The organism is Actinophytocola sp. KF-1, assembly GCF_054661535.1.
The window spans coordinates 113,500-171,170 of the sequence record NZ_BAAFVK010000014.1; the positions used below are offsets into that span (position 1 = coordinate 113,500).

44 protein-coding genes (2 of these 44 only partly in view) are annotated in these 57,671 nt (G+C 72.6%); 26 read left to right on the plus strand and 18 right to left on the minus strand.

The features are described from left to right. The 4 genes from ACYQ77_RS35825 to ACYQ77_RS35840 form a co-directional block, all read left to right on the plus strand. On the plus strand, window positions 1-390 hold the 3' end of the coding sequence (locus tag ACYQ77_RS35825; RefSeq protein ID WP_459719690.1) for a cation:proton antiporter. It extends 837 nt beyond the left edge of the window; only the last 390 of its 1,227 coding nucleotides appear in the window; the start codon falls outside the window, past its left edge; the stop codon is at window positions 388-390. Window positions 391-467: 77 nt separating this feature from the next. Beyond that, window positions 468-1,601, plus strand: coding sequence for an NAD(P)/FAD-dependent oxidoreductase (locus ACYQ77_RS35830; RefSeq protein ID WP_459719693.1), 1,134 nt, complete (start codon window positions 468-470; stop codon window positions 1,599-1,601). Next, window positions 1,598-2,467, plus strand: coding sequence for an RNA polymerase sigma-70 factor (locus ACYQ77_RS35835; RefSeq protein ID WP_459719696.1), 870 nt, complete (start codon window positions 1,598-1,600; stop codon window positions 2,465-2,467). Before ACYQ77_RS35830 ends, ACYQ77_RS35835 begins: the two co-directional genes overlap by 4 nt. A 77-nt stretch (window positions 2,468-2,544) precedes the next feature. Continuing rightward, window positions 2,545-4,491, plus strand: coding sequence for a WD40 repeat domain-containing serine/threonine protein kinase (locus ACYQ77_RS35840; protein WP_459719698.1), 1,947 nt, complete (start codon window positions 2,545-2,547; stop codon window positions 4,489-4,491). 2 nt (window positions 4,492-4,493) lie between these two features. On the opposite strand, the gene ACYQ77_RS35845 is transcribed toward ACYQ77_RS35840, so the two are convergent. Genes ACYQ77_RS35845 through ACYQ77_RS35865 form a run of 5 tightly spaced genes read right to left on the minus strand, consistent with a single transcriptional unit; the run spans window position 4,494 to window position 10,251 of the window. After that, the gene (locus ACYQ77_RS35845) at window positions 4,494-5,246 is read right to left on the minus strand and encodes an SDR family NAD(P)-dependent oxidoreductase (RefSeq protein ID WP_459719701.1); all 753 of its coding nucleotides are present in this window, start codon (window positions 5,244-5,246) and stop codon (window positions 4,494-4,496) included. A gap of 22 nt (window positions 5,247-5,268) precedes the next feature. Continuing rightward, window positions 5,269-6,762, minus strand: a complete 1,494-nt coding sequence (locus tag ACYQ77_RS35850; RefSeq protein WP_459719703.1) for a class I adenylate-forming enzyme family protein — start codon at window positions 6,760-6,762, stop codon at window positions 5,269-5,271. Beyond that, window positions 6,759-7,721, minus strand: a complete 963-nt coding sequence (locus ACYQ77_RS35855) for an acyl-CoA dehydrogenase family protein (protein WP_459719706.1) — start codon at window positions 7,719-7,721, stop codon at window positions 6,759-6,761. The genes ACYQ77_RS35850 and ACYQ77_RS35855 overlap by 4 nt, the downstream gene beginning before the upstream one ends. Further along, window positions 7,718-8,902 (minus strand): acyl-CoA dehydrogenase family protein, encoded by a 1,185-nt coding sequence (locus ACYQ77_RS35860; RefSeq protein ID WP_459719709.1) that lies wholly within the window; start codon window positions 8,900-8,902, stop codon window positions 7,718-7,720. The genes ACYQ77_RS35855 and ACYQ77_RS35860 overlap by 4 nt, the downstream gene beginning before the upstream one ends. Before the next feature lie 2 nt (window positions 8,903-8,904). Continuing rightward, window positions 8,905-10,251, minus strand: a complete 1,347-nt coding sequence (locus ACYQ77_RS35865; protein WP_459719711.1) for a cytochrome P450 — start codon at window positions 10,249-10,251, stop codon at window positions 8,905-8,907. A gap of 103 nt (window positions 10,252-10,354) precedes the next feature. On the opposite strand from ACYQ77_RS35865, the gene ACYQ77_RS35870 reads away from it, so the two are divergent. Then, window positions 10,355-10,966, plus strand: a complete 612-nt coding sequence (locus tag ACYQ77_RS35870; protein WP_459719714.1) for a TetR/AcrR family transcriptional regulator — start codon at window positions 10,355-10,357, stop codon at window positions 10,964-10,966. On the opposite strand, the gene ACYQ77_RS35875 is transcribed toward ACYQ77_RS35870, so the two are convergent. Continuing rightward, a complete protein-coding gene (locus ACYQ77_RS35875) occupies window positions 10,943-11,980 on the minus strand; it encodes a saccharopine dehydrogenase NADP-binding domain-containing protein (protein ID WP_459719717.1) in 1,038 nt (345 codons plus the stop codon). The two genes, ACYQ77_RS35870 and ACYQ77_RS35875, sit on opposite strands and share 24 nt — an antisense overlap. 71 nt (window positions 11,981-12,051) lie before the next feature. Here ACYQ77_RS35875 and ACYQ77_RS35880 point away from each other — a divergent pair, with 71 nt between their 5' ends. The 3 genes from ACYQ77_RS35880 (at window position 12,052) to ACYQ77_RS35890 (ending at window position 22,549) form a co-directional block, all read left to right on the plus strand. Then, window positions 12,052-12,999 carry a helix-turn-helix domain-containing protein gene (locus ACYQ77_RS35880; RefSeq protein ID WP_459719719.1) on the plus strand — a complete coding sequence of 316 codons (948 nt, stop codon included), beginning with the start codon at window positions 12,052-12,054 and terminating at the stop codon, window positions 12,997-12,999. A 495-nt stretch (window positions 13,000-13,494) separates the two neighbouring features. After that, entirely contained in the window at window positions 13,495-21,996 is an 8,502-nt protein-coding gene (locus ACYQ77_RS35885) for a SpvB/TcaC N-terminal domain-containing protein (RefSeq protein WP_459719722.1), read from the plus strand. A gap of 13 nt (window positions 21,997-22,009) precedes the next feature. Next, window positions 22,010-22,549, plus strand: coding sequence for a hypothetical protein (locus tag ACYQ77_RS35890; protein WP_459719724.1), 540 nt, complete (start codon window positions 22,010-22,012; stop codon window positions 22,547-22,549). 77 nt (window positions 22,550-22,626) lie between these two features. Here the strand turns inward: ACYQ77_RS35890 and ACYQ77_RS35895 are convergent, their stop codons facing one another. Further along, entirely contained in the window at window positions 22,627-24,939 is a 2,313-nt protein-coding gene (locus ACYQ77_RS35895) for a molybdopterin-containing oxidoreductase family protein (RefSeq protein ID WP_459719725.1), read from the minus strand. A gap of 123 nt (window positions 24,940-25,062) precedes the next feature. On the opposite strand from ACYQ77_RS35895, the gene ACYQ77_RS35900 reads away from it, so the two are divergent. Further along, window positions 25,063-26,691, plus strand: a complete 1,629-nt coding sequence (locus tag ACYQ77_RS35900) for a serine/threonine-protein kinase (RefSeq protein WP_459719727.1) — start codon at window positions 25,063-25,065, stop codon at window positions 26,689-26,691. 177 nt (window positions 26,692-26,868) lie between these two features. Here the strand turns inward: ACYQ77_RS35900 and ACYQ77_RS35905 are convergent, their stop codons facing one another. Beyond that, window positions 26,869-27,255: a hypothetical protein gene (locus ACYQ77_RS35905; RefSeq protein ID WP_459719729.1), complete on the minus strand. Its 387-nt coding sequence runs from the start codon at window positions 27,253-27,255 to the stop codon at window positions 26,869-26,871. A gap of 193 nt (window positions 27,256-27,448) precedes the next feature. Between ACYQ77_RS35905 and ACYQ77_RS35910 the strand changes: the two genes are divergently transcribed. Then, window positions 27,449-27,679 carry a hypothetical protein gene (locus ACYQ77_RS35910; protein ID WP_459719732.1) on the plus strand — a complete coding sequence of 77 codons (231 nt, stop codon included), beginning with the start codon at window positions 27,449-27,451 and terminating at the stop codon, window positions 27,677-27,679. A 4-nt stretch (window positions 27,680-27,683) separates the two neighbouring features. On the opposite strand, the gene ACYQ77_RS35915 is transcribed toward ACYQ77_RS35910, so the two are convergent. Continuing rightward, window positions 27,684-28,919: a hypothetical protein gene (locus ACYQ77_RS35915; protein WP_459719735.1), complete on the minus strand. Its 1,236-nt coding sequence runs from the start codon at window positions 28,917-28,919 to the stop codon at window positions 27,684-27,686. 160 nt (window positions 28,920-29,079) lie between these two features. Between ACYQ77_RS35915 and ACYQ77_RS35920 the strand changes: the two genes are divergently transcribed. Together ACYQ77_RS35920 and ACYQ77_RS35925 are read left to right on the plus strand one after the other, a co-directional pair. Next, complete coding sequence (locus ACYQ77_RS35920; protein WP_459719737.1) at window positions 29,080-29,544, plus strand: DUF6292 family protein; 465 nt, start codon at window positions 29,080-29,082, stop codon at window positions 29,542-29,544. Between the two features lie 63 nt (window positions 29,545-29,607). Further along, window positions 29,608-30,378 carry an alpha/beta fold hydrolase gene (locus ACYQ77_RS35925; RefSeq protein WP_459719740.1) on the plus strand — a complete coding sequence of 257 codons (771 nt, stop codon included), beginning with the start codon at window positions 29,608-29,610 and terminating at the stop codon, window positions 30,376-30,378. On the opposite strand, the gene ACYQ77_RS35930 is transcribed toward ACYQ77_RS35925, so the two are convergent. Genes ACYQ77_RS35930 through ACYQ77_RS35940 form a run of 3 tightly spaced genes read right to left on the minus strand, consistent with a single transcriptional unit; the run spans window position 30,375 to window position 33,202 of the window. After that, complete coding sequence (locus ACYQ77_RS35930) at window positions 30,375-31,355, minus strand: ABC transporter substrate-binding protein (RefSeq protein ID WP_459719742.1); 981 nt, start codon at window positions 31,353-31,355, stop codon at window positions 30,375-30,377. The genes ACYQ77_RS35925 and ACYQ77_RS35930 overlap by 4 nt on opposite strands. Further along, entirely contained in the window at window positions 31,339-32,139 is an 801-nt protein-coding gene (locus ACYQ77_RS35935; protein ID WP_459719744.1) for an ABC transporter ATP-binding protein, read from the minus strand. The genes ACYQ77_RS35930 and ACYQ77_RS35935 overlap by 17 nt, the downstream gene beginning before the upstream one ends. 1 nt (window position 32,140) lies before the next feature. Further along, on the minus strand, window positions 32,141-33,202 hold the full coding sequence (locus tag ACYQ77_RS35940) for a FecCD family ABC transporter permease (protein WP_459719746.1): 1,062 nt from the start codon (window positions 33,200-33,202) through the stop codon (window positions 32,141-32,143). A gap of 97 nt (window positions 33,203-33,299) precedes the next feature. Here ACYQ77_RS35940 and ACYQ77_RS35945 point away from each other — a divergent pair, with 97 nt between their 5' ends. The 3 genes from ACYQ77_RS35945 (at window position 33,300) to ACYQ77_RS35955 (ending at window position 40,260) form a co-directional block, all read left to right on the plus strand. Continuing rightward, a complete protein-coding gene (locus ACYQ77_RS35945; protein ID WP_459719749.1) occupies window positions 33,300-34,895 on the plus strand; it encodes a D-glucuronyl C5-epimerase family protein in 1,596 nt (531 codons plus the stop codon). Between the two features lie 129 nt (window positions 34,896-35,024). Next, a complete protein-coding gene (locus tag ACYQ77_RS35950; RefSeq protein WP_459719751.1) occupies window positions 35,025-36,767 on the plus strand; it encodes a galactose-binding domain-containing protein in 1,743 nt (580 codons plus the stop codon). A 31-nt stretch (window positions 36,768-36,798) separates the two neighbouring features. Beyond that, the gene (locus tag ACYQ77_RS35955) at window positions 36,799-40,260 is read left to right on the plus strand and encodes a discoidin domain-containing protein (protein ID WP_459719753.1); all 3,462 of its coding nucleotides are present in this window, start codon (window positions 36,799-36,801) and stop codon (window positions 40,258-40,260) included. Between the two features lie 446 nt (window positions 40,261-40,706). On the opposite strand, the gene ACYQ77_RS35960 is transcribed toward ACYQ77_RS35955, so the two are convergent. Next, window positions 40,707-42,065 (minus strand): NAD(P)/FAD-dependent oxidoreductase, encoded by a 1,359-nt coding sequence (locus tag ACYQ77_RS35960; protein ID WP_459719756.1) that lies wholly within the window; start codon window positions 42,063-42,065, stop codon window positions 40,707-40,709. Window positions 42,066-42,164: 99 nt separating this feature from the next. Here ACYQ77_RS35960 and ACYQ77_RS35965 point away from each other — a divergent pair, with 99 nt between their 5' ends. From ACYQ77_RS35965 to ACYQ77_RS35975, 3 genes are all read left to right on the plus strand, one after another. Beyond that, entirely contained in the window at window positions 42,165-42,977 is an 813-nt protein-coding gene (locus ACYQ77_RS35965; protein ID WP_459719759.1) for an ANTAR domain-containing protein, read from the plus strand. A gap of 50 nt (window positions 42,978-43,027) precedes the next feature. Beyond that, a complete protein-coding gene (locus ACYQ77_RS35970; protein ID WP_459719761.1) occupies window positions 43,028-44,971 on the plus strand; it encodes an aldo/keto reductase in 1,944 nt (647 codons plus the stop codon). An 82-nt stretch (window positions 44,972-45,053) separates the two neighbouring features. Beyond that, complete coding sequence (locus ACYQ77_RS35975; RefSeq protein ID WP_459719763.1) at window positions 45,054-45,539, plus strand: MSMEG_6728 family protein; 486 nt, start codon at window positions 45,054-45,056, stop codon at window positions 45,537-45,539. Here the strand turns inward: ACYQ77_RS35975 and ACYQ77_RS35980 are convergent. From ACYQ77_RS35980 to ACYQ77_RS35990, 3 genes are read right to left on the minus strand one after another with little or no spacing between them, the layout of a single operon-like run. Next, window positions 45,529-45,933 (minus strand): RidA family protein, encoded by a 405-nt coding sequence (locus ACYQ77_RS35980; RefSeq protein ID WP_459719766.1) that lies wholly within the window; start codon window positions 45,931-45,933, stop codon window positions 45,529-45,531. The two genes, ACYQ77_RS35975 and ACYQ77_RS35980, sit on opposite strands and share 11 nt — an antisense overlap. 19 nt (window positions 45,934-45,952) lie before the next feature. Continuing rightward, window positions 45,953-49,081, minus strand: a complete 3,129-nt coding sequence (locus ACYQ77_RS35985) for a CARDB domain-containing protein (protein ID WP_459719769.1) — start codon at window positions 49,079-49,081, stop codon at window positions 45,953-45,955. Between the two features lie 14 nt (window positions 49,082-49,095). Continuing rightward, entirely contained in the window at window positions 49,096-49,725 is a 630-nt protein-coding gene (locus ACYQ77_RS35990; protein WP_459719771.1) for a Pvc16 family protein, read from the minus strand. 183 nt (window positions 49,726-49,908) lie between these two features. Here ACYQ77_RS35990 and ACYQ77_RS35995 point away from each other — a divergent pair, with 183 nt between their 5' ends. The 4 genes from ACYQ77_RS35995 to ACYQ77_RS36010 are packed head-to-tail and all read left to right on the plus strand — an operon-like array spanning window position 49,909 to window position 52,461. Then, window positions 49,909-51,438, plus strand: a complete 1,530-nt coding sequence (locus tag ACYQ77_RS35995) for a phage tail sheath family protein (protein ID WP_459719774.1) — start codon at window positions 49,909-49,911, stop codon at window positions 51,436-51,438. A 17-nt stretch (window positions 51,439-51,455) separates the two neighbouring features. After that, the gene (locus ACYQ77_RS36000; RefSeq protein WP_459719777.1) at window positions 51,456-51,923 is read left to right on the plus strand and encodes a phage tail protein; all 468 of its coding nucleotides are present in this window, start codon (window positions 51,456-51,458) and stop codon (window positions 51,921-51,923) included. Then, complete coding sequence (locus ACYQ77_RS36005) at window positions 51,920-52,303, plus strand: phage tail assembly protein (RefSeq protein ID WP_459719779.1); 384 nt, start codon at window positions 51,920-51,922, stop codon at window positions 52,301-52,303. The genes ACYQ77_RS36000 and ACYQ77_RS36005 overlap by 4 nt, the downstream gene beginning before the upstream one ends. Further along, window positions 52,300-52,461, plus strand: coding sequence for a DUF6760 family protein (locus tag ACYQ77_RS36010; RefSeq protein ID WP_459719782.1), 162 nt, complete (start codon window positions 52,300-52,302; stop codon window positions 52,459-52,461). The genes ACYQ77_RS36005 and ACYQ77_RS36010 overlap by 4 nt, the downstream gene beginning before the upstream one ends. 605 nt (window positions 52,462-53,066) lie before the next feature. Here the strand turns inward: ACYQ77_RS36010 and ACYQ77_RS36015 are convergent. After that, a complete protein-coding gene (locus ACYQ77_RS36015) occupies window positions 53,067-53,447 on the minus strand; it encodes a hypothetical protein (RefSeq protein ID WP_459719784.1) in 381 nt (126 codons plus the stop codon). Between the two features lie 300 nt (window positions 53,448-53,747). After that, window positions 53,748-54,155, minus strand: a complete 408-nt coding sequence (locus ACYQ77_RS36020; protein ID WP_459719786.1) for a hypothetical protein — start codon at window positions 54,153-54,155, stop codon at window positions 53,748-53,750. Between the two features lie 1,234 nt (window positions 54,156-55,389). Between ACYQ77_RS36020 and ACYQ77_RS36025 the strand changes: the two genes are divergently transcribed. The 4 genes in view from ACYQ77_RS36025 to ACYQ77_RS36040 are tightly spaced (at most 10 nt apart) and all read left to right on the plus strand, a layout consistent with a single transcriptional unit that may run on beyond the window. Continuing rightward, a complete protein-coding gene (locus tag ACYQ77_RS36025) occupies window positions 55,390-56,424 on the plus strand; it encodes an eCIS core domain-containing protein (protein WP_459719788.1) in 1,035 nt (344 codons plus the stop codon). Window positions 56,425-56,433: 9 nt separating this feature from the next. Then, entirely contained in the window at window positions 56,434-56,889 is a 456-nt protein-coding gene (locus ACYQ77_RS36030) for a phage tail protein (RefSeq protein WP_459719791.1), read from the plus strand. After that, window positions 56,889-57,356, plus strand: a complete 468-nt coding sequence (locus ACYQ77_RS36035) for a phage tail protein (RefSeq protein WP_459719794.1) — start codon at window positions 56,889-56,891, stop codon at window positions 57,354-57,356. The genes ACYQ77_RS36030 and ACYQ77_RS36035 overlap by 1 nt, the downstream gene beginning before the upstream one ends. Window positions 57,357-57,366: 10 nt before the next feature. Further along, on the plus strand, window positions 57,367-57,671 hold the 5' end (the start) of the coding sequence (locus ACYQ77_RS36040) for a LysM peptidoglycan-binding domain-containing protein (protein ID WP_459719797.1). 526 nt of this gene lie beyond the right edge of the window; 305 of the gene's 831 nt are visible here — the first part of the coding sequence; it begins with the start codon at window positions 57,367-57,369; its stop codon lies off the right edge, out of view.

Below are 57,671 nucleotides of genomic sequence, written 5' to 3' on the forward strand. Positions count from 1 at the left end.
GTGACGCACCTGCTGCTGCCGGTGTTCTTCGTGGTCGTCGGCCTCGGCACCCGCGTCGACCTGCTGACCTCGCCCGCGCTGTGGGCCGTCACCGCGCTGGTGGTCGTGGTGGCCGTGGCCGGCAAGTTCGGCGGCGCGACCCTGGCGGCGCGCGCGGTCGGCGAGTCGTGGTCGTCGGCGACGACCATCGGGCTGCTGATGAACACCCGGGGGCTGACGGAGATCGTCATCCTCACCGTCGGCCTGGAACTGGGCATCATCACGCCGACCCTGTTCACCATCATGCTGCTGATGGCCCTGGTGACGACGCTGATGGCGACACCGCTGCTGCGGTTGACCGCTCAGCGCGGGCCGAGCCGGGAGGAGGCACCGGCACGCCCCGTCCTGTGACCCCGGTCACCGCGCTTCACGTTCGTGTCCGCCCGTCCCGTCTCGTGGTCGTCAACCGAGCGAAAAGGACGGACACCATGCACAGGATCGTGGTTCTCGGCGGTGGGTACACCGGCATGTCGGCGGCGTCGCACCTGGTGGGGCGCACCAGGCGGCGGGACGACGTGCGGATCACCGTGGTCAACGCGAGCGCCCGGTTCACCGAGCGGCTGCGGCTCCACCAGGTCGCGTCCGGGCAGGAGCTGCCCGAGCTGCGCATCCCGGACCTCCTGCCGGACGTCGACCTGGTGTGCGGCTGGGTCACCGCGGTGGACGTGGACGCGCGCACGGTGCGGGTCGACGACGAGCGGGTCGTCGAGTACGACACCCTGGTCTACGCGCTGGGTTCGGTGACCGACACGGCCACCGTGCCCGGCGTGGACGAGCACGCCTACACCCTCGACCACGCCGAGTCGCTGGCGCACCGGCTGGCCGGGCTGGCCGCCGGCACGGTCGCCGTCTGCGGCAGCGGGCTGACCGGCGTGGAGGCCGCGGCCGAGATCGCCGAACAGCACCCGGGTCTCGACGTGGTGCTGCTCGGGCGGGCGGAACCGGGTGCGGACATGGGGCAGAAGGCCAAGGCACACCTGGGTGCGGCGCTGCGGCGACTGGGGGTGCGGGTCCACAGTGGAGAGATCGTCAAGGTGCTGCCCGACGCGGTGCGGCTCGCGGGCGGCGAGACCGTCGCGGCGGACGTGGTGCTGTGGACGAGCGGCGTGCGCGTGCCCCGGCTGGCGCGGGGCCTCGAGGCCGACGACCGCGGCCGGATCGTCACGGACCCGGCGCTGCGGTCGGTGTCGCACCCGAACGTCTACGTGGTCGGGGACGCGGCGGCGGTCCGGCAGGGCTTCGGCCTGCTGCACGGCACGTGCCAGAGCGGCATGCCGACCGGGGTGCACGCGGCGGTGTCGATCGTGCGGGAGCTGAACGGCAAGGCGCCCAAGCCGTTCCGGTTCGGCTACTACCACACGCCGGTGAGCCTGGGCCGCGGCGACGCCGTGGTGCAGTTCACCAAACCGGACGGCACGCCGAGGAAGGTGTCGCTCACCGGGCGCCGCGCCGTCTGGTACAAGGAGACGGTGAGTTCCTCGCCGTGGCCGACGTTCCGCCGCATGACCAGGATGCCCAGGTCGGGCGCGATCTGGCCGCACGGTGGCCGCTACACGCGATGACCGTCTTCGACGAGCACCGCAATCTGCTCTTCTCCGTGGCCTACCGCGTCCTCGGGTCGGCGGCCGACGCCGAGGACGCGGTGCAGGACACGTGGGTGCGCTGGTCGGCGGCCGACCGCGGCGCGGTCGCCGACCCGAAGGCGTACCTGGTGCGGATCGTGACGAACGTGGCGATGGACCGGCTGCGGTCGGCGGCGCGGCAGCGCGAGACCTACGTCGGTCCGTGGCTGCCGGAACCGGTGATCACCGACGAGACCACCGACACCGAGTCGGTGTCGATGGCGCTGCTCGTGGTGCTGGAGTCGCTGACCCCGTTGGAGCGCGCGGTGTTCGTGCTCAAGGAGGCGTTCGGCTTCGGCTACGGCGAGATCGCCGAGGCGGTCGAACGCTCCGAGGACACCGTGCGCCAGGCGGCGCACCGGGCGCGCGGGCACGTACAGGCGCGCAGGCCCCGGTTCCACGCGGGCCGGGCGCGGCAGCGCGAGGTGACCGACCGGTTCTTCGCGGCCACGTCGGGCGGGGACATCAACGCGCTGATGCAGTTGCTGGCCCCGGACGTGACACTGTGGACGGACGGCGGCGGCAAGGTCCGCCAGGCCACCCGCCCGGTGACGGGCGCGGAACGCGTCGCGAAGTGGTTCGCGGGCGTCGCGACCCGGCCGTACGAGGGCGTCGACCCGGCGGACATGCGCGCCGAGGTGGTCGACCTGAACGGCACGCCGGGCATCGTGTTCCGCGGCTCCGGCCGGGTGATCGCGACCCTGACCCTCGACCTGGACGAGCAGGGCCGCGTGGCGGGCATCCACAACGTCGCCAACCCGGCCAAGCTCACCGCGATCGCCGACCGCACCGTCCACCGGCTCTGACGCGGGCCGAGCCGCCGAGGGCGTCGGGTGGCCGGGCGGCTACGGTGCGGAGGGTGGGGTCGGCGGAAGGAAGTCGGATGTCGCTGCCGGGCAGGGCCGGGCCGGGGTGGCCGCTGGTGGCGCCACCGCATCGCGCGCTCGAGCCGGGTGACCCGGCGACGGTGGGCCCGTACCGGATCGAGGCCGTGCTGGGCGACGGCGGCATGGGCCGCGTCTACCTGGGACGGACGGCCGCGGGCGCCGCGGTGGCGGTGAAGGTGCTGCACCGGGAGTTCGCCGAGGACGGTGCGTTCCGGCAGCGGCTGGCGCACGAGCTGGCGGCGGTCCGGCAGGTGCAGGGGCTCTACACCGTGCCGGTGGTGGACGCCGACCCCGGGGCGGAGCGGCCGTGGCTGGCGAGCCCGTACGTCGACGGGCCGTCGTTGCGGCACGCGGTGACCGCGCACGGCCCCGGCCCGGCGGACACCGTGCTGTGGCTGGTCGCGACGGTGGCGGAGGCGCTGCAGGCGTTGCACGCGGCGGGTGTCGTGCACCGGGACCTCACCCCGGGCAACGTCCTGCTCACCGCGGGCGGACCGCGGCTGACCGACTTCGGTGTCGTGCACGCCGCCGACGGCACCGCCGTGACGCGGCACGGCACGCCCGCCTACCTGGCGCCGGAGTACATCCGCGGCGAGGAGGTCACCGGCGCCGCGGACGTGTTCGCGCTGGGGTCGCTGGCGTACTTCGCGGCGACCGGACGGCCCGCGTTCGGCGGCGGTCACGCGCAGGCGGTGACGTACCGGATCGTGGCGGGGGAACCGGACCTGACGGGGTGCGCGGAACCGTTGCGCGCGATCGTCGTGGCGTGCCTGGACAAGGACCCGCGGCGACGGCCCTCCCCGGCCGAGATCGTCGCCCGGTGCCAGGCAGGCGCGCCCACCGGCCCGCCCCCGCCGCCGCGGCCGGTCGTCGAGGCGCCGCCCCCGGCGCCGGCGCCGCCTGCCCGGCCCGCCGCTCCCCGGGCCGTCACCCGCAGGCGCCTGCTGCTGGGCGGCGCCGGGCTGGCGGGCGTGGCGGCGCTCGGCATCACCATCCCGCTCGTGCTGGCGGACGACGACGCCGAGGACCCCGGCGGCACACAGCCCGCCGCGAGCGGCCCGTTCCGGCTGGCGGCGACGCTCGGCATCCACAGGTCGGCCGTCAACGAGGTCGCGTTCAGCCCCGACGGACGGGTGCTCGCCACCATGTCCGGCGACGACGTGCGGCTGTGGGACGTGGTGTCACGCAGGCAGCGGGCCGTCCTCACCGGACCGGCCATGCCCGCCTTCGGACTGGCGTTCAGCCCGGACGGCACGCTGCTGGCGAGTGGGTGCGACCAGTCGGTGGTGCTGTGGGACGTCGCGACGCGGGAGATCCGGACGGTCCTGTCCGGGCACACCGGGGTGCTCTCCGACGTGGCGTTCAGTCCCGACGGGCGGTTCGTCGCGTCCGCGGCCGACGACGAGACGGCGCGGTTGTGGGACGTGGCGAGCGGCAGGCAGCACGCGGTCCTCGCCGGTCACAACACCCGCGTCACCGGCGTCGCGTTCCACCCGGCGGGGCGGCTCCTCGCGTCCAGTGCCGGCCAGGCCGTCTTCCTGTGGGACGTGCCCGACGGGACCCGTGCCGACCTCATCGGCGACCACGACGGCGTCGTCATGGCCGTGGAGTTCGGCCCGGACGGCACGGTCCTGGCGGCGGCGGACGGCGGCACCGGTGACGCGGGCGCGCGCGTGGTCCTGTGGGACATGGCGAGCGCACGCGACCAGCGCGAGAAGGCCGTGCTCGGCGGCCACGAGAAGCCGGTGCACGGCCTCGCGTTCAGCCCCGACGGCACGCTGCTCGCGACCGCCGCCGAGCAGGCGAAGGTGTGGGACGTGGCCGAGCTGACGACCGTCGCCGCCCTCGCCGCCGACGAGATCGACGTCCGCGCGGTGGCGTTCAGCCGCACGGGCACGCTGGCGACCGCGGGCACGGATTCCCGCGCGCGGCTGTGGGAGTGACGTCAGCGCAGGTAGGACGCGCCGTTGACGTCGAGCACGGCGCCGGTCGACCAGCGGGCCTCCGGTGAGGCCAGGTAGCGGACGGCGGCGGCGACCTCCTCCGGGGTGGCGACCCGGCCGTACGGGCTCTGCGCGCGGATCGCGGCGCCGCTCGCGCCGGACAGCCGGTCGGCGACCCGGTCGGTCTCGACGAAGCCCGGCGCCACGGACGTGACCGAGATGCCGTGCGGCGCGAGGGACACGGCGAGGGACTGGCCCAGTGCGTGCAGGCCCGCCTTGCTCGCCCCGTAGGCGGGCGCGTCCGGCTCACCGCGGAACGCGCCACGGGAGCCGACGTTGACGATGGCGCCTTCGACACCGCGCTCGATCAGGGCACGCGCCACGCAGTAGCTCAGGTTGGCCGCGCCGAACAGGTTCACGGCGAGGGTGTCCTGCCAGGCACGCTGCCAGTCGTCGTAGCCGGTGTTCGCCACCGAGTAGCCGCTGGTCACGACGGCGGCGTTGTTGACGAGCACGTCGACACCGCCGAGCGCGGCGCCCGCGGCCGCGGCGAGGTCCGCGACCTGCGCGGGGTCGGCGAGATCGCCGGACACCAGCGCGTGCCCGTCCCCGGGCAGCGCGCCGAGGGTCTGTTCGGCCTCGGCCCGGCGCGCCGAGTAGTGCACCGCGACCCGGTCACCCCCACGTGCGAACGCGACCGCGATGGCCCTGCCGATCCCACCGGACGCGCCGGTGACGAGAACTCCCCTGCTCATGCCTCAGCACACTAGTGCCCGGTCAGCCGAGCAGGTCGCGCACCGCCTTGCGGTTGATCTTTCCCACGCTCGTCAGCGGCACCGCGTCGAGCACCACCACCTCGCGCGGGTACTTGTACTTCGCCAGCCGGGCCTTCGCGAACTCGACCAGTTCCGCGCCCGTCACCCCGTGGCCGGGCACCAGCTGCACCGCCGCGACCACCTCCTCGCCGCGGTCCGGGTCGGACCTGCCGACGCACGCGGCCACCTGCACCGCGGGGTGTTCCAGCAGCGCGTCCTCGACGTCGCGGGGGTACACGTTGAAGCCGCCGCGGATGATCAGGTCCTTCATCCGGTCCACGACGTACAGGTAGCCGTCCGCGTCGAGGCGGCCGACGTCGCCGGTGTGGAGCCAGCCGTCGCGGATGGTGCTCGCCGTCTGCTCCGGGTCGTGCCAGTAGCCGAGCATCACGCCGTGGCCGCGCACGCAGATCTCGCCCTCCTCCCCCGCGGGCACCGGCTTGCCGTCCGGGTCGAGGATCGCGACCTCCGCGTGCGGCAGGGGTTTCCCGACGCTGCCGGGCCGGTGGTCGGTGACCGTCTCGGCCGCGACCGCCGCGCTCGCCTCCGTGAGGCCGTAGCCCTGCAGCACGGTCACGCCGAACACCTTCTCCGCCTCCGCCCGCACCGCGGGCGGAGGCGTCGCGCCGCCGGAGCCGAACGACCGCAGCGACGACAGGTCGTGGCCGGCGCGCGGCTGGGCCAGCAGCGCCTGCAACATGGCGGGCACCACCGGGCTCGTCTCCAGCTTGTGCTCGGCGACGAGCGCCAGCCAGGCCGCGGGGTCGAACCACCGCTGCAGCACCGACACCGGCCTGCGGTCGGAGTGCAGCGCGCTGATCGTGACGATCAACCCGTACGCGTGCGACAGCGGCAGTGGCAGCAACGACCGCGTCGTGTCCGTGGTCCTGGCGGCGAGCTGGAGGCCGCGGCCGGACTCCCACAGCCCGCGGTGGCTGAGCATGACGCCCTTCGCCCTGCCGGTCGTGCCGCCGGTGTAGAGCAGCGCCGCCAGGTCGTCGTCGGCGCGTGGCTCGATCCCGGCCGGTTCGCTCGCCGCCAGCCCGTCGAACGAGCCGCCGACGACGAACGTCGCGATGTCCAGCCCCTCGGCGGCACCGCGGAACAGGTCCACGAGCTCCGCGCTGATGATCGCCGCGGTCGCGCCGGAGTCGGTGAGGATGTGCCGCAGCTCCGGCACCGTCTGCAGGAAGATCACCGGCGTCACGACGGCACCGGCCCGCCAGATCGCGCGGTAGGAGATGAAGACCTCGGGCGTGTTCATCATCATCACGACCACCCGATCGCCCGGCGCCACGCCGCGGGCACGCAGGCCGCCCGCGACCCGTGCCGCGCGGTCGTTGATCTCCCCGGTGGTCAGCCACCTGCCCTCGAAGAACAGGGACTCGTAGTCGCCGAGCCGCGCGTACGCGTCCTCGGCCAGGACGGCCAGGTTGTGCTCTCCCATGCCGGTCATCGCGTCACCGCCAGTCGCGCGACCTCGTCGTGGGCCGCCACGTCGTCGCCGAGCAGGAAACGGTCCACTTTGGACCTGCGCCAGTACAGGTGCGCGTCGTGCTCCCACGTGAAGCCGATGCCGCCGTGCACCTGGATCACCGTCTCCGCCGCGTGTTCGAGGGTCGTGGCCGCGGCGGCCTTCGCGGCGGCCGCGGCCAGCGGCAGCTCGTCCGGCGCGTGGTCGGCCGCCCACGCCGCCCACCACACCAGCGACCGCAGCTGCTCCACCTCGACGTAGACGTCGACCAGCATGTGCTTGACGGCCTGGTACGAACCGATCGCGCGACCGAAGGCGTGCCGCTGCTTCGCGTACGCCACACCCATCTCCAGCACCCTGGCCGCGGCGCCGAGGCCCTCGGCGGCGAGGATCGTGCGGCCGACGCGTTCGCCCCGCCGCCACCGCTCGGCCGCGTCCGGCACGAGCACCTCGGTCTCGCCGAGCACCACGTCGCCGAGGCCGCGGGTCGGGTCGATCGGCTCGCGGACGGTGACCGTGCCCGGGCCGCGGACCAGTGCGCCGTCCCGCAGCGCGAGGAACGTGTCCGCGCAGGCGGCGTCGAGGACGGGTCCACCGTCGACGATCGCGACGTTCAGGTCACCGGCGGCGAGGCCGGCGAGCGCGGCACCGTCCAGCAGCACGGCGGCCCGCGCGAAGGTCACCAGCGAGGGGCCGGCGAGCACGCGCCCGGCCTGCTCGGCCACCACGGCGAGGTCGAGGACGCTGCCGCCGCCCCCGCCCGCGCGCTCCGGGACGGTGATCGTGGCGAAGCCGCTCTTGACCAGCTCCGCGCGGCCCGGCTGGATCGCGGCGCCGCCGTCCAGCGCCGCCCTGGCCGCGGCCGGGGACGCCGTCGCCGACAGGAAGTCCCGCGCCGCGGCGGCGACGTCGAGGTGCTCGGGGTCCAGGTCGAAGTTCATGCCCGCGTCCCCTCGACGCTCTCCCGGAACGAGACGCCCTTGTCGGCGCGGGGCTCGGCGGGCAGCCCGAGCACCCGCTCACCGATGATGTTGCGCAGCACCTCGTCGGTGCCGCCCGCGATCGCCATCCCGGGGAGCCCGGCCTGGAGGTCGTGCCAGAAGCCGCCGCCGACGGGCGCGTCGTCGCCGAGCACGCGCACCGCGAGGTCGGCGAGGTCGCGGGCCGACCGGGTGCCGGAGAGCTTCCCCGCCGACGCCTCCGGCCCGGGCAGTTCGCCGCGCGACAGCTTCGACAGCTGCCGGTACCCGGTGTACCGGGCGCCGAGCACGCTGACGTACGCCCGGCCCAGCGCCTGCCGCGCGAGCGCCTGCCGGTCCGGTGACAGGCCGCCGAGGTGCTCGGCGACGTGCCGGGCCACCGTCTCGGCCGTCGGCCCGATGCCGGTGCCGCCACCGCCCAGGGAGAGCCGCTCGCTCATCAACGTCGTCAGCGCCACCCGCCAGCCGTCGCCGACGGCGCCGAGCCGCTCGGTGTCGGGGATGGCCACGTCGTCGAAGAACACCTCGTTGAAGTCCGCGCCGCCGCTCATCTGGCGCAGCGGCCGGACGGTGACGCCGGGCGCCTTCATGTCGACCACGAACATGGTCAGGCCGCGGTGCTTGGGCACGTCCGGGTCGGTCCTGGTGAGCAGGATGCCGTGGTCGGCGAGGTGCGCGCGGGTCGTCCACACCTTCTGCCCGTTGACCAGCCAGCCGTCGCCGTCGCGGACGGCCCTGGTGCGCAGCCCGGCGAGGTCGCTGCCCGCGGCGGGTTCGCTGAACAGCTGGCACCAGATGTCGTCGGCGCGGAGCAACCGCGTGAGGTAACGCCGTTTCTGATCGTCGCTGCCGTGCACGATCACCGTCGGCCCGCACATGCCGATGCCGATCAGGTTGATCAGCGGCCGCATGTCGAGACGGGCCATCTCCTGGTCGATGATCGCCTGCCGCATCGGGGTGCCGCCGCGGCCGCCCGCCTCGGCAGGCCAGGTGACGCCGACGTACCCGGCGTCGTACAGGGTCGCCTGCCACGCCCTGGCCGTGCCCGTGTCCGTGGCCGTGCCCTCCGCCCGGTGCCGTTCCAGGAACGCGCGCACCTCCGCCCGCCAGGCGGCTTCCTCCGGGGTGTCGTCGAAGTCCATGCTCAGTTCCTGACCAGGGTGATGGGGAGGCCGTCCTTCGGGAACGGCAGGGAGTGGTTGTCCATCGGCGGCTCGTACGCCGGGTCGACGCGCCAGTGGTACTCGCGCAGCAGCCGGTGCATGATCGCCTTGACCTCCAGGCCCGCGAAGTACATGCCGATGCACTTGTGCACGCCGCCGCCGAACGGCAGCCACGCGAACCGGTGCGACCGGTCCTCGCGGCGCTCCGGGGAGAACCGGTCCGGGTCGAACGCCATGGGGTCGGTCCAGTAGCCGGCCATCAGGTGGGTGAACTGGATGCCCAGCGCCACACTGGTTTCCGCGGGGATGCGCACGCCCTGCACGACGGTGTCCTTGACCGTGTGCCGCACCAGCACCGGGACGGGCGCACGCAACCGGAGCGCTTCGCGCATCACCAGGTCGATCGAGACCAGCCCTTCCAGCTCGGCCGCGGACGGGGCCGGGCCGAGTGCGAGCGCCTCCGCGCGGCACCGCTCCTGCCAGACCGGGTGCTGTCCCAGGTACTGCAGCATCGTGGACGTGGTGATGGTCGACGTGTCGTGCGCCGCCATCATCAGGAACACCATGTGGTTGATGACGTCGTCGTCGCTGAACCGGTCGCCGTCGTCGGTCTCGATGTGGCACAGCACGGAGAAGATGTCGTCGGTCTCCGTCGCGCGCTTGGCGGGCAGGTAGTGGCGCAGGAAGCTCTCCAGCACCGTGCGGCCCCGGTAGGCCCGGCCCCAGCGGGTGAACGGGACGTTCGCGCGGACGATCCCGCCGGCGGCCTGGACGCAGGCGATGAACGCCTTGTTGACGCGGTCCATCTCGGCCTGGCTGGTGTCCCGCGCGCCGCCCATGAACAGGTCGGCGGCGATGTCGAGGGTCAACTGCTTCAGCCGCCAGTACGACGGGAACTCCGTGTCCGCCGCCCAAGACGCCATGCCCTGCTCGATGGCCGGGTGCAGCCTCCGTGTGTAGGCCTCCAGCCTGGGCCGGACGAACGCCTCCTGCATGATCCGGCGGTGCGCCAGGTGCTCGTCGAAGTCGATGAGCATGAGGCCGCGGTGGAAGAAGGGCCCGACGAGCTGGGACCACGCGGGTCCGTTGGCGAACGCCTTGTCCTTGTTCTGCAGCGCCTCGCCGCACGCGTCCGGTCCGAGCAGCATCGCCGCCGCGGTCCTGCCGACGGTCCGGAAGGGAGCGACCGGGCCGTAGCGCTCCCAGTGGCGCCGGTAGAGACCGACCGGGTCCTTCGCGTACTCCAGGATCTGGCCGATGAACGGCAGGCCGCGGTCGTCGCGGCGCAGCGCCGGGATCGGACGTGGGTCGAGGGTTTCGGCCGTCATGGACTCACCTCGCGCTGGTGTGGCAGCGGTCACGCTCAGCCTTATTCAGGAAGGGCGTCCTGTCAACCTTGCGCGGTGCGTCCGATGTGGCATGGTGGGGCGCATGGCCGTGCAGTCCGGGGTCTACCGGGGCGTCAGCGCCGAGGAGCGTGCCGCCGCGCGCCGCGCCCGGCTGCTCGAGGCCGCGCTCGCGGTGTGGGCGGACCCGGACACGCGGACCACGATGACCGCCGTCTGCGCCGAGGCCGGGCTGTCCGAACGGTACTTCTACGAGAGCTTCCCCGGGCTGGACGCGTTGCTCGAGGCGGTGATGAACGACATCGCCGCCGAGATCGAGGAGACCAGCCGGGCGGCCGCCGACGAGGCGGGCGCGGACCCGGAGGCACGCGTGCGCGCGTCGATCCGCGCGTTCGTGCGGCTGCTGCTCGACGACCCCCGCAAGGGCCGGGTGGCGATCGTGGAGTCCGTCGCCGTGCCCAAGCTGCGGCAGCGCAGGACCGAGCTCCTGCGCCACCTCGCCCACCAGTCCGCGCTCGAGGCCCGCGCGCGGCTCGGCCCGTCCGACCGCAGCGAGAACGAGGACGAGACCGCGGGCCTGCTGTTCATCGGCGGCATGGCCGAGCTGGTGACCGCGTGGCTGGACGGCGCGCTCACCGCGTCCGCCGACGAGATCGTCGACGCGGCCACCCGGTCACTGCTCGGCCTCTACCGCTGACCGGTCGCCCACCGCCAGGTGCGCCGACAGGGCGCCGAGGAAGTCGCGGGCGTCGAACGCCGCGCCCGCGGACGCGACACCCGTGGTCCTGGTGCGGCCGGTGCGGATCCGGTCGACGGCCTCCACGGCGAGCGGCGCGCTGATCGCGTAGATGTCCCGGCCCGCGGCCGTGATCCGGCGTTCGGCGCCGCCCGAGCGGACGAGCACGTCGACGACGAACGTCTGCGCGGAACGGCCGTGCTCGTCGACGGGTGCCGGGGCCTGCGCGCCGGCCAGGTCGGCGGCCGCCGTGGCGGTCATGTAGGTGCGCACCTCGGGGACTTTCAGGTGGCTGGGCACGGTGACGATGTCGGCCATGCTGAACTCGCCGATGACGTCCTGAGTGCCGAGCGGGTCCGGGAAGGGCCACGCGAGGGTGGGCAGCGGGTCGTCGTGGTACTCGATCCGGCCGCCGCGGAAGCGCACGCGGCGGCCGCCCCGCCTGCTGCTCGACACGGCACCGGCGGCGAGCGTGCCCGCGGTCGGGTGCCAGCTGCTCAGGCCGTAGGCGATGTGCACCTCGTCGGCCGCCGCCCAGTCGCCCATGGCGGCGGTGACGAGGAGGTCGCCGAGCCCGCCGTAGAAGGCCATCGCGGGGACCACCAGGACACCCGCCGCCTCGGCCCGCGCCCCGAAGTGGGCGAACGTGTCGAGGTTCGCCTCGATCTCGGCCGCCACGTCGACGTACGGGATCCCCGCGCGCAGGGCCGCCTCGACGAGCGGAGCCGCGGTCGTGGCGAACGGTCCCGCGCAGTTGATCACGGCGGCCGCGCCCGCGAGCGCGCGGTCGAGCGCGGCGGGGTCGTCGACCGCGGCCTGCCGGGTCGCCGGTCCGAGCGCCGCCAGCTTGCCGCCGTCGCGGCCGACGAGCAGCGGGGTGTACCCGCGTCTGCGCAGCTCGGCGACCACGAACCGGCCGGTGTGCCCGTAGGCCCCGTAGACGGCCACGTTTCCCGCTTCTTCGACGTGCTTCATGGGGAAGATCGTCGTGCCCCGGGGCGTCGCTGCCCAGTGTCCGGAACGACACGACCCGTACAATTTCCGACATGCGCTCCACCTCGCGCTCGGTCGCGGTCGCCGCCACCGACGGGATGCTCCACTTCGAACTGTCGATGGCGTGCGAGGTGTTCGGCGCCGCCCCCGCGGCGCTGCCCGGCCCGTGGTACGACATGCGGGTGTGCGGCTCGCACCCGGTGCGGGTGGGCCGGTTCGCGGTGGAGCCGGACCACGGACTCGATCGCCTGGCGGACGCCGGCACCGTGATCGTGCCCGCGCTGGCCGACGTGGAGTCGCCACCGCCTGACGACCTGGTGTCCGCGGTGCGCGCGGCCCACGAGGCGGGCGCGCGGGTGGCGTCGCTGTGCACGGGCGCGTTCGTGCTGGCCGCCGCGGGCCTGCTCGACGGGTTGCGGGCGACCACGCACTGGGCGCACACGGACGAGCTGGCGGCACGCTACCCGGCGGTGACGGTCGACCCCGATGTGCTCTATGTGGACAACGGCAGCGTGCTGACGTCGGCAGGCAAGGCGGCGGCGATGGACCTGTGCCTGCACATGGTGCGACGTGACCACGGCTCGACGGTCGCGAACGTGGTCGCCCGCCGCCTGGTGGTGCCGCCGCACCGGGCGGGCGGGCAAGCACAGTTCGTCACGACGCCGGTGCCGGCCCAGGATGATCACCCGTTGGCGGACCTGCTGCCGTGGGTGTCGGCACGACTGGACCAGCCGTTGACGGTGGAAGACCTCGCCCGGCGGGCGAACATGAGTGCTCGCCATCTGACCCGGCAGTTCCGGGCGGTCACGGGGACCACGCCGTTGCAGTGGTTGCTGACGCAGCGGATCCGGCGGGCTCAGGAGTTGCTGGAGAGCACTGACGACAGCGTGGACCGGGTGGCCGCGGCCGCCGGGATGGGTACCGCCACCACGTTGCGCCGGCACTTCCATCGTGTGGTCGGCGTGGCCCCTGATGCCTACCGGCGCACGTTTCGGCCGTGAGTTTCCCGCCGGGCGGGGCCTCCTCGCGGGAGGGCAGGTCGCCGGGATGGCAGGCAGGCGGTCCGTGGTGAGCCGCGCCCGGCTTGGATCGGCAAGGGCCGCTGCGCGGGCCGGGCGCGCAGCGCTCGAACTGCTGGGATCGGCTCCCGCCAGGAGTAACGCCACTTTGACACACCCAGGGGCGAACCCGGCCGGATGATATTCGAAAAATCCATGGGATTACTGTGAACAAAAACTTGGAAAACGCGCGTCATGATCGCGACCCCGGTGGATCGCAGTCGATCATCACCACATATCCGCAGTTCAACGGCATCCTCACGGCGATCGGCGTCGTCGGCGGACGCTGTATGGGGCAGTAAATACGGCCGTTCGGTCCTGCGGAGCCGTTTCCGTGGACCCCATGGGAAATCGGCCGAAAATTGTCGGTAAGCGCGGTAACCGATTCCTCTCCACCGGCGATACCTGATCTGGATATCGGTCCGATGAGGGAGCGCCATGAAGTCAGCACGCAGTGTTTCGCCCGCGCCACGGCGCGCTCGCCGCGGTGTCGGCATCCTCCTGCTGATCCTCGCCATGCTCGCCGGCGCGCTCACGTCGGGCCAGTTGCCGGGCACCACCGCCGGGACCTCGACGGACACGCTCGGGGTGGAGACCCCCGAGTACCCCGAGGGGCAGGCGTTCGACCCGAACAAGATGAAGGACGTCAAGGCGGGCGACCCGGGCGCCGGGATCAACCTCATCGAGCCACCGACAGCCAACAACCAGGGCCAGGCGCGACTCGGGTACCCCATCGAGGTACCCCCCGGGCGGGTGAACTTACAACCCTCCCTCGCCCTCCAGTACAACTCGGGCGCGGGCAACGGGTGGGCGGGCGTCGGCTGGGACCTGACCGTCCCGGCCATCACCATCGACACCCGGTGGGGCGTGCCGCGCTACGACGGCGCCAAGGAGACCGAGACCTACCTGCTGAACGGTGAGCAGCTCACGCCGGTCGCCCACCGCGGGCCCGCGGTCGCGCGGACCGCGGAGAAGGTGTTCCACACCCGCGTCGAGGGCAGCTTCAGCAGGATCGTCCGGCACGGCGACAGCCCCGCGAACTACTGGTGGGAGGTCACCGAGAAGGACGGCACCCGCCACTTCTACGGCGGTGTGGTCGCCCCGGTCACCGACTCCCTGCTGACGGACGCGCACGGCAACATCGCGATGTGGGCGCTGCGCGAGACCCGCGACGCCGACGGCAACTTCATCCGCTACCGCAGCGTGCGCGTCCAGGACGGCGGTGTCGCGAACGGGTCGGTGCCGGGCTGGAACCTCTACCCGAAGAAGATCACCTACACCGGTCACGGCACGACCGAGGGCCGCTACTCGGTGACGTTCGTCCGCGACCGCGAGCGCGGTGAGCCGCGCCGCCCGGACGTGGGCATCGACGCGCGCAACGGGTTCAAGAAGGTCACCGCGGACCTGTTGCGGCGCGTGGAGGTCCGGCTCGACGACAACCTCGTCCGCGCCTACGAGCTGAACTACGGCACCGGCGCGTTCCACAAGACGCTGCTGCGGTCGGTCTCGCAGTTCGGCGAGGACAACTCGCTCTTCAACACCCACGAGTTCGAGTACTTCGACGACGTCCGCGACTCCTCCGGCGCGTACGACGCGTTCACCCAGCAGACCGGCTGGTCCGTGCCGGACGACGGGCTCGGCGTGGGACTGCGCGGCAACGGCGAGGCCAGCGCGCTCGCCTCGAACACCTCGAAGGGCGCGGGCGGGCACCTCTACGTCGGCTACAACCCGACCAGCCCCAGCAAGTCCAACTCCGCGGGCGTGAAGGTCGGCTACAACGCGGGCTCCTCCGACGGGCTGCTCGCGCTCGCCGACGTCAACGGCGACAACCTGCCGGACAAGGTGTTCCGGGACGGCGGCGGGATCTTCTACCGCCCCAACCTGTCCGGCCCGAACGGGCAGGCCCGCTTCGGCGACACCCCGATCCGCCTGACGAACCTGCCCGGCATCTCCTCGGAGCGCACCAGTTCCGGCACGGTCGGCGTCGAGTCCTACTTCGGCGTCGCGGCCCAGCTGGACTACGTGTCCACCACGACCAGCTCCGACCGCTACTTCTCCGACGTGAACGGGGACGGCATCACCGACCTCGTCAACAACGGCAGTGTCCTGTTCGGACACCTCGACGAGCACGGCAACCCGGCCTACAGCGCGAACAGCGCCGACACCCCGGTGCCGGTCGGCGCGGGCGGGGTGTCCGGCACGATCGTCGGCGACCAGACCGCCGAGTTCGAGCGCCAGGTCGACGCGTTCCCGCTGCTGGACAGCGTGCGCCGCTGGATCGCCCCGTACGACGGCACGGTCCGGGTCGACGGCCGCGTGCGGCTGGTCGAGGACACCAGCCCCGAGCGCGCCGCCTACACCCGCGCCGACGGCGTGCGGGTCACGATCCAGCACGAGGACACCGAGCTGTGGGCCCAGCGCATCGGCCCGTCCGACCACATCGAGTTCGCGCCGACCGGCGTCGACAGCGTCCAGGTCCGGAAGGGCGACGCGCTGTACTTCCGCGTGCAGTCCGTGCTGGACGGCCAGTACGACCAGGTCGCGTGGGACCCGGACGTCGCCTACACGAACCTCGCCGCGGGCACGGACGTCAACGGCCTGGACGACACCCGCTTCCTCGCCTCCCGCGACTTCACGCTCGCGGGCAGGCCGTCGCTGGTCACCGCGCCGCTCACCGGCACGCTGCACCTGTCCGGTGACGTGGTGAAGTCCGGCCCGACGACCGACGACGTCACGGTCGTGATCACCCGCAACGGCACCGACGTGTACAGCGAGACCCTGTCCGCCGGCGCGGGCGGCACCGCGACCGTGGACCTCGACATCCCGGTGACCGCGAACGACACGCTGTCGTGGCGGCTGCGGGTCGACTCCCCCATCGACGCAGGCGCCGTGCGGTGGGTGCCGAAGGCGCACTACACCGCGGCCGAGGGGGTCGACGAGGTCGTCGACGACGCGGGCAACCCGACGCTGACGATCAACCCGCCGTACGAGATGGACGTCTACCCGGCGAGCACGCTGACCGCGCCGCAGGGCTCGTACCCGGTGGCGCAGACCGGGCAGATCTCCGTGCAGCCCGCGCTCGCGTTCGACTTCGCGGGCCAGACGCCCGACGCGCGGGTCGTGTTCACGGTCAAGAAGCGCGGTGCGCTGCTGGCGAAGCGGGCGATCACGATCACCGACGGCGTGGTCGGCGCGATCGCGCCGCTGACCGTCGACGTCACCCAGGGCGACGAGCTGTTCTTCGACTTCTCGACCACGTCCCCGGCGCTGCTGTCGCGGCTCTCGGCGCAGTCGGTCGAGGTGAACGGCGCCGCGGTGCCGAGCGCGCTGCACGCCGCGGTCGAGCAGGGCGCGTTCGCGCAGCCGTACCGCGGCTGGGCCGCCATCGGCTACGAGGGCAACCGGACCAGGGCGTCCAGCCCGATCAACCAGTCCGACCTGGTGATCGACGAGGACTACCGGGACTCGCTGCCGGACGGCCCGACCGAGGCCGACGTCCCCGGGTTCAGCGAGAACCCGTCCGTGGACCTGCCGAAGATCGTCGTGTTCGCGCCGCTGCCCGCGCAGGGCCGCTGGGCGGGCGCCGACGACGGCACGTGGGTCGCCGCGGCGGGCGCGGCCAGCTCCCGGTTCGGCATGGACACCATCGACGTGGTCAGCGACGCGGACTTCGCCGGTGCCACCGGTGTGTCCCGGCGCGGCCGCACGCAGCAGATCTCCACGACGTTCGGCGTGGGCATCCCGGGCATCGGCGCGGGCGCGAGCGTCGCGAAGGGTGAGAGCACCGGGCAGGTCGACTTCCTCGACCTCAACGCCGACCGGTTCCCGGACGTCGTCGGCTCGGCGGGGGTGCAGTACTCCAACCCGTACGGCGGTCTCGGCGACACCCGGGGCAGCGTCGGCGGCAGCGTCCGCGAGTCGGACTCGCTGGCCTACAGCGTGTCCGCGAACGCGGGCAGCCCGGCGCGCACCAGCTCCACCGCGCGCGGCCAGGACGTGCCGACCGGCGGCACGAACGCCAACAGCGCCAAGGCGGGCACCGAGATGCCCACGCTCGGCGTCGGCGGCAACCTCGGCGGCGGCGAGTCCGACGCCAAGCACGACCTGCAGGACATCAACGGCGACGGCCTGCCGGACAAGGTCTACGAGAACGGCGACGCCGCGCTGAACCTCGGGTACTCGTTCGCGGCGCGGGAGCCGTGGCCGGGTGGTCCGCTGAACGCGGGCAAGACCACCAACGCCGGGGTGAACCTGGGCTTCAACACCGACTACTACGGCTTCGCGGGCGGTGTGTCCGCGGCGGTCGGGACGTCGAAGTCCGACGCGACGCTGATGGACATGAACGGCGACGGTCTGCAGGACCGCGTGTTCGCCGACGGCGGCAACCCCGTCGCGGTCGCCATCAACACCGGCAACGGGTTCGCCGCGCCGGTGCGGTTCGGCGGCGGCATGTCGAGCGTGAACGCGGACGCCAACGCGTCACTGGGCGGCGGCGCGTACTTCACGTTCGGGTTCTGCTTCGTCTTCGGCTGCATCGTGTTCAACCCGGGCGCGGACGTGACCACCGGCATCGGCCGGACCGAGGTCGCGCTGCGCGACGTCAACGGCGACGGCTACGTCGACCAGGTCAGGTCCACCGAGGACAGCGAGCTGGTGGTCGCGGAGAACCGGACCGGGCGGACGAACCTGCTCAAGACGGTGTCCCGCCCGCTGGGCGGCCGCATCGGGCTCGACTACACCCGGGACGGCAACACCTACGACTCCCCCGACTCGCGCTGGGTGCTGTCGCGCACGGTCGTGTTCGACGGCCACCCGGGCGACGGCCAGGACCGCCAGGTGATGACGTTCTCCTACGAGAACGGCAAGTACGACCGGCTGGAGCGCGAGTTCCTCGGGTTCGGCACGGTCGTGGCGCGGCAGCGGGACGCGGGCAACGGCGACGCCGTCTACCGCACGGTGACCGACACCTACCGCACCGACGGCTACTACACGCGTGGCCTGCTCACCCGGTCGCTGACCACGGACGGCGCGAACCGGCCGTTCCTGGAGACGGTGAACACCTACCAGCTGCGTGACGTCCTCACCGGCCAGCCGGCCAGTGCCAGGAGCACGACCGCGACGGTGTTCCCTCTGCTGGCCCGCACCGACCGGCACTTCCACGAAGGCCAGGCGACCCCGGGCAAGTCGACCTACCTCGAGAACTCCTACGACGAGTTCGGCAACGTCACGAGGACGTTCGACGCGGCCGACACCGGCACGGGCGACGACGTGGAGACGGTCGTCCGCTACAGCGGCACCGTGGCGGCCTGCCGCGACACGTACGTCGTGGGGCTGCCGGTGGCGAGCGAGATCCGCGGTAGCGGCACGCAGTTCCGCCGCAGCGAGGCCGACGTGGACTGCGGCTCCGCGAACGTGACGCAGGTGCGCGAGTACCTGGCGGACGGCACGGCCGCGGTGACCGACATGGCCTACTTCGCCGACGGCAACCTGAAGTCGGTCACGGAGCCGGCGAACAAGACCGGGCAGCGGTTCCGGCTCGACTACACCTACGACGGTGTCGTCGGCGTGCACGTCGAGTCCGTCAAGGACAGCTTCGGCTACACGTCGTCCTCGACGCACGACCTGAACTACGGCCTGCCCACCTCGGAGACCGACCAGAACGGCCAGCGGGTCCGCACCGAGTACGACGTGTTCGGCCGCGTCGACTCGGTCACCGGGCCGTACGAGCTGCCCGAGAACCGGTTCACGATCGACTTCGAGTACCACCACGACGCCGCGGTGCCCTACGCGATCACCCGGCACGTCGACCGGACCGCGGGCGGGGTGCGGGACGACACGATGGACACCGTCCTGTTCGTCGACGGTCTGAAGAGGACGCTGCAGACGAAGAAGGACGCGAGCGTCGTCACCGCGCCGGGCCAGGACCCGCAGCAGGTGATGACGGTGTCCGGGCGCACGGTGTACGACTTCGCCGGCCGCGGTGTGGAGCACTACTACCCGGTCACCGAGCCGAAGGGCCCGGCGAACACCACCTTCAACACGGCGTTCGACGCCGTCCAGCCGACGCGGCAGACGTTCGACGTCCTCGACCGCGTCACCCGCACCACGATCCCGGACAACACGTTCTCGACGACGTCGTACGGGTTCGGCCCGGACCGCGCCGGGGTGACCCGGTTCGAGACGGTGACCACGGACGCGAACGCCAAGCAGTGCCGCACGTACACCGACGTGCGGGAGCTGACCACCTCGGTGAAGGAGTTCAACCCGGCCGCCGGGCAGCCGGTGATCTGGACCAGCTACGGCTACGACCCGCTGCGCCGGATCACCTCCGTCGTGGACGACAAGGGCAACACCACCACCTCCGCCTACGACATGCTGAACCGGCGGACCGTCGTGGACAGCCCGGACGGCGGCCGCACGGAGACGAAGTACGACCCGGCGGGCAACACGATCGCGAAGATCACCGCCAAGCTCCGGGCAGGCAACAAGGCGATCGAGTACGACTACCAGTACAACCGCCTGTCCGGGATCCGCTACCCGACCTTCCCCGGCAACAACGTCACCTACACCTACGGCGCGCCCGGCGCGCCGGACGGCACCGCCAACCGGATCGCCTCGGTGCGCGACGCCGCGGGCACGGTGACCAGGACGTACGGCGCGCTCGGTGAGATGACGCGGGAGACCCGCGTGGTCACCGCGATCAACGGGCCGGCACGGACGTACACCACGTCCTACCGCTACGACGCGTTCAACCGGATGCTGTCGATGACCTACCCCGACGGCGAGGTGCTCACCTACGAGTACGACTCGGGCGGGCAGGTCAACAAGGCGACCGGGCACAAGGGCGCGTTCGACTACACCTACCTCGCCCGGCTGGACTACGACAAGTTCGGCCAGCGCGCGCTGATGGAGACCGGCACCGGGGTCCGCACCAGCTACACCTACGACCCGGCCGACCGCCAGCTCGCCACGCTCAAGGCGCAGCTGCCGGACGGGCACAAGTTCCAGAACATCAGCTACCGCTACGACAAGGTCGGCAACATCACGCAGGTCGTCAACGACGTGCCGCTGCCGCACGGCAAGCCGATCGGCGGGCCGAGCGTGCAGACGTTCACCTACGACGACCTGTACCAGGTCACCTCGGCCTGGGGTGAGTACCGCAACAAGGACAACAAGCTCGACCGCCAGAAGCTGACGCTCACCTACGACACGCTGCACAACACGACGAGCAAGGACCAGCTGCACGAGATCGTCGTCAACCCGGGCTCGACCACCTCGAGCGTGACCGAGGCGAGCACCGTGCTGACGGACGAGCCGGTCACGGACCCGGCGACCGACCCGGTCACCGACCCGGCGCTGGAGCCGGTCGGCCCGGTCGAGGAGCCGGTGGAGGACCCGGCGCTGATCGAGCCGACGCCGACCGACGGCAAGCCGCAGGTCCAGAAGAAGACGACCTACGCCTACGGCTACACCTACAACAGCGGGAAACCGCACGCGCCGAGCAAGGTCGGCCCGGTGCAGCAGGCCTACGACCAGAACGGCAACCTGGTCGACACGGTCAACACCGAACCGCCCGCGCCGGGCAAGCGCAGGCAGCTGGTGTGGGACGAGGAGAACCGCCTCGCCTGCAACCAGGACCACAACCGCAACAGCACGCTGCCGCAGGACCCGAGCGCGTGCGGGACACCGCAGCAGCCCGCGACCGTGCGGTACGTCTACGACGACGAGGGCAACCGGATCGTCAAGGACGCGGGCCCGACGCACATCTACCCGAACCAGAACTTCAGCGAGCGCAACGGAACCGCGTTCAAGCACATCTGGGTCGGCGAGACGCGGCTGGCGACGAAGACGGTCAAGCCCGACGAGTCCTACGAGAACCACCAGTTCTACTTCCACGCCGACCACCTCGGCTCGTCCAGCTACGTCACCGACGAGCACGCCAACCTGACCGAGCACCTGGAGTACTTCGCCTTCGGCGAGACGTGGGTCAACGAGCACCCCGCTCAGCCCACCCCGGTGCCGTACCAGTTCGGCGGCAAGGAGATCGACGAGGAAACCGGCCTCTACTACCACGGGGCGCGGTACTACAACCCGAAGACCGACCAGTGGCAGAGCCCGGACCCGGCGCTCTCGGAGTACCTCGACGGGTCGCCGAACGGCGGGGTGTTCCAGCCGTTCAACCTCGCCTCGTACACCTACGGCAACAACAACCCGGTGCGGCTCACCGACCCGACCGGCGCCAGCACGTGGAACCGGGTGATGGGTGCCGTCAAGGCGGTCGGCGGTGTGCTGGAGATGGCGGCGGGGGCCGCGGGTGGCACCGCGACCTCGTGGACCGGTGTCGGCGCGGTCGCCGGTGCGGTGGTCGTGGTCCACGGCGCGGACGTCACCAGCTCGGGGCTGCGACAGCTCTGGACCGGCGAGGAGACCAGCTCGCTGACCAGCCAGGGCCTGCAGGCGGCCGGGATGAGCAGGCAGAACGCCGAGCTGGTCGACGCCGGTGTGTCGATCGTGGGGTCGATGGGCACCTCGGCGCTCGCCAACGCGCCCCGAGCGGCCGGCGGGGTGGTCAACGCGACCGGGGCGGTGCTCCCGTACTCGTCGGCCAGGCTGGGCGCCAACCTGGTGCGGGCGGGCACCGCCCGGCCCGCGCAGACCGCGGCACACCACATCGTCGCGGGCGGCGCGGCGGACGCCGCACCGGCGAGGGCGGTGCTGCAGCGGTTCGGCATCGGGATCGACGAGGCGGCGAACGGCGTGTTCCTGCCGTCGAACCTGAAGTCGGTGAACCCCACCGGGGCGGCCGTACACTCCACCGTGCACACGGAGAGGTACTACCGTGCGGTCAACCAGCTGCTCGGCAGGGCCACCAGCCGCCAGCAGGTGATCCAGTCGCTCAACCACATCAGGCAGCGCCTGCTGTCCGGTGGATTCCCGTGATCCGGAGGACGGTGTGAAGGTCTACGAGCCGGAGGTCCGGCCGGGCTTCGAGTGGGTGCTGCCGGTGCACGACACCGACCACGAGTACCTGTGGAGCCTGGACGGCACCTCCCGGCTCGGGACCTGGCGGCCGGTCCCGGTGAGCAGGCTGACCGTCGACGAGCACGGCAACCCCCGGGCCACGGCCGACCTGCCGTGGCTCGGGGGGCACGTGCTCGTGCTGCGGCCGAAGGCGGTGGACGTGCTGGGGCCGCTGCTCGAACAGCACGGCGAACTGCTACCGCTCGCCTGCGCGGACGCCGACCTGTGGGTGTTCAACACGATGACGGTGGTCGACGCGCTCGACGAGGACCGCTCGGAGATCGTCCGGTTCGACGACGGCGCGATCCTGGCGGTCGACCGGTACGCCTTCCGCGCCGACGCCGTGGCGCCGGTGTTCAAGGTGCCGCAGCTGCTGCGCGGTCCCCTGTTCGTCGGCGACGAGTTCGCCGCCACGCTGACCGGGTCCGGGCTGACCGGCCTCGACCTGGTCGAGGTGTGGCGGCACCCCTGACCCGGTCAGCAGCGCGCGCAGCCCGGCGTCGCGGCGCGCGACCGTCGCCGCGGTGCACAGGACCGCCGGGTACCGACTCACCCGGGAAGCCGGGTCACCTCGCACAGCGCCGCGCGCAGCGGCGAGCTGCCGCTCACGGGGTCGCTGGGCCGCTGGCGCAGCACGGCGTTGAGGTTGGCGGTGCCCTCGCCGGACACCGGGTAGCCGGGGAGGCCCAGTTCCGGGCAGTCCTGCCACCAGCCGTGCTGGCCGACGACCACGCCGGGGTCGATGCCCTTGGTGAGCGCGGCGCGGGCGCGGACGCTGCCGTGCGGGGTCTCGACGCTGACCCAGTCGCCCGCCGCGATGCCGCGGGCCCGCGCGGTGTCGGGGTGCAGCTCGACGCGCGGGTCGGGGGCGGCGGCACGCAGGCTCGGCAGGCCGCGGTGCTGGGACTCGCAGAACCACAGCGACTTCGCACACGTGAGCACCAGCGGGTACCGCGCGGCGAGGTCCGGCCGTGACCGGGGGCTGGTGCCCGGCTCGGTGAACACGGGCAGCGGCGGGTACCCGTGCGCCAGGAACGCCTCGGAGTACAGCTCCACCTTCCCCGACGGCGTGCGGAACCCGGTCTCGGCGTACTTGCGGTGGCGGGTGTCCAGCGGCAGCCGCACACCTTCCGGCTCGGCGCGCAGGCGTTCGAGGGACACCCCGCTCGGCGCGAGCTGGTGGCGCAGGCCCGCGTCCACGTCGCCGTCCCAGAAGTGCTCGCCGAGCCCGAGGCGGGTCGCGAGCGCGAAGACGATCGCCACGTCGGACCGGGCCTCGCCCCTCGGCGGCACGAGCGGTCCGCGCAGCTGGACCAGCGACTGGGCCTCCTGGCTGACCTCGAACCCGATCTTCAGGCCCTCGGTCTCGAACGCGCTCGCGGCGGGCAGCACGATGTCGGCCAGGGCCGCGGTCGGCGACATGAACAGGTCCGCGTGCACCATGAAGTCGAGCGCCGTGAGCGCGTCGCGGCCGCGTTCGCTGTCGCCGTGGGCCATCACGAGGTTGGCGCCGAAGTTCACCAGGCCGCGTGCCCGGTACGGCCTGCCATCGAGTGCCGCGGTGTAGAAGTCGTCCCCGGTGACGAACTCGAACCGCGCAGGCCCGAGCGGGCGCTCGTCGATGCCGAGCGCCTTGGCGCGCTGCTCCACGCTGATCAGGTCCGCCCCGTCGACGGGGTTCGCAGGCACGCTCTCGAACAGCACGTTGCCGCCGGGCACGTCGAGGCTGCCGGTCAGTGCGTAGAGCTGGCCGATCGCGCGGACCGCCTGCGTGGCGTCGCTGTGCTGTTCAAGCCCGCTCCACGTGTAGAAGGCGACCGGACGGGACTCCCACAGCGTGCGTGCCGCGGCCACCACGTCCTGCGCGGGCACCCCGGTGATCGACGCCGCCACGGCGGGCGTCATCCGCCCGCACTCCTCGGCGATCAGGTCGAACACCGGCCGGCAGGTCACCCCGTCGACCTCGTACGTGCCGCGCAGCGCCAGTCGTGCCGCGTCGACGGCGTGCCCGGCGGGCCGACCCGCGACCCCGTCCCACGCGACCGGCCCGCCGTCCCCGGTGCGCAGCAGCCGCCCGTCGTCGGCGCGGACGAGCAGCGGCGCGTTCGTCCACCGCCGCACGAAGTCGTCGTCGTACCACCCGTTCTCGATCATCACGCCGGTGAGCGCGAGCGCCAGCGCGGTGTCGGTGCCCGGCCGGACCCGCAGCCAGTGGTCGGCGCGTCCGGCGAGCCCGGCCCGCCTGGGGTCGACCACGACGAGCCGCGCGCCCCGGCGCAGGGCGGCGACGGTGCCGGTGGCGTGGGCGAGCCGCGACACGGACGGGTTGTAGCCCCAGAACAGGACGCAGCCCGCGCGCTCGAGGTCGGGCATGTAGGCACCCGGCACCGGCGCGCCGTAGGTGTAGAGGGACGCGAGGTAGCGGCCCCACCCGCACAGTTCCATGTAGACGCACATGTTCGGGCTGCCGAACGCGCGCCGCAGCCGGATCACCCAGTCCGCCGCGTCCGACATGGCCGACGTCGACGGGGACGGGCAGCTGAAGCCGACCGACTCCGGTCCGTGCTCGTCGGCGAGCGCGCGCAGCCGCGTGGCGGTGGTGTCGAGCGCCTCGTCCCAGGTGATGCGCTGCCAGCCGGGGTCGGCGGCGCCCTTCGGGTTGGTGCGCTTCACCGGGTGCAGCAGCCTGCCGGGGTGGTGCACCAGCTCGGGTGCCGCCTTCCCCTTCACGCACAGCGCGTGACCGGTCGGGTGCCCGGGGTCCGGCGCGAGCGCGACGAGCCGCCCGTCGGCGACCGTCGCCGTCGCGCCGCACCGGGACACGCAGAGCGCGCAGAACGTCCTCGTCGTCGTCTCGGTCATGGTGACCTCCGCCCTCACTGTGTCGCGTCTGGACGGACGGCGTTACGGGGGTCCGCGTTCGCCAGTGCGAACCACCGGCCTGTCGGACGGTCGGCCTCGACGGTCGGTTGCTAGCGTTGCGCGGTGTCTGAGAGAGGACAGCCCGGGCGCGTCGTCGACGGCCGGTTCGAGCTGCTGGAACGGCTGGGCGCCGGTGGCATGGGGACGGTGTGGCGGGCCCGGGACATCGGCCTGCAGCGCGAGGTCGCCATCAAGGAGGTGCGCCCCGCCGACGCCGCCATGGTCGAGAACAACCCCGCGCTGGCCGCCCAGCAGCGGGAACGCGTGCTGCGCGAGTCCCGCGCGCTCGCCAGGCTGCAGCACCCGAACGTCGTGTCGATCTACCAGATCATCGAGTCGCCGGACTCGCCGTACCCGTGGATCGTCATGGAGCTGGTCCGCGGCACGTCGCTGGAGTCCCGGCTCCACGAGGGCGCGCTGACGCCCGCGGAGGCGGCCCGCATCGGACGGGACGTGCTCGCCGCGCTGCGTGCCGCGCACACCGCCGGGATCCTGCACCGCGACGTCAAACCCGGCAACGTCCTGCTCCGCCCGGACGGCAGCGCCGTGCTCACCGACTTCGGCATCGCGGCACTGCACGACTCCACGCAGCTGACCGCGACGGGGGACGTGATCGGCTCGCCGGAGTACATCGCGCCGGAGCGGCTGCGCGGTGACGAGACGCAGACCGCGTCGGACTTCTGGTCCCTCGCGATGCTGCTGTACGTGGCGGTCGAGGGCTACCACCCGATGCGCAGGGCGAGCACGATGGCGACGCTCGCCGCCGTGATGACCGAGCCGGTGCCGCCGCCGAGGCGGGCCGGCGCGCTCGGCGCCACGCTGCGCGCGGTCCTCGTGCCCGACCCGGCCGCCCGGCCGACCGGCGACCAGCTGGACCGGATGCTCGCGGCCGTCGAGCACGGCACGCCCGTGCCGGCCGGGGCGCCCACCCCGGCCGGGCCCGCGTTCGCGGCGCCACCCGCGTACCCGCCGTCGCAGAGCGGCCCCTGGTACCAGCCGGAACCCGCCTCGATCCCCTACCGCAGACCGCCTGCCGAGCGCAGGCGCACCGCCGCCATGATCGCGTCGTACTCGGTCAGCGCCGTGGTGGTGATCGCCGCGGTCGTGTTCCTCCTCAACAGCATGAAGGACACCGGCGGCACCCCGTCGAACACCGGCGCCGGGTCCGAGACCACGCTGGGCGCCACGGTGCCGAACGTGGACGTGCCGACCGGGCAGGGCACCGCCACGACGACGACCGAGGCGAAGGTGGAGAACCTCCTCACCCCCGGCGGCGCGCGGAAGGCGATCGGGGAGCTGAGCAAGGTCATGGGCGGCACCAAGGTCTCCGACCTGACCCTGTACCCGGACTTCGCGACGGCGACCGCGCCTGCCAAGTCGGTCAAGAACGGCTTCGACGACTTCACCTACCGCGACGGCGCCGCCACCCGCGACGGCCCGGACACCGTGGACGCCGACCGCGCCGTGCTCGACGTCAACGACGTCAACTGGGACGCGCTGCCCGCGTTGTGGCAGCGGGCGGAGAAGGAACTCGGCGTCGCGCACCCCACCATGCGCTACATCGTCGTGGACACCGACATCATCGACGGCACCCCGGAGTTCAAGCTCTACCTCAGCGACGACTACGGCGCCGCGTACCTCCTCGCGAAGCTCGACGGCGAGGTCGTCGAACTGTTCCCCCGGGACGGTTGAGCGGAAAAACGCGGTCCGCCGGATTTGTCGGTGCCCGCCGACAACCTGCCGCCGTCACACCGCGGGGAGGAACCGCGGGCTGGCTGGACGCCGCATCCGCGGCGGCCCGCCGTCTCCGCACCGCGGCCGGATACGCGGAGTACGCGATCCTGGTGCGCACGCCACCGCGCTGCCCCGTCAGCGGTGGTACCGGGCCTCGCGGTCCCGACGGTACTGCCGCTGCTTGGCCTTGAACGTCCGCTCGCGCTCGCGGACCTCGCGCACGAGGGAGCCGACGGTCCGCTCCAGTTCGCCGAGCGCGGCCTTGAGGTCCGCGTACTGCTTCTTCCGCTCCTCGGGCGAGTCCCCGCCGCGGAACCCGGCATCGAGCCGCGCGAGGACGCCCGAGTCCAGCGCGCCCCGCGACAGTGCCCTGGTCAGCCCGTCCGCGTCGCCTCCTTGCCCGCCTTCGTGGCCAGGTCCCGTCCCGGTACTGCCACTCGCCTGCCACCTCGCTCCGGATCGCGGGGGCGATCTGACAGCCGACCTCCACGCGCTCCGCCGGAAACGCGATGGTCCCGCCACATCCGGCTGACGCGCTCGTACGTGTCGCGATCGCTGTTCAGGAGCCAGTGGAAGCACCAGACCCAAACGGTGGCTTCCCACCGAGTTCGGCCGGGATGCGGTCGGCGGCGGTCGGTGCTCGGCCTGTGTGCCTCGGTTTTCGCCGAAACTCGTGTGTGCTCCCGGCACCGGTAGGATCGGTGGTGGAGGCGCCATGTCGGACGAAGAGCTGGTGATCGAGTTCGCCCTCGCGCGGCTCGACCATCCCGGGCTCGACCTGCAGGAGGTCGCCGAGCTGGTCGTGCGGAGGCTGGGGACCGAGCGGATGCTCGAGTTCGCCGCGCGCAACCTCGCCACGCGCGACGAGCTGCGCGGCGCGGCCTTCCCGTGCGCCGTCGAGCACGTGCTCCGGACGATGCTGCTCCTGCGCGGGCCTGCCGACTGACCTCCTACCGCAGGCCGGGGTTCGGCTTGTACGACAGCATGAGCCGGAACGGGTGCACGTCCCACGTCTGCACCGCCCACATCGTCAGCCTGCCGTCGACGCGGGCCTGGTCCGCGTCGCGGGTCCTCGCGAAGCCCGCCTTGCCGGGGGTGGGCAGCGGCGGCACCCCGTCCCAGTACGTGGCGCCGACCGGCACCGGGGACGTCTCCACGACGCACGACGGGGTGCCGTCGTGGTCCTGCAGGCACATCAGCACGTACTTGTCCGCGCCGTCGGCGGTCGCGGCGGTGCGGACCAGCAGCATCTCGCCGCGCTCGCCCGCCGCCACGGACAGCTCGCCGATCCAGTCGAACGCCGCGACGATCTCCTCCGACGTCAGGCTCGTGTACGCGGTCTCCTCGCTGACCGCGGTCAGCCGCACCGGCGGCTCGTGCCGCGACAGCGCGAGCAGGCCGTCGGCGGGGTGCAGCCACGCCGCCTCGCACCCCTCGGTCTCGTTCAGCGGGCGCCGCTCCACCCCGCCGCGGCCGAGCCGCGCCCGCACCGCGCCGGGGTCCTGCAGCCGCCAGAACGTCACCTGCTCGTTCACCGTCCACAGTGGAAGGAACGGGCCGATCGGCAACCCGGCCGACACCGACACCGGCGTGCCGAACGGCGGCAGCGCGGCGAACTCCGGGCTCAGCCGCGCGGTGGTCAGCACGTGCCGCAGCCACCGGCGCGCGCGGCTCAGCGGGTGGTCCGGGAACCGCTCGTCGAGCCGTGGGTCGTCGGCGCGGTGGTACGGCAGCTTCGGCCGGGTCCGCGGCGCGTACGGGGCCGGCGAGTAGAACGCGTCCGGCCCGCCGGTCTCGCCGATGGTGTCGGCCAGCACCATCGCCTCGCGGGCGCCGGTCATCGGGCCCTCGGCCGCTACCAGCCGGAGCACCGCACTGCACTGCGCCTTGGGCACCGTGATCGACGCCACGAACGCCTGCCCCGGCCGGTCCTCGAACGGGAGCTTGACGATCTGCAGCAACGCCTGCGCCCCGTCGACCGTCACCACGAACGCCTCGACCAGCCCGCCGACCTCGGCCGTCCGCACCGCCAGCTCGTGCCGCAGCCGCGGCAGGTCGTCCAGCCGCGCGGGCAGGTCCGGCACCAGGTCGAAGAAGTGCGCGGACATCCGGTCACCGGTCGTCGCGTCGACCCACACGGCGTCGCCGGCGGCCTGGTAGCCCGTGGTGTCTGGAATGATCGACATGTGTCAGACCCTAGAGCGGTGTCACACCGGGCGGGCACGCGGGCTTGATCGAGACAGGCCACCCCGAACGGGTTTCGACGCCACTCGTCCGGGTACTTACCCGTTGCGTCAAGCAGTCGGCGCGGTCCACATCCCTGCACGGGCCGGAGGGCGCGACAACGTGATCAGACTTGACTTCGACGACCGGGTGGCACGCGGTCTGCAGCACTACATCCAGCAGGTCAGGCTCGCGCTGGGGCTGCGTGGCGAGTGCTCCTACACCCAGGCCGACGAACCGGCGAGCGCCTACATCGCGCTGGACGAACGGCTCGCCACCCACCCGGACCAGGATGTCGCACTCCTGTGGGACGAGCGCCACGGCTGGTCGGCCGCGCTCGAGGACCACAGCAGCAGTGACCTGCTGGTCGTCGCCTACTTCGGCCGGACCGTGCTCCCGCCGCCCGCCGACGTCGCCGCGTGGACCACGGACCTCTTCCGCGTCCCCCCGGCCGACCGCGGTCACGCACAGACTCCGCACATCCCAGGCACATCCGACGTGCGGCAGCAGCTGACCACCTATGCCAGTAACCGGTCCACGACGGGGAGTGTCCTCACCGGACACCGTCAGGAGACCGTCACCTCGTGATCCTGACCATGGTTGCGGCGCCGGAGGCCGGGTATCCCGGAGCCGCGTGGAGGGAGGCGGCCGATGGGACGAAACCGGGATCTGCTGCGGCGGATCGAGGCGCAGGAGCGGATGCTCGTCGCGGTGGTCGGCATGGTGCCCCGGCTGCTGACTGACTCCGCGTGGCGCACCCCGAAGACCCGGCAGGGTCGCGGGGTCGGCGTGCTGCTCGTGCCGGGCTTCGGCTGCGGCGACCGCACGCTCACGCTGACGAGGACCTGGTTGCGTGCCAGGGGTTACCGCCCGGCGTGCGCGCGGACCGGGCTGAACATGGGGTGCACGACCACGCTCGCCGACCGCATCGAGCAACGCCTCGAGGAACACGTGGCGGCCACCGGCGGCCCGGTCGTCCTGTTGGGACAGAGCAGGGGCGGCTGGCTGGCGCGGCTGGTGGCCCTGCGCAGGCCGGAGCTGGTGCGCGGACTGGTGATGGTCGGCAGCCCGGTGCTCGACCCGCTCGGCGTCAACCCGAAGGCCGTGCGGTTCGCCCGGTTCCTCACGCGACTGTCCACCTGGGGCGTTCCCGGGCTGCTCGACGCCGACTGCTTCACCGGCACCTGCTACGACACCCACTCCGCCGCGCTCGCCGAACCGCTGCCCGACGGCATGCCGGCACTCGCCGTGTACTCGCGGCTGGACCGGGTCGCGCCGTGGCGGCTGTGCCAGGACCCGTCCGCGGAGTGCGTCGAGATCCGCAGCAGTCACACCGCCATGGCGCTGCACCCCGACTTCTACCGGATCCTCGAACCCCGGCTCGCCTCGTGGGCCGCCGCCGACGCGGCGCTCGTCCCCTAGCGCGGCAGCGAACGCAGGTATTCGGCGAACCCCTCCAGGCCGTCGACGTTGCGGGGGCCGCTGATGCCCTCGTTGTAGTCGAGGACGTGGAACCGGTCGTGCACCACAGCAGGCAGGGACGCGGTCGTCGGCGAGGTCTTCAGGAAGTCGATCTTCTCCTGCGCGGGCTGGTCGCCGTAGTCGAGGATGATGATCACCTCGGGCTTGGCCGCCACCACGGCCTCCCAGCCGACCTGGGTCCAGCGCTGCGCCAGGTCGGCGAAGATGTTGCGGCCGCCCGCGAACGAGATGATCTCGTTCGGCGGCACCTGGTTGCCCGCGGTGAACGGCTGGTCGGTGCCCGAGTCGTACAGGAACACCGGCACCGGGTCCCTGTGCGGCGCCTGGGCCCTCACCTTCTCGACGCGGTCCCGCAGGTCCGCGACGACCCGCGCCGCCCGGTCCTCGACGCCGAAGATGCGGCCCAGCCGCTCCAGGTCGGTGTAGAGCGCCTCGAACGGCGGCACCTTCTCCGGGTGGCCGGGGTAGTTGTAGCAGGACTCGGTGTGCATGAAGCTCTGGATGCCCAGCCCGTCCAGGATCTCCGGGGTGATGCCGCGCTCGTCGGAGAAGCCGGACCGCCAGCCCGCCACCACGAAGTCCGCCTTCGCGTCGACGACGAGCTCCTTGTTGAGCAGGTCGTCGCCGAGGAACTCGACCTTCTCGTACTCGGCCGCCCACGGCGACTCCGACACCGGCGGGTTCGCCGGCGGCATCACGTACCCGTGCACGTGGTCGGTCAGGCCGAGCGCGAACATCTTGTCCGCGCTGCCGCCCTCGTACACCACGGCCCGCTCCGGCGTCGTGTACTCGACCTCCTCGCCGCACCGGGGCACCGTGACGGTGCGGCTGCCCGCCTCGTCGGCGACCTGTGCGCCGCACGCGGCGAGCGGGACCGCGGCGAGCAGCAGCGCGGCGAATCTACGAGCGGTGACCATCGGTTCGTTCCTCCAAGGTGGACAGTGAGTGGAGCAGTTGCGGCACACCGGTGCCGGGGTGGCGGACGACGGTCACGTCCACCCCGAACACCGTGCGCACGAGTTCGGGTGTGAGCACCTCGCCCGGCGGCCCCGACGCGACGAGCGCACCGCCCGCGAGCACGCCGAGCCGGTCGCAGGCGACCGCGGCGAGGTTGAGGTCGTGCAGCACGACGAGCGCGGTCCGGCCGGTGCCCCGCAGCAGAGCGAGGAGTTCGACCTGGTGGCGCAGGTCGAGGTGGTTGGTCGGCTCGTCGAGCACCAGCACCTCGGGTTCCTGGGCGAGCGCGCGGGCGATCAGCACGCGCTGGCGTTCCCCGCCGGACAGCGACAGCACGCTGCGGTCGGCCAGGTGCAGCACGTCGAGCCGGGCCATCGCGTCGTGGCACAGCGCCCGGTCGCGCGGGCCGAGCGGCCGGTTGCCCGTCAGGTGCGGCGCCCGGCCCAGCGCCACGACCTCGGCGACCGTGAAGTCGAGGTCGACGCTGTTCTCCTGGGTGAGCGCGGCGATCCGCCGGGCGCTGTCGCGCAGGCCCATCGACGAGAGGTCCGCCGTGCCGAGCCGGACGGCGCCCCCGCTGGGCGCGAGCGCGCGGTAGACGCTGCGCAGCACCGTGGACTTGCCGGAACCGTTGGGCCCCACCAGGCCCACGACGGCACCGGACGGCACGTCGAGGACCAGCGACCGGACGATCACGCGCTGGTCGACGGTCACGGACAGCTGGTCGAACCGCAGCCCCGTCACGTCAGCGCCCTCCGAACAGGTAGCCGCGGCGGCGCATCAGCACGACGAACACCGGCACGCCGACGAGTGCCGTGATCGCCCCCAGCGGCAGTTCCCTGGGCGCGACCACCGTCCTGGACGCCAGGTCGACCCACACCATCAGCACCGCGCCCGCGAGCGGCGCGACGACCAGCACCCGCGCGTGCGCGGCGCCGACGAGGAGCCGGACCACGTGCGGCACCACCAGCCCCACGAACCCGATCGCGCCGCTCACGGCCACCATCGCGCCGGTCGCCACCGCGGTCAGCACGAACAGTCCCCTTCGGACGGACGCCGCGTCGACGCCGAGGCTGCCCGCCGTCTCGTCCCCGAACGACAGCACGTCCAGCGCGCGCCCGAACCGCCGCAGCACCACCAGCGCGGCCACCACCACGACGGCGACCACGGGCAGCGCACCCCAGGTCGCGGCGCCGAACCCGCCCATCGTCCAGAACAGCACGGCACTTGTCGCCTCGCTGTCCGGTGCGAGGTAGACGATCACGCTCAGCACGGCCTGGAACCCGAACGCCATGGCGACGCCGGTCAGCACCAGCCGCAGCGGCACGAGCCCCGCCGCCGTCCGCGACGCGAGGTAGACGAGGACGGCGGCGCCGAGCGCGCCGAGGAACGCGCCCGCCGACACGGCGTGGATCCCGAACCCGGCGAGCGCGCCGGACACGCTCACCGCCACCGCGCCCACCGACGCGCCGGAGGACACGCCGAGGATGAACGGGTCCGCGAGCGCGTTGCGCACCAGCGCCTGCACCACGACGCCGACCGCCGCGAGCCCGGCCCCGACGAGTGCGGCGAGCAGCACCCGGGGCGTGCGGATCTGCCAGACGATCTGGTAGCGCGTCACCTCGTCCGCACCGATCTCCCCGCCGGTGACCGCGGCCCACAGATACCGCAGGGTCTCCCCCGGCGCCACCACCGCGGGACCCAGGCCGATCGCCACGAGCGCCGAGACGAGCAGGACGGCCGACAGCGCGACCGCGAGCAGGCGGACGGGCCGGTCCACCCCACGCCAAACAGTAGTGATTGTCATTATCAATAACTCTACCGCGCACATTCGGGTGATCGACACCCGGTATCGCGACGGAGCGCCCGTAACGGATCCACCACATACCCCGATTGAGGGAGACATGTTCACCCTTCGTGCGCGACGCGTGCCGCTGCGTGGCCCAGTGCTGGCGCTCGTGCTCCTCGGTGCCGCCGGTGTCGTGACCGCGCCGATGCCGAGGATCGAGGTCACCGCCGCACCGGTCGCCGTCGAGACCGGCCCCAACGCGTCGATCGAGCCGGAGGACCTCGCCGGCGTCGCCCAGGTGCCCGCCGACCCCGCCGGGGTCCAGGAGCGGATGGCCGCGCAGGAGACCGCGGCGGCGCGCCCGCTCGTGAGCGGCTACACGCAGACGTCCAGCACGCTGCACCAGCTGCCGGTCGGGCGGCGGCCCTACGACTCGACGACGGTCACCCCCGTCGGCGGCTTCGGGCTCGTGGACGCCGAGGGGGTCCGGATGTTCCGGATCCCGGGGTCGGCCAAGCTGTGGAACCACCCGGTCTTCCAGGGCGCGTACGCGCTGCAGAACCTGAACTCCTACCGGCTGACCGGCACCCAGGCCTACCTCGACATCGCGATCAAGAACGCGCAGCGGCTGGTGGACCGGCGCGTCGAGTCGGACGGCGCCTGGTACTACCCGTACGACTTCAACTTCTCACCGCTCGGCGACACGAGCGAGATGCTGCGCGCCCCGTGGTACTCCGGGATGGCGCAGGGCCGGGTGCTGTCGGTCTTCGTCCGGCTGTTCGAGGCCACCGGCGACGCGCGCTGGCGCACGGCGGCGGACGCGACGTTCGCGAGCATGGCGCAGGCGCCGAGCGGCAGCCTGCCCTACGGGTCCTATGTGGACACCAGCAGGCGGCTGTGGCTCGAGGAGTACCCGAGGTACCCCGCGAGCATCAGCGAGAACGTGCTGAACGGGCACATCATCGCGCTCTGGGGCCTGACCGACTACTGGCAGCTGACGGGCAGCGCGCAGGCCGCGTCCCTGGCGAAGGGCGCGATCGCGACCGTCACCGCGACCGCGATGAACGGCTTCCGGCGTGTGAACGGGTCCAGCCTCTACTCGCTGCGGCACCGCACCGCGGCGAACACCTACCACCAGATGCACATCGAGCAGTTCCTGCAGCTGTGGCAGTACACGCACGACATCTACTTCGTGCACGCGGCGAACGCCTACCGCAACGACTACCCCTACCCCGCCACGGCGGGCCAGATGCGCGCCACGCCGCGCACCTCGACGATCTACCAGGTGGACTCGGCGCTGCGGATCACCCGCTCCGCACGCGTCCACTTCACCCGCGACACCCACGCGCCGACCGACCGCCGCCAGCGCCTCGCGGGCGGCCTGGTGGCGCTGCGCGTGTCGAAGGGCCCGTACACCGGCTGGTGGTTCCCGGAGTCCTACGGCGTCACGTGGCTGCTCGGCGCCGAGGACACCCACGGGTACGCGCCGGAGGTGCGGGTGCGGATCGCGCCGGGCACCTACACCGCCTACCGCCTGAACTCGGCCGGCGTGATCGCCGGGTCCAAGACCGTGACGTTCGCGCAGGCGTCGAGCGCACCGTCCGCCGTCAGCGGCGTGGTGTGGGCACGGCCGTCGTACTACTTCACCCGGGGCACCTACGCGGGGTACTGGCTGGCGATGGTCCCCGGGATCACCGTCGGCGCCTCCTGACGGAAGCGGTCCCGGAACCGGTTCCGGGAATCTCTTGACACGGGGACCGGGAGCGGGCCACTCTGCTTTGAGAGCGCTCTCCCGGCCCCCTGCCCCGACGGGAAAGCGTTGCTGTCAAAGGAGATAGCCATGCGCTTCCGTCCTCCTTCCGTGCTGCGCACAATCGGTACCGGCCTCGCGGTCGCCGCGCTGCTCGCGTGCGGGCTGACCGCCACCACGGCACCGGTCGCGGCGGCGCCCGCGCTGCTGTCCCAGGGCAAGCCCGCGACGGCCTCCTCGGTGGAGAACGCGGGCACCCCGGCGGCCGCGGCGGTCGACGGGAACACCGGAACCCGCTGGTCGAGCGCGTTCAGCGACCCGCAGTGGCTGCGCGTCGACCTCGGCGCCCGCGCGACGGTGAACCAGGTCGTGCTGAACTGGGAGGCCGCCTACGCGCGGGCGTTCCAGGTCCAGGTCTCCGTGGACGGCACCACCTGGACCACGGTCTACGCGACCACCACGGGCACGGGCGGCACGCAAACCCTCGCCGTCACCGGCAGCGGGCGCTACGTCCGCGTGTACGCGACCGCCCGCGGCACGGCCTACGGCTACTCGCTGTGGGAGTTCGGCGTGTACGGCACGGTCGACACCACCGCGTGCACCGGCGGCAACCTGGCGCTGAACCACCCGGCCACGGCCTCGTCCGCGGAGAACGCGGCCACCCAGGCCTCGGCGGCGGTCGACGGCAACACCGGCACCCGCTGGTCCAGCGCCTTCAGCGACCCGCAGTGGCTGCAGGTCGACCTCGGCGGCACGGCGACCGTGTGCCAGGTCGTGCTGAACTGGGAGGCCGCGTACGCGAGCGCCTTCCAGATCCAGGTCTCCCCCGACGCCACCACGTGGACCACCGTCTACTCGACCGCGACCGGCACGGGCGGCACGCAGACCCTCGCCGTCACGGGCAGCGGGCGCTACGTGCGCCTGCTCGGCACCGCGCGCGGCACGCTGTACGGCTACTCGTTGTGGGAGTTCGGCGTGTACGGCACCGGCGGCGGCACCGGCAACCCGCCGGACGACAGCTTCTGGGGTGACACCAGCACGATCCCGCCCGCGCGGAACGTGCTGACGGTCAAGGTGCTGAACCGGACCAACGGCCGCTACCCGGACAGCCAGGTGTACTGGAGCTTCAACGGCCAGGTGCACTCGATCGCCGAGCAGCAGTACCTGGACATGCCCGCGAACTCGGCCGGGCGCATGTACTTCCACCTGGGCGCACCGGACAGCCAGTACTACGACTTCATCGAGTTCACCGTCGGGCCGGACGTGTTCAACGGCAACACCACGCGGGTCGACGCGTTCGGGCTGAAGCTCGCCATGCGGCTGCACGCCCACGACGGCTACGACGTCCAGGTCGGCGAGAACCAGGCGACGTTCGCCGAGGACCGGGCGGTGACGTTCCAGCGGTTCGTCGACGCGGTGCCCGCCGAGTTCGACGTGCTGGCACGGACGCAGGCGCCGTACCGGATCATCGCGCCCGGCAGCGACCCGAGCTTCCGGCCGGGCGGGGTGAACCAGAACTACTTCACCGCGTACGCGAACTCGGTCGGGGTCAACGAATCCACGTCGAACATCTTCGGCTGCGCCGGCAGCATGGCGGGCAACCCCGACATGTGCGCCGCGCTCAACCGGCACACCGCGCACCTGCCGCCCGCGCAGTGGCAGGACCCCACGAAGTACTACCCGGCCGCGCCCGCCAACTACTACGCGAAGTTCTGGCACGACGTCGCCATCGACCGGCTGTCCTACGGCTTCCCGTACGACGACGTGGCGGGCCAGTCCTCGTTCGTGTCGCACGGCGACCCGCAGTACCTGCTCGTCGCCGTCGGTTGGTGAGCAGGAAACCCCGCCATTCCAAGGAGTTCCCATGAGGACACGTCCTCGCGGGCTGGTGCTCGCCGCCGTCATGGCCGTGGCGATCGCCGGCGCGGTCACGGTGTCGTCCGGGCCGGCCGCGGCCGCGCCCACCCTGCTGTCACAGGGCAAACCGGCCACGGCGTCGTCGGCCGAGAACGCGGGCACCCCGGCGTCGGCCGCGGTCGACGGCGACACCAGCACCCGGTGGTCGAGCGCGGCCGCGGACCCGCAGTGGCTGCGGGTGGACCTCGGCGCGACCGCCACGGTGAACCAGGTGGTGCTGAACTGGGAGTCCGCCTACGCGACGGCGTACCAGGTCCAGCTCTCCGCCGACGCCGCCACGTGGTCCACCGTGTACTCGACGACCACGGGCACGGGCGGCACGCAGACCCTGAACGTCACCGGGTCGGGGCGGTACGTCCGCGTGCTCGGCACCGCCAGGGCGACCGGCTGGGGCTACTCGCTGTGGGAGTTCCAGGTGTTCGGCTCGTTCGGCACGGCCGCCGCCTGCGGCACGGCCAACGCCGCGCAGGGCCGTCCCGCCACCGCGTCGTCGACGGAGAACGCGGGCACCCCCGCGGCCGCGGCGGTCGACGGGGACGCGGGCACGCGGTGGGCGAGCGCGTTCAGCGACCCGCAGTGGCTCCAGGTGGACCTCGGCTCGTCGGTCGCGGTGTGCCAGGTGGTGCTGAGCTGGGAGGCCGCGTACGCGACCGCGTTCCAGGTGCAGGTCTCGGCGGACGCGGCCACGTGGTCCACTGTGTACTCGACGACGACGGGCACGGGCGGCACGCAGACCCTGGACGTCACCGGCACCGGCCGCTACGTCCGCGTGCTCGGCACCGCCCGCGCGACCGGCTGGGGCTACTCGCTGTGGGAGTTCGCGGTCCGCACCGAGGGCGGCGGGACCGGCGGCCCCGGTGACGTGATCTCGCGGTTCAAGAAGGTGGCCGCGTCCTCCCACGAGGGCGGCAACGCACCGGCCGCCGCGCTCGACGGCCGCACCACGACCCGGTGGGCCAGCCTCGCGAGCGACCCGCAGTGGCTGCGGGTCGACCTCGGTGGCCGGGCGACGATCACCGGCGTCACGCTGAACTGGGAGGCGGCGTACGCGACCGGGTACCGCATCGAGGTCTCCAACGACGGGTCGACGTGGACGCCGATCCACACCACGACGACCGGGCGCGGCGGCGTGGAGAACCTGACCGTCAGCGGCACCGGCCGGTACGTGCGGTTCTACGGCACCGCCCGCGCCACCGGCTACGGGTACTCGCTGTGGGAGTTCGAGGTGCGCGGCACCGTCGACGAGTCCGCCACCACGCCGCCGCTGCTGTCGCCGCCCACCAAGGCGCCGGCGACCACCGGGCAGTTCGCGTTGTCCGCGCCCGCCGACAACGCGATGGTCACGACCACGCGCAGGCCGGCGCTGTCGTGGGCGGCGGTGTCCGGCGCGGTCCGCTACCAGGTGTGGCTCAACGTCAGCCGCACCGACTACGACTTCACCAAGTCCGGCAACCTGATCGACCTGTACACGAAGGTCGCCGAGCCGACGGGCACGAGCTACACGCCGACGTGGGACCTGCCGGACCGGTGGACGTACCGGTGGTTCGTGGTGGCCGTCAACGGTGCCGGCGCGACCACGACGTCGAACATCCGCACGTTCAGCGTGTACGTCCCCGAGCTGGAGAACGTGGCCGATGGCGTGAACGTCGTCAACGGCAGCCGTGACCTGAACAAGAACGGCACGATCGAGCCGTACGAGGACTGGCGCCAGCCGGTGGAGACCCGCGTGACCGACCTCCTCGGGCGGATGACCGCCGAGGAGAAGGCGTACCAGATGTTCTACAACGCGCAGTCGTTCCCGCGGTCGGGCTGGCACTTCGGGCCCGCGCAGCCGCAGGACCTGCACGGCATGCTGGTGACCGCGTCCGGCACCCGGCTGGGCATCCCGTTCGTGTCGGCGGGCGACACCATCCACGGGTACCAGACGACGTACCCGACGCAGAGCGCGCTGGCGGCCGGGCAGAACTACGGGCTGGACTACAAGCTGGGCGACATGCAGCGGCGTGAGCAGCTCGAGGTCGGCACCCGCGGTGTGCTCGGCCCGCTCGCCGAGGTCGGCACGAAGGTGCTGTACCCGCGCATTCAGGAGGGCAACGGCGAGAACGCCGACGTGGCCGCCGCGCAGGTGCGTGCGCTGGTCGCGGGCCTGCAGGGCGGGCCGGAGCTGAACCCGGGTTCGGTGCTGGCGACGGTGAAGCACTGGCCGGGCGAGGGCGCGGGCGGCGAGGCGCTGATCGTCTACGACCAGGTGACGATCAAGTACCACATGATCCCGTTCCGGGCCGCGATGGAGGCGGGCGCGGTGAACATCATGCCGGGCTACGCGGGCAGTTCGCTGCTCGACCCGGGCGGCCCCGGCGCGGGCGACAGCGCCCCGATCCTGGCGTACCTGCGCCAGAACCTGGGTTTCACCGGCCTGATCACCACGGACTGGCTGCCGTCCGGTTCCTGGGTGGGCGCCGCGAACGCGGGCTCGGACGTGATGGGCGGCGCCGACCCGGGCGCGGCGGGCTTCTCGATGGCGGACTTCCTCGCCCGCGTACCGGCGGCCCGCATCGACGACGCGGTCAAGCGCGTGCTGCGGCTGAAGTTCAAGCTGGGCCTGTTCGAGAACCCGTACGGGGACCCGGTGAACGGCCCGTACCGGCAGCACACACCGGCGTACGCGGCACTCGCGAACCAGGCGTCCCGCGAGTCGCTGACGGTGCTCAAGAACGACGGCGTGCTGCCGATGAGGCTGAACCGCGGCGACAACATCGTGGTCGCGGGCCCACGCGCCACCGACGGTCTCGCGTGCTGTGTCTGGACGAGCTACTTCCACCAGGAGTACGGCTCGAGGACGATCCTGGAGGCGATCCGCGACCGCGCCGCCACCGCGGGCGTGAACGTCTACCAGGACACCGGCCCGTCCCCGAAACTCGCGGTGGTCGCGGTCGGCGAGCCGTCGTACACCCACGCCACCGCCTGGGTGAAGGAGCAGCCGTACCTGCCGCCGGATCAGCTGGCGGTGATCCAGAACTTCCGCAACCAGGGCATCCCGGTGGTGGTGCTGCTCGTCCTGCCGAGACCGTACGTGATCAGCGAGTGGAACGGCCTGGCGAACGCCATCGTGGTCACCTACCGCGGCGGTGAGGAAATGGGCCCGGCCGCGGCGAGCTTGCTGTTCGGGGACTACGCGCCGCGCGGCAGGCTGCCGTGGCAGCTGCCCCGGTCGCTGGACCAGGTCCTCCGCCCCGGCGGGACGGACGTTCCCGCCGACGCCACGGAGAACTGGGACCTGCCCTATGACCTGGGTGCCACCGCCGCCCAGCGAGCAGAGATCCGGGCGAGGATCGATGCCGGTCAGAGCCCCGGGACCGGGTACGGGAACCCGTTGTACCCGTACGGGGCGGGGCTGCAGGGCTGGTAGGGGTGCCGCGCGCGCAGCGCGCGGCCCACGAAGCGGCGAAGCCCCCAACACCCACTGAAGGGTGCCTGCCATCCCGTCGACCTGGCGAAGCCCGATCACACCGTGTCAAGGGGGCCCGAAGCACGACGCAACCCCGTGCCCAAATCCCCGGGCCCCCTTGACGCGGTGTGATAGCCCTCCGGGAGGTCGACGGGATGGCAGGCAGCCACGGACACCAGTCCTTGCCAAACCAACCCCGTGCAAGACCCGCCACCATCCCGGAGACCAGCCCCTCCGGCGAGGAGGCCCGTCCGGCAGGACGCCCTCCGGCGAGGACAAACCCAGGACGGGGACAACCCCCGAACCGCGAAACCCCCGGCGGGAAACCCACAACAAGGTCAACCGAGGCAACGCCGGGACGAAGGCCGGACCGGGCCCGACCCCGTGACAAAGAGCGAGGCCAGCCGTCAGTGGCCGAGAACGCGATCGACGACCGCGCCCAGCCGGGACGGCCGCCCGGTGCGGTTCTCGCGGGCGTCAGCCATGTCGGTCAGCCGAAGTCCCGCGTTGATGCCGAGCCAGCGCAGCGGCTCCGGTTCCCACCGCCGCGACCGGTGCCCCACCCACGGCAGCGCCACCAACTCCGACGCGGTACCGGTGATCAGGTCAGCGAGGGTGCGCCCGGCGAGGTTGGACGTCCCCACACCGTCACCGACGTACCCGCCGCCCCACGCGAGCCCCGTGGCCCGGTCGAACCCGACCGACGCCGTCCAGTCGCGGGGAACGCCGAGCGGCCCACCCCACCGGTGGCTGATCGGCGGCCTCGGCCCCAGCGCGGGGAACAGCTCGACGAGCGCGTCCTCGATCGCACGGTGCACACGGGCATCGCGGTCGAACGCCTCCGACACGCGCGATCCGAAATGGTACGGCGCACCGCGACCGCCGAACGCCAGGCGATCATCCGCCGTGCGCTGGCCGTAGATGATCATCCGCCGCATGTCGGTGAACGTCTCGCGGCGGGCGAGGCCTGCCGTCGCCCAGAACGACGGGGGCAGCGGTTCGGTCGCCACCATCAGCGAGTACAGCGGCGCGATCGACCGCCGCTGCCCGGGCAGCCCGGCCGTGTACCCCTCGGTCGCCCGGACGACGACCGGTGCGCGCACCGTGCCGCGGTCGGTGACCACGGCCCCCTGCCGCAGCTCCAGCGCGCGGGTCTGCTCGTACACGTCGACCCCGCGCCGTTCGACCGCCTCCGCGAGGCCGCGCACCAGGCGGCCCGGGTGGATCGCGGCACAGTGCGGGGTGAACAGCGCGCCCCGGACGGACGTGGCGCCGCAGCGTTCCCGTGCCGCCGCGGCCGGCAGCCAGGTGACGTCCACGCCGAACGCCGTCTCCTCCTCGACCAGCGCGCGGGCACGGGCCTCCTGGGCGGGTGTCCTCGCCAGCGTCAGCGTGCCGCCCTTGGCGAAGTGGCAGTCGACGCCCTCCTCGGCGGCGACCCGCCCGACCTCGTCCACGGTGGTCTCCATGGCCCGCTGCAGCGCCTCCGCCGCCGGCCTGCCGTGCCGGTGCGCCAGCGCGGCCGGGGACACCGGGAACAGCGCGGAGCACCAGCCGCCGTTGCGTCCACTGGCGCCGAAACCGGCGATCCGCGCCTCGACCACGGCGATCCGCAGGGACGGGTCGACGCGCGTGAGGTAGTAGGCGGTCCACAGGCCGGTGAACCCGGCGCCGACGATCGCCACGTCCACCTCGGTGTCCCCGGCCAGCGCGGCACGCGGCGCCAGGTCGCACGTGGACAGCCAGTAGCCCAGGTCATCGGTCATGTCCGGCCTCCGATGGCAGATCGTAGTCGTGTGACGCGCGTGTGCGGTGGGTACGACTCGTCAGGTACACCCACCATCGACGACAGAGGGTGATCAGACATGACAGACGGCGACTGGGATCGGGACAGGACGGAGTTCGTGTCGCGGCCACCCAGCGCGCCGCACCCCGTCGGCACCATCGCGGCCAGCCCGCTGGCCCGCCAGTTCGAACAGCTCGCCAGGTCGCTGCTCAAGGCGGACACCGTGGCCGGTGTGCTGACCGACGTGGTCCGGGCGACCGTCGAGGTGCTCCCCGACGCCGACCTGGTCAGCATGACGCTCCGCACGTCCGACGGGGAACTGCACACCCCGGTCGAGACCGACCCGGTCGGCACCGAGCTGGACGAGCTGCAGAACCAGTACCGCGAGGGCCCGTGCTTCGACGCGGCGCGCCTGCCCGAACTCGGGTACACCCACAGCCCGGACCTGGCCGGCACGCCCCAGTGGCCCGTGTTCGGACCGGAAGCCGCCCGGCGCGGCTACCGCTCGGTGCTGTCCACCCCGCTGCTGCCCGACGCCACCCCACCCCGGCTGACCGGGGCGCTCAACGTCTACTCCCGCACACCGGACCGGCTCGGTGACGAGGCGTCACTGGACCGCGCCCTGCTGCTGGCCACGCACGCGTCCCTGGCGGTCGCGAACACCGAGGCCGTCCGCCTCGCCGAGCTGCGCGAGATCCACCTGCGCCGCGCGCTCGACACCCGCGACGTGATCGGCCAGGCCAAGGGCATCCTCATGCGCAGCCGCGGCATCAGCGCCGAGGCGGCCTTCGACCTGCTGCGCCGCACCTCGCAGGACCTCAACGTCAAGCTCGCCACCCTGGCCGAGACGATCACCACGCGGCACGACGAACTCGGCCCGCCCGGCATCTGACCCCCGCAGACCGGGTCCACGCGCCGCCGTCCCACCCTAAGATCGACGCAATGGTGGACCGACTGAACTGGGGTGTGCTCGGGCCCGGCGGCATCGCCCGCACCTTCGCCCGGCAGCTGCCGCTCTCCCGCACCGGCCGTCTCGTCGCCGTCGGCAGCCGGGACGCCGCCCGGGCCGCCGCGTTCGCGGCCGAGTTCGGCGCCGCCCGGTCCCACGGCTCCTACGCCGAGCTGCTCGCCGACCCCGAGGTCGACGCCGTCTACGTCGCGACCCCGCACCCCGCGCACCCGGAGTGGGTGGTCCGCGCGGCCGAGGCGGGCAAGCACGTCCTGTGCGAGAAGCCGCTCGCGATCACGTGGGCGCACGCGATGGCGGCCGTGGAGGCGGCGCGGCGGCACGACGTCTTCCTGATGGAGGCGTACATGTACCGGCACCACCCGCAGATGCGGGTGCTCGCCGACCTGGTCCGCGACGGCGCGCTCGGCACGGTCACGCACGTGCACGCGTCGTTCTCGTTCGCCGCGGCGCCGGCACCGGCCGGGCGGCTGTTCGCGCCGGAGCTGGGTGGCGGCGGCATCCTCGACGTCGGCGGGTACCCGGTGTCGGCGGCCCGGCTGGTCGCCGGCGCGGCCCGCGGGCTGCCGTTCGCCGACCCGGTCGGCGTGACCGGCGCGGGCCGGATCGGCGAGACCGGCGTCGACGAGTGGGCGGTCGCGACGCTGGACTTCGGCGACGGGCTCGTCGCGCAGGTCGCCACCGGCATTCGCCTCGACGCCGACAACACGCTGCGGGTGTACGGCAGCGAGGGGTACGCCGAGGTGCCGGACCCGTGGCTGCCGCCGGAGGGCGAGCCGGGCCGGATCGTGCTGCACCTGGCGGGCGAGGAGGTCCACGAGGTCACGACCCCGCCCTCGGCCCAGTACGCGCTCGAGGCCGACTCGGTCGCCGAGCACCTCGCCGACCGCGAGTCCCCGGTGATGTCGCACGCGGACAGCCTCGGCAACGCGACGGTCCTCGACGCGTGGCGGCACGCGATCGGCATGACCTACCCGGTGGAACGCGCGGTGCCGCCCGCGCTGGGCACCCCGCAACCCCGCGCCATGCCGATGGGCACCCTCGCGGGCATCGCGAAACCGGTCTCGCGGCTGGTGATGGGCGTCGACAACCAGCGGGACATCACCCACGCGACGGTCATGTTCGACGACTTCGCCGTCCAGGGCGGCAACGCCTTCGACACGGCCTGGGTCTACGGCCAGGGCGCGATGGAGACGTTGCTGGGCAGGTGGATCCGGGCGCGTGGCGTGCGGGACGACGTGGTGATCGTCGGCAAGGGCGCGCACACGCCGCACTGCGATCCGGAGTCGCTGCGCCGCCAGCTCGCCGAGTCGCTGGCGCGCCTCGGCACCGACCACGTCGACCTGTACCTGATGCACCGCGACAACCTCGACGTCCCGGTCGGCGAGTTCGTCGACGTCATGGCCGAGGAACAGGCGGCGGGCCGGGTCTCCGCGTACGGCGTGTCGAACTGGACGCCGGCCCGCGTCGACGAGGCGCGGGCGTACGCGGCGCGCGCGGGCAGGCCGGGGTTCGCGGCGCTGAGCAACCACTTCAGCCTGGCGGAGGCGTACGCGCTGCCGTGGCCCGGGTGCGAGCACGTGACGGACCCGGCGTCCCAGGCGTGGCTGCGGGGCGCGGACCTGGCGCTGCTGCCGTGGTCGAGCCAGGCACGGGGCTTCTTCGCGGGCCGCGACGACGCGGAGGTGGCGCGCTGCTACCACAGCGAGGCCAACTTCGCGCGGCGCGCGCGGGCGACGGCACTGGCGGCGGAATTGGGCGTCCCGGCGACGGCGGTCGCGCTGGCCTACGTGCTGCACCAGCCGTTCCCGACGTTCCCGCTGATCGGCCCGCGCACGCTCACCGAGACGCGTGGTTCGCTCCGCGCGCTCGACGTGGCGCTGACGCCGGAGCAGGTGGCCTGGCTGGCGAACGGGTAGCCCGATGGGCTGGACACCGGTTTCGGCCGGCGTCGCGCGGGTATGCGCGGCAGCGAACGCCACCGACCGGATCGGACCGCCCGTGCAGACCTTCCTCCCCCACCCGGACTTCCACGCCGCCGCCGCGGTGCTGGACCCGCTGCGGCTCGGCAAGCAGCGGGTGGAGGCGATCCAGGTGCTGCGTGCGCTGACGGTGCCCGGCTACGGCTGGCGGCACCACCCGGCCGCCGCGATGTGGGCCGGGTACGAGGAGGCGCTGACCCGGTACGGCCTCGCGGTGTGCGGCGTCTGGTGCGAGACCGGCCGCCAGGACACCTGCCAGGTCACCCTGGTGGCGGACCTGCGGCGCGCGACCGGCGTGGACCGGGTCCGCACGCAACCGGAACTGGCCCGCGGCGGCGACCTGCCACCCTGGCTCGGCGACGACGACTTCCACCGCAGCCACCGGTCGGCGCTCGTGCGGAAGGACCCCGGGCACTACCGCCCGCACTTCCCCGACGTGCCGGACGACCTGCCGTACGTGTGGCCGGCCTCGGACCGGCCGCGGCGGGTGCCGGTCAGCCGGTGACGGTCCCGACGACCGCGTCCAACTCGAACTCGACCAGCCACTCCGGGTCGACGAAGCGGGACACCTCCACCACCGTGCAGGCGGGCCGCACGTCGGCGAAGCGTTCCGCGTGGGCGCGGGCGGCCTCGCGCCACCGGGTGATGTCGGTGAGCAGCACGCGGGTCCGGACGACGTCCGCCAGCGATGCCCCCGCCTGGCGCAACGCCTCCTCGGCGATGTCGAGGCAGCGCACCGACTGGGCGTAGACGTCCCCGGCCCCGGCGGTCCCGCCCCCTTCGGCGATCGGCGCGGTGCCCGCGACGCAGACGTACGGTCCCGAGCGCACGGCGCGGGAGAACCCGATCTCCGGTTCGAGCGGCGAGCCGGAGCTGACCAGGCGGCGGGACGACGTCACGGACGCAGCATGCCAAACCTCAGTCGCCGGGCCACCAGCGGTACAGCATGGAGTTCTCGTCGTGCCTGCGCCGGGACGTGACCAGCAGGGTGAGGCCGCCGAGGACCAGGAGGCTCACGCCGAGGCCGACGGGCAGGGCCAGCGACATGCCCGTCCACGCCAGGTCCTTGTCGTCGTTCCCCGAGCCGCCTGCGCCGCCACCCCGGCCACCACCGCTGTCGTCGCCGCCCAGGGAACCGCCGCTGACGCCGTCGCCGGTGACCGGGTCCGTGCCCGGCGGCAGCGGGGGCGGCGCCTGCCCGGCCAGCAGTTCGACCGTGGCGTCGTCGGCGCCGGTCAGCGGCTCGCCGGTGTCGCCGGTGCTGTCGAGGGGGTCGGCCGTGTAGGTGGCCGTGTTGGTCAGTTCCGCCGTGCTCTCCTCGGCCGGGGTGGTGACGGTGCAGCGGACACCGCTCGCGGCGCCTGCGCGCAGGCCCTCGCCCGCGACGGTGAAGTCGCAGTCCGGGGCGTTGTCGTTGGTGACACCGACGGTCATGGGCACGTCGCCGATGTTGCGGACGGTCACCGCGAAGTCGACCTCGGCGCCGTGCTGCGCCTGTTCGGGGTCGGCGGTGGTGCTGATGGTCAGCGCCGGGTTGATCACCGTGACCCGCAGCGGGGTCGTGCCCACGCGCATGGGCCGTTGTGCCTGGTCGACGGCCGCGGCGAACGCCTGGTTGTCGAAGGTGCGGTCCGGGTTGGCGCCGCAGGTGGCGGTCGTGGACTCCCCCGGCGCCAGCTCCGCGACCGGGTCGGGCAGGCACGACGGCGGCAGCGTCGGGCTGGTGATCCGGACGTCGGTGACCGGGCCGTCCGCGTCCGTCCCGACGTGGGTGACGGTGAAGGTGATGGTGACCTCGTCGCCCACCCGGACGGTCGGCCTGTCCACCTCCTGCGTCAGTTCGATCAGCGGTGCCAGGACCGTGATCGGCACCGGGCCGGCGGTCGCGGTGACCTCGTCGCCGTTGACGTCGAGCGCCGTGAGGGTCGCGACCACGTCCTGCGACTCGACCGGCGCCGCGGTACAGGACACCGTCGCGGTCTCCCCCGGCGCGAGCGCGGGGATCGCGTCCGGGGTGCACAGGTCGCCGGTGGCGACCCGCAGGTCGGTGAGCGCCTCGTCCTGGTCGTCGCCGGTGTTGGCGACCGTGAACGTCAGTTCGACCGAGTCGCCGCGGTACAGGGTGTCCTTGGCGGCGGTCGTGGTGATGGTGGCCGTCGGCGCGATCACGGTGATCACCACGCGGTCGCTGGTGACGGTCACCGCGCCCGCGGGGCCGGTGCCGCGCAGGGTGCCGCCGCTCTCGAACGTGGTGGCCGGGGCGGTGGCCGTGCAGGTGAACTCGAGCACCCCGCCCGCGGGGAGGACGGCGGCCGGGACCGCGCAGTCCGTCGCGACGTCGTCGGTGTAGGTCACGCCGGTCAGGTCGGCGGCCGTGTTGTTCCGCAGCCGCACCGCGAACGTCACCGGCGCGCCTTCCCGCACGGCGAGCCGGTCGGGCACGCGTTCCACCGCGTAGTCGGCGGGCACGACCGTGACGGTCGCGGTCGCCGTCGCGCTGACGGTGGCGCCGCTCGCCAGGTACGTGCCGGTCACCGTGGCGGTCGTGGTCAGCTCCCCCGCCTCGCTCGCGGACCGCAGGCAGGTGACGGTCGTGCTCGCGCCGGGCGCCAGCGCGGGCAGCCGCGCCGGGGTGCACAGCACGCCGTCGTCCGCGGTCAGTGCCACGTTCGACAGCGGGAGGCCGCCGTCGTTGCGGACCTCGATGTCGTAGCTCACGAGCGAACCCTGCGTCACCGGGTCCTGCGGGCCGGTCATGGTGATCGCCACGGACGGCGCCACGGTCTCCGCCAGCACCACGCTGCCCAGCACGAGGAAGTCGCCGGTGCTCTGCACGCCGACCGCCACGGCCCCGGTGTCGTTGTCGGCGAGCGCGGGGCGGACGGTCTTGGCGTCGACGCTGAAGTTGTTGCCGCCGCCCGCGCACGAGCGGAAGAAGTCCGCCGGGCCGGGGCCCGCGCACGGTTCGTCGACCGGGGTGCCGTCGACGGTGAACGTCTCGCCGCCCTGCTGCCAGTCGCCGTCGAACGCGGTCACGCCGACCACCAGGTCCGATGTGGACCGTGCGGGCGTGACGCCGGGCAGGATGACGCTGGTGCCCGCGGCGGCGGGCACCAGCCCGGGCAGCAGGCCGTCGACGATCTGCGGGACCCCCGGCAGCAGCGGTTCGAGCAGCCCGGGCAGCAACGCGCCCGTCTTCGGCAGGTCGTCGTTGTAGACGTCGACGACCCGCGGCCGGGGGTGCTCGGCGGTCGGCGCGCCGAAGTCGAACACGACGGTGAGCGACCACCCGCCCGCGCACCCCGGCCCGGTCGGCGCCCACACGTTGGCGACCGACACCGGGAACGCGGTGCCGGCGGGCGCGCCGGCGAACGCGGCGGTGACGTCGGCCCAGTCGGTGTAGATCTGGCTGGGTTCGTCGAGGCCGTCGGTGACCCGGTAGTGGGCGGGGTCGCGGAGCACGGGCACCGGCGCCGCGCCGCCGACGGCGATCCGCACCTGCTGCCGTTCGGGGCTCGGCGCGGCTGGCGGTGGCGGCGGTTCGCCCTGCAGCAGGAGCGGCCGCACGCAGTTGACGCCGGAGAAGCCGATGAACGTGCCGGTGTGCCCGCCCCACGTCAGCTGCGCGTAGCGGACGGTGGCGCCCTCGGGCACGGTCACCTCGGCGCTGCTGGAGGAGAACGTCTCGCCGCGGCCGTCGTCGTCGGCGAGGTGCATGTAGTACCCGTTGTTGTTGCCGCTGTTGTCGAGCGGCGCGCCACCCGTGGACGGTCCGCCCGCCGCGGCGGCCGCGCAGTCCTCCGCCGGGTTGTCGCCGGCGATCTCGTCGCCTGCCGGGCAGCGCAGCACGCTGTTGCCCACGAGGACGACGTCGCCGTACACGGCGTCCCGGTAGGACGGTGTGATCATGGGGCTCGGCGGCGGGGGCAGGAGGCCGGGCTGCGCGACGTCTTCCGCGGGCGGGCCCGACGGCGGGGTGGTGGCGGGGCCGAGGGCGGGCAGCACCACGAGCACCAGCAGGGCGACCACGGCCAGGTAACGGGACACGGGAACGCTCCTCGTCAGTGCTCGGTGATGGACGTATGCCGCCAGCGGGGCGTGGCGGGCTCCGGCAGCTCCTGGTGCGCGGTGTCGTGCACCTCCAGCTCCACGCTGTGCACGGGCGGCGCGGGCGGCTCCCGCCGCGAGGGCAGCACGGGCGCGGTGATCGTCAGGTCGAGCGCGGCCCGCATCGGCACGCCGAGCGCGCCCCACAGGTCGCCGCCGCGCGCGACCGGCGACCAGCCGATGCGCACGGGCAGCGCGGTGTCGAGGTCGTGCAGCGAGCCGCGGAGGAAGTCGGCGGCGAGGCAGTCCTGGTCGGCGTGCGCGCCGAGGACCGCGCCGAGCAGCTCCAGCTCCTCGGAGGTGTCCGAGGCCCACGCGGTGACCAGGTAGGACAGGTGGTAGCTGCGGGTCGGGGCGTGCGTGCCGGTGACCCGGCCGCCCGCGTCGCGGACGCGGACACGCGCGGCAGGCACACCGTCGAGGTTCTCGCTCACCCCGTACAGGAACAGGTTCACGATCCCGGCGCGCCTCGGCCTGCGCTGGATGGCGGCGAGCAGGCCGGGTGGCTCGAAACCGATCTCCGTCCCCGGGGACAGCTCGGCGCCGAGCCACGCCTTGATCGACGATGCGATGTCTGCCAGCACACCTCGAAGTCTCGGCGCGCCCGGGGTCCGGCGGGACCGGGACGCGGCCCATCGCACGGCCATGCGCGGTTGCCCTGGAGTGCACCGGCGGGTGGCCGTGGCGTTGCGCGCCGACGCCCTCTCGCGCGGGACGGCCGGTGTCAGCCTGGAACGACGTCGGATTCGGTCGAACTGGGAGACTCGATGCCCAACTATCTGGCTCCAGGTGTCTACGTAGAAGAAGTGTCGTCGGGGTCGAAACCCATCGAGGGGGTCGGCACCGCCGTCGCCGGGTTCGTGGGGTTCGCCGAGAAGGGGCCGATCTCCGAGCCGACCCTGGTGGCGAACTGGACGCAGTTCACGCGCGTCTTCGGCGGTTTCGTCGAGGGCGCCTACCTGCCGCACGCGGTGTACGGCTACTTCCTGAACGGCGGCGGCACCGCATACGTCGTGCGGCTGCCCGACGTGGCCGCCGGGGACTCCGCTGTGGACCCCGAGCCCGCGGCGATCCCCGCGGCGGGCGACGGGTCGCGGCCCGCGTTCTCGGTACGGGCGCTCGACCCCGCGGCGGCGGACGCGATCACCGTGCAGGTCGGCGAGGCGAGCGAGCCTGGCGACGACGCGTTCCGGCTGGACGTGCTGCGGGACGGCAAGGTCGTCGAGTCGTTCGACAACGTCACCGCGAAGCGCGGCCCGCAGAACGTGGCGACGGTGGTCGCGAAGCAGTCGAAGCTGATCAGCCTCGAGCAGGCGAAGGGCGGCGCGCTCACGGCGCCGCGCAAGAACGCGGTGGTGCCGCTGTCGCCGCCCGCGGCCGCACCGGAACCGCTGTCGCCGGCCGCCTACGTCGGCGATCCGTTGCGGCGCACCGGCATCGGCGCGTTCGAGGCGGTCGACGAGATCACGATGGTGCTGGTGCCGGACCTGATGTCGGCGCTGGCACGCGGGCTCATCGACCTCGACGGCGTGAAGGCGGTGCAGCTGGCGATGATCGCGCACTGCGAGCTCATGTCGGACCGGGTGGCGATCCTGGACCCGCCGCCGGGGCTGAACTCGCAGCAGGTCAAGGAGTGGCGGACGGACATCGCCGGGTACGACACGAAGTACGGCACGCTGTACTGGCCGTGGGTGAACGCGCTGGACCCGGCGACGGGCACGATGGTGTCGGTCCCGCCGAGCGGGCACGTGGCGGGGATCTGGGGCCGCAGCGACGAGACGCGGGGCGTGCACAAGGCGCCCGCGAACGAGGTCGTGCGCGGTGTGGTGTCGCTGGAGACGGTGATCAGCCGGGGTGAGCAGGAGCAGCTGAACCCGTTGGGCGTCAACTGCATCCGGGCGTTCCCGGGGCAGGGCATCCGGGTGTGGGGTGCGCGCACGCTGTCGAGCGACCCCGAGTGGCGGTACGTGAACGTGCGGCGGTTGTTCAACTTCATCGAGGAGTCGATCCTCAACGGCACCAACTGGGTGGTGTTCGAGCCGAACGACGAGTACCTGTGGGCGTCGGTGCGGCGGGTGGTCGGCGCGTTCCTGCAGCGGATCTGGCGCAGCGGCGCGCTGGTCGGCTCGTCGGCGGCCGAGGCGTACTACGTCAAGTGCGACGAGGAGAACAACCCGCCGGAGTCCCGCGACGCGGGCAACCTGATCATCGAGATCGGGATCGCGCCGGTGAAGCCGGCCGAGTTCGTGGTGTTCCGGATTTCGCAGATGCCGCAGGGCTCCGCCCTCGACGAGTGACCACTTTGGAGTGAACGATGACCATGCCACGGGTTTCGACCGCGAGCACCAACACCAACACCCTCGTCAGCGCGGCCCGGTTCGTGATCACCGCGGACCGCATGTCGGAGATCTCGTTCTCCGAGCTGTCCGGCATCACCTCCGAGGTGGAGGTGAGTGAGTACATGGCGAGCAACCGGCTGGGCGTGTCGCTCGCGAAGCAGTTCGGCAAGACCAAGCCGGCGACGGTCGTGCTGAAGCGCGGCGTCGACCAGGACCTGGCGTTGTGGACGTGGCACCAGGAGGTCCTGGCCGGTCAGGCCACGGCCCGGCGCAGCTGTTCGCTGATGCTGCTGGACATCGCCGGTGTCATCAAGCAGACGTACAACCTGCTCAACGCGTGGCCGTCGAAGCTGGAGATCAGCGGCATGAAGGCGGGCGGCAGCGAGGCGGCGATCGCCACGGTCACGCTGACGTGCGAGCAGATCGACATCGCGGCCCGATGAGCGTCGCGGTGACCGAGCCCGCGGGGCTGCGCACGGAGTACCCCTTCGTGCTGCCCCGCGGGTACGTGGACGAGCAGGGCAGGGTCCACCGCGAGGGTGCCCTGCGATTGGCGACGGCGAAGGACGAGCTGACCGCGCAGGCCGAGCCGCTGGTGCGGCAGAACCCGTCGTACCTGTCGATCTACCTGATCATGCGGACCGTCAGCAGGCTCGGCGAGCTGCCGGTGGTGGACCGGTTCGTGATCGAGCACCTGTTCGCGTCGGACCTCGCGTTCCTGCAGGACCTGTACCGGCGGATCAACCAGCTCGGGCACACGGAGGCGGACGTGACGTGCCCGGCCTGCGAGCACCGGTTCCTCGTGGACGTGGCGGGCACATGACGACGGCGACGGACCGGTTGTGGGAGGAGATCGTGTACATCGCCTACTACCTGCACTGGTCGTTCGAGTCGATCCTCGAGCTCGACCACCACACCCGCGCCCGGGTCATCCAGGAGATCGCGAACCTCAACACCCGCGCGGCCGGTGGCGAGGACTGAGCTTTTGCGGAGGTGGGACAGATGGCGATCCGCTGGCCGTGGCGCAGGCAGAAGAAGGTCGGCGCCGCGGGTGTGACGCGCCCGACCGGGGCGTGGCGCAGGCTGCCGGCCATGCACCCGACGTTCCGGGGCGACGGCCCGTTGACCCTGCGGACCGACCCGCCCGGCGTACTGCACCGGTTGACGCCGGCACCACCAGCGGCACTGCCCGGCGGGGCCGGCGGCCGGGTGGAGGGGTTGGTGACGGTGTCGTCGGCCGGGTTGCCGGACGGCGTGGGGTCCGCACCGCTCCCCGCACGGCACAACGGCCGCCGACGGTCCGAGGTGGACGAGCACTGGCTGGCTCAACCGGAACGGCCGGACGAGACGCGACCGGCTAGAGGTCAACACGAGCCGGTCGGGGACGTGCCACCGGCCCGCGGTGACCTCGAGCCGTCGGGCGAAGCGCCACCGGTTCGGGGTGACCACGAGCCGCCGGGCGAAGCGCCACCGGTTCGGGGCGACCACGAACCACCGGGCGAAGCGCCACCCGCCCGGGGTGACCACGAACCACCGGCCGACGCGCCACCGACCCGGGGTGAGTACGAGCCACCGGTCCGGGGCGGTCACGAATCGCCGGGCGGGCAGCCGCCGGCGGGAAAGCCGTACAAACAGGACGTGCCGGTACCACCGCGGCGGGCGATGCCGGTGCGGGAGTCAGCGGCGACCGGGGGGTCGCCGCTGACCGTGGCGGGTGCGGAGTGGGTCGGGGAGGCGAGGGTGCCGGACGACCCGTGGGTGGCGTCGGAGTTCCTGCACAACGCGTACCGGGAGAAGGACCGGATGCTGGCGTCGGCGTACGTGGAGGAGAACGGGGAGGCGCCGTTCATCGCCGCGTCGCGCCCGGCGCCGCCACCGGTGGTGAGCGCCCCACCCGCGCCGGCCCCACGGCCGCAGGCGCGGCGGGCGTCACTGGCGGAGAGCAGGCGCCGCGGAATCGGCGTCACTACCGAAGCACGTCCGTCGGATGAGTCCACACAGGAGGAAGCCCATCCCGTCATCGAGCCCGGAAACCCCGGCTCGACCACAACCTCCAGCGTGCTGACGACTCCGGCCGCCACTTCTCTTGAGCCCCCAAGCGCGCCAACCATCCACCCCAGCGCCACCGACACACCCGGCCGCGCTCCGGCAACCCCAGCCGCGGCAAACACCTCTCCCGAACCCTCAAGCACTCCCACCACGACTACCCCAGCTGCGGCAACCATCTCCCCCGAGACCGCAAGCACTCCCACGAACGCACCAACCACCTACCGCGCCCCCGCGCCCACATCCGGCAGCGCTCCGGCAACCCCAACCGCCGCGGACACCTCCACCCCACCCATCACCGCGACCTCCTCCACCATCGCTCTCGCCACCCCACCCACTGCCGAGGCCTCCCCCGCCGGCACTCTCGCCGCAGCGGCCATCTCCCCCGGCACTTCCCCAGCCCCGATCGCCACGGCCTCCCTCAGCATCGCCACCCCAGCCGCGAGCACTCCCACCACCGAGGCCTTCCCCGGCCCCGGCAACGCTCTCGCAACCCCAGCCTCCGCCAGCAACCTCACGAGCGCTCCCGCACCCCCTGCGAACACCAAGCCCCACGCAACCCCACCGGCCACCTTCCCGAGCACCACCAACACAACCCCACCCACCGCCGCCCCGCACTCCACCAGCACTCACCCAACCGGATCCGCTACCTCGCCAAACCCCACCAACCCTCCCGTGACCCCACCGGACACCTCGCTGAATCCCACCGACCGTCACGCAACCTCGCCCAGCCCCACCGACTCTCACGCAGCTCCAGCGGACACCTCCCCGAACCTCCCCCACCCCCACGCAACCAAACCGGCCACCTCGCCGAACCCCACCAACATTCCCGCAGCCCCACCGGACACCTTGCCGAATCTCACCAACCCTCGGCCAACCCCACCCGCCCCCTCCCCGAGCCCTACCGACTTTCCCGCAGCGCCACCCGCCACCTCCCTGAATCCGACCGGCCCTCACGCAACCGCGGCCGCCACCTCCACCAACCCTTACGCAGCCCCACGGGACACGTTCCCGAGCCTCCCCGACCCCCACCCAGCCACACCAGCCACCTCGCCGAAGCCCACCTCCCCAGGCCCGACCCACCCGCACACAACCCCAGCCGCCACCTTGCCCAGCCCCGCTAACCCTTACGCAGCCCCACTAGGCACCTTCCCGAGCCTCCCCAACCCCCACCCAGCCAAACCGACCACCTCGCCGAAACCCACCGCTTCCACGGACCCCACCAACCCCTACGCAACCCCAACCGCCACCTCCCCAAGCCCCACCAACACTCACGCACCCGCCACCTCGCCCAACCCCGCCAACCCCTACGCAACCCCAGCCACCACCTCCCCAAGCCCCACCAACACTCACGCACCCGCCACCTCGCCCAACCCCGCCAACCCCCACGCAACCCCAACCGCCACCTCCCCAAGCCACACCAACACTCACGCACCCGCCACCTCGCCCAGCCCCACCAACACTCACGCAGACCCGACGGACACCTTCCCGAACCTCACCAACCCCCACCCAGCCAAACCAGCCACCTCGCCGAAGCCCACCACCTCCCCAGACCCCACCAACCACCACGCAACCCCAGCCGCCACTTCCCCCGCCGACACTCACGCAACCCCACTGGACACCTTCCCGAACTTCATCAACTCCCCCACAGCCACTTCGCCGAACCCCACCGGCACTCACGCAGCCCCACCCGTCACCTCCCCGAACCCCACCGGCACTCACCCAGCCCCGGCCGCCACTTCCGCAATCCCCACCAACACTCACGCAACCGCGCGGGACACCCTCCCGAACCTCACCAACCCCCACCCAGCCACCTCCCCGAACCCCACCGGCACTCAGCCAACCCCAAGCCCCACCAACGCCGTGGCAACCCCAGCAACCGCACCCACCTCCCCGACAAGCGCTCCCACAAACCCACCCACCGCGACACACCCCCTCTCAGCGCCACCCACCACCTCCCCGAACACCGACACAACCACCCCGAAACTCGCCCCGACCTCCCCCAGCCCACGGGCAACCCCACCCACCACGACGACCTCCCCGGCAACCCCACCCACCGCAACCCCGCACCCCACCGCCAACGCGCACCTGCCAGAGCCGGCGACGCGCACCCAACTGGCCCCCCTCGACGGGAACGCACTCGACGGGAACGCACTCGACAGCCCGGTCCCCCAGGCAGTGGTCGTCCCCCTCCGCAGGGCGCTCGGCGTGGACGTGTCGACGGTTCCCGTCCGCCGGGGCGGGCTGGTCGCGCAGGCGGCACGACGGCTCCGCGCACGAGCGTTCACCACCGACGGCGTGGTGCACATCCCCGACCACGCCGGCGCGCTCGACAGCGGCACGACCGCCCCGCTGCTGGCCCACGAACTGACCCACGCCGTCCAGCAACAACTGTTCGGCGCGGCGCTCCCGAGTTCGGGCTCCGCGCTGGGCCGGCGTCTGGAGAGCGACGCCGTGGCGGTCGAGCACTGGGTCCGCGGCGGCGCGGCCGGGTCGCCGCCGCCGGTGGTGCGGCAGCTCGCGCCGGAGCAACCGGACGACGACGAGCCCGAGGGCTGGCACGACCTGCCGGTGATGGACACCAGCGCCCTGTTCGACGAGGCCACCCCCCTCCCCCTGGACGCCGAGGACGTCGAGCCGCCGGACGTCTCCACCACCGGGTTGATCGCCGCCTACCGGGACCTGCGGGCCGGCGAACAGAACGGCGACACCGCCACGTCCGCGGAAGAACTCGTCGACCTCATCGCCGACAACCCGCCGCGCCGGTGGCTGGACCTCGACGACCCCGACAACTTCGACGAGATCGCCAACCGCCTGTACCACCACCTCGTCGGCAGGCTCCGGTTCGACGTGCTCGTCGAACGCGAGCGGTCCGGCACGCTCCTTGACTTCAGCTGAGGAACCACCATGCCCCCACCCACGCCCGTCGCGCACGGGATGAGTCATCGGTTCGTCGTCGTGGCAGGCAGTCACAACCTGGGCGCCTGGTCCAAGGTGTCCGGTCTGTCGGTCAACTGGGACCTCGCCGAGCACCGGGTCGGCAGCTCCGACCAGTACTTCAAGTTCGCCGGGGTGCCGAAGTTCGAGAAGCTGAAGCTGTCGCGGGCGGCCGACCCCGTCGGCACGCGGCAGGTGCAAGTGTGGCTCAACGAGGTGCACACGAGCGGCGGCGTCCCGGAGGAGGGCGCGGTCGAGGTGCTGACGTCCGGCGGCGTCCCGGTCATCTCCTGGACGTTGCGGGAGATGTTCCCCATCGGCTGGCAGATCAGCGACTTCGACGCGAGCACCGGCAACGTCGCCATGGAGACGCTCGTCATCGTCTACTCCGGATTCCTCACCGCGGCGAGGGGAGGTCGGCGCTGATGCCCGCCCCGCTCCCGCGCCTCGCGCTCGGCATGGCGACCCGGTTCAACGTCACGGTCGACGGGCTCAACCTCGGCGACTGGTCGGGCTGTACCGGCCTCGAGGTCAAGGCGAAGCTGCACAAGCTCCACAACCCCGGCAACTACGCCAACGAGGAGATCCTGTTCGCCGACGCCACCTACGAGACCGTCAAGCTGGAACGGGCCATCGACGCGCGCTCACAGCTGGTCCGCCGCTGGGTCGCCGACCGCCTCACCTACCGCAGGCAGCCGGGCTGGTCGCCGCTGCCGATGTTCCTCGGCGGGGAGACCGCGACGATCACGCTCCTGGACGCGGCCTGGAAACCGGTCACCACGTGGCAGCTGCGCAACGTCTACCCGGTCGCGTGGAAGGGACCGCAGCTGTCGGCGTCGAAGGCCGCGGTCGCGACGGAGAAGCTCGAGCTCGCGCACGAAGGGTTCCTGTGACATGGCGATCATGCCGAATGCCATCAACCTCGCCAACCTGGCGGCCGGGAACGCGAAGGCGCAGCTGTCGTCGCAGACCGGCGGGATGCCGGTGGTGTTCACGATCAACCCGAAGTCGGTCACCATCCAGAAGACCAACTCGACCGAGGGCAACCGGGCGGTCATCTCATCCAGCTTCCAGGACGCGCTCAAGGCGACCAGCAACGTGAAGCTGGAGCTGAAGGAAGCCCACGTGACCGGCATGGGCATCACCCAGCTGGCGGCCAACCAGCTGATCGACTGGGCCACCCCCGTGCAGATCACCGCGGCGCAGGC

Excerpts from the sequence above, each read along its gene's own strand:
- ACYQ77_RS35830 (WP_459719693.1), top strand. The coding sequence starts at position 468 with ATGCACAGGATCGTGGTTCTCGGCGGTGGGTACACCGGCATGTCGGCG.
- ACYQ77_RS35835 (WP_459719696.1), top strand. The coding sequence starts at position 1,598 with ATGACCGTCTTCGACGAGCACCGCAATCTGCTCTTCTCCGTGGCCTAC.
- ACYQ77_RS35840 (WP_459719698.1), top strand. The coding sequence starts at position 2,545 with ATGTCGCTGCCGGGCAGGGCCGGGCCGGGGTGGCCGCTGGTGGCGCCA.
- ACYQ77_RS35845 (WP_459719701.1), bottom strand. The coding sequence starts at position 5,246 with ATGAGCAGGGGAGTTCTCGTCACCGGCGCGTCCGGTGGGATCGGCAGG.
- ACYQ77_RS35850 (WP_459719703.1), bottom strand. The coding sequence starts at position 6,762 with ATGACCGGCATGGGAGAGCACAACCTGGCCGTCCTGGCCGAGGACGCG.
- ACYQ77_RS35855 (WP_459719706.1), bottom strand. The coding sequence starts at position 7,721 with ATGAACTTCGACCTGGACCCCGAGCACCTCGACGTCGCCGCCGCGGCG.
- ACYQ77_RS35860 (WP_459719709.1), bottom strand. The coding sequence starts at position 8,902 with ATGGACTTCGACGACACCCCGGAGGAAGCCGCCTGGCGGGCGGAGGTG.
- ACYQ77_RS35865 (WP_459719711.1), bottom strand. The coding sequence starts at position 10,251 with ATGACGGCCGAAACCCTCGACCCACGTCCGATCCCGGCGCTGCGCCGC.
- ACYQ77_RS35870 (WP_459719714.1), top strand. The coding sequence starts at position 10,355 with ATGGCCGTGCAGTCCGGGGTCTACCGGGGCGTCAGCGCCGAGGAGCGT.
- ACYQ77_RS35875 (WP_459719717.1), bottom strand. The coding sequence starts at position 11,980 with ATGAAGCACGTCGAAGAAGCGGGAAACGTGGCCGTCTACGGGGCCTAC.
- ACYQ77_RS35880 (WP_459719719.1), top strand. The coding sequence starts at position 12,052 with ATGCGCTCCACCTCGCGCTCGGTCGCGGTCGCCGCCACCGACGGGATG.
- ACYQ77_RS35885 (WP_459719722.1), top strand. The coding sequence starts at position 13,495 with ATGAAGTCAGCACGCAGTGTTTCGCCCGCGCCACGGCGCGCTCGCCGC.
- ACYQ77_RS35895 (WP_459719725.1), bottom strand. The coding sequence starts at position 24,939 with ATGACCGAGACGACGACGAGGACGTTCTGCGCGCTCTGCGTGTCCCGG.
- ACYQ77_RS35910 (WP_459719732.1), top strand. The coding sequence starts at position 27,449 with ATGTCGGACGAAGAGCTGGTGATCGAGTTCGCCCTCGCGCGGCTCGAC.
- ACYQ77_RS35915 (WP_459719735.1), bottom strand. The coding sequence starts at position 28,919 with ATGTCGATCATTCCAGACACCACGGGCTACCAGGCCGCCGGCGACGCC.
- ACYQ77_RS35925 (WP_459719740.1), top strand. The coding sequence starts at position 29,608 with ATGGGACGAAACCGGGATCTGCTGCGGCGGATCGAGGCGCAGGAGCGG.
- ACYQ77_RS35930 (WP_459719742.1), bottom strand. The coding sequence starts at position 31,355 with ATGGTCACCGCTCGTAGATTCGCCGCGCTGCTGCTCGCCGCGGTCCCG.
- ACYQ77_RS35940 (WP_459719746.1), bottom strand. The coding sequence starts at position 33,202 with ATGACAATCACTACTGTTTGGCGTGGGGTGGACCGGCCCGTCCGCCTG.
- ACYQ77_RS35945 (WP_459719749.1), top strand. The coding sequence starts at position 33,300 with ATGTTCACCCTTCGTGCGCGACGCGTGCCGCTGCGTGGCCCAGTGCTG.
- ACYQ77_RS35950 (WP_459719751.1), top strand. The coding sequence starts at position 35,025 with ATGCGCTTCCGTCCTCCTTCCGTGCTGCGCACAATCGGTACCGGCCTC.
- ACYQ77_RS35955 (WP_459719753.1), top strand. The coding sequence starts at position 36,799 with ATGAGGACACGTCCTCGCGGGCTGGTGCTCGCCGCCGTCATGGCCGTG.
- ACYQ77_RS35960 (WP_459719756.1), bottom strand. The coding sequence starts at position 42,065 with ATGACCGATGACCTGGGCTACTGGCTGTCCACGTGCGACCTGGCGCCG.
- ACYQ77_RS35965 (WP_459719759.1), top strand. The coding sequence starts at position 42,165 with ATGACAGACGGCGACTGGGATCGGGACAGGACGGAGTTCGTGTCGCGG.
- ACYQ77_RS35970 (WP_459719761.1), top strand. The coding sequence starts at position 43,028 with ATGGTGGACCGACTGAACTGGGGTGTGCTCGGGCCCGGCGGCATCGCC.
- ACYQ77_RS35995 (WP_459719774.1), top strand. The coding sequence starts at position 49,909 with ATGCCCAACTATCTGGCTCCAGGTGTCTACGTAGAAGAAGTGTCGTCG.
- ACYQ77_RS36000 (WP_459719777.1), top strand. The coding sequence starts at position 51,456 with ATGACCATGCCACGGGTTTCGACCGCGAGCACCAACACCAACACCCTC.
- ACYQ77_RS36005 (WP_459719779.1), top strand. The coding sequence starts at position 51,920 with ATGAGCGTCGCGGTGACCGAGCCCGCGGGGCTGCGCACGGAGTACCCC.
- ACYQ77_RS36010 (WP_459719782.1), top strand. The coding sequence starts at position 52,300 with ATGACGACGGCGACGGACCGGTTGTGGGAGGAGATCGTGTACATCGCC.
- ACYQ77_RS36030 (WP_459719791.1), top strand. The coding sequence starts at position 56,434 with ATGCCCCCACCCACGCCCGTCGCGCACGGGATGAGTCATCGGTTCGTC.
- ACYQ77_RS36035 (WP_459719794.1), top strand. The coding sequence starts at position 56,889 with ATGCCCGCCCCGCTCCCGCGCCTCGCGCTCGGCATGGCGACCCGGTTC.